Origin of the sequence: Mesorhizobium wenxiniae (assembly GCF_002284535.1) — a bacterium.
In the GTDB taxonomy this organism is placed as follows: domain Bacteria; phylum Pseudomonadota; class Alphaproteobacteria; order Rhizobiales; family Rhizobiaceae; genus Mesorhizobium; species Mesorhizobium wenxiniae.
In genome coordinates, this window is the sequence record NZ_NPKH01000041.1 from 112,837 (window position 1) to 155,064 (window position 42,228).

Below are 42,228 nucleotides of genomic sequence, written 5' to 3' on the forward strand. Positions count from 1 at the left end.
GGACCGGACGCCGACACGCTGCTTGCCCAGACCATCCAGGCGCTGGCGGCCGGCAATGCGGTGCTGGCCGTCGCGCCCGGTGCGCCGGCGGCACTGTCGCCGCTGACCGGCAAGGGCCTGCCGATGGCGGCCATCGACGGCCGGCCCGACCCGGTCGAGGCACGCGCGCTGCGTGTAGACCTCGTCGCCTTTTCCGGCACGCCCGAGGCCGCGCGTATCGTGCGCAAGGTGATCGCCGACCGCGCCGGCCCGATCGTGCCGCTGGTCAGCGAAGTGCTCAACCCGGCGGCCTATGCGCATGAGCGCGCCGTCTGCGTCGACACTACGGCTGCTGGTGGCAATGCCAGCCTGCTGGCCGCGGCTTAAGGCGGCTGCTTCTATCTGTTAGGCGAGGTCACCTCACGCGCCCTCGACGACCGAAAAGCCCTCGAACTGCGGATGACCGAGATAGTGCACCTTGCTGGAGCCGCCGTTGCGGTGCGCGGCGCGGAAATTCTCGGATTTGGTCCAGGCGACGAAATCCTCATGGCTCGCCCACACGGTGTGCGAGGCAAACAGCGTGTAGCCTTCGGCCTCGTTGACCGGACCGCGCAGCAGATGAAATTCCTTGAAACCTTTCATCTCCGAAAGGCTCGAATCACGGTTTTTCCAGACGTCCTCAAAAGCGTCCTCAGAGCCGTTTTGTATCTTGAAGCGGTTCATGGCGATGTACATTGGTGGTTCCTTTCGAGATTGGCGAACTGTGGCGGAAGCTGGAAACGACGAGGCAAAGATTCTCAAAACGGACCGATCTCGCCTGTAAACACCAGATTGTTGCCGACTTTTGTCGGGATGGGAGGGAAGGGGGCTGCCTTCCGCACGATGCCGAGCACGACCTGATCGAAGTCTGACGATCCGGAGCTTTGCAGAATGCGCAGTTCATTGATGCCGCCACGATTGCCAATGACGAATGTGACTACAGCATTGTTGCGCGCGGTTGCTTGCACCGACGGCGGGACGCCGCGATTGACGCGGCTGAGCTTTCTTAAGACGTCGCTGCGGTAGCTGGATTCCGCTGCGGTGCCTGCTTCATTTTGTTTCTTGCCCTTACTCGCCGCCTGAGCAGAGCGGTCCTGGCCATCTGCCGTCCCACGCTTCTCATCAGCTTCGCTTGCTCTTGAAGGGGGACTTGGTCTAGCGGTGGGGATCGGCGGCTGCCCGGCAAACGCAGCAGGCGCCTCGGTGCTTTCTGTCTGAACAGTCGGCTGTGCTGGCGTCTTCGGGACCACGCTCTGGTCATCGGCCGCCCCAGACACCAATATGTCTGGCATGGCTGCCGACTGTTTGACAGCTTCCGGCAGAGGCTCAAGGGGCTGCTTCGTTGCTTCCGTGGTGGGCTGGGGAGGCTTTGTTGGCGGCACTGGTTTTTCGGCTTTTGCCGCCGCTGGTTTGGTCGGCTGCGGGTTCGGCACCAATGTGACCTTCATTGCCGGCGCTTCCCGATCCAGCGCGCTGCCGACCACGTTGGCGCCCGACTGATCGCTGCCCTCCGACTGAGTGGCATGCTGGAAGTCAAATGTTCCGGCAGGCGTAATCAGAAAAACCGCCGCGACCGCCGCATGTGCCAGGCAGGAGACGATGATCGCCGCGGTGTATACTCGCCCTGTTGGGCGCGCCTGTGCGAGCGGCTCGACCGGCTTCACGCCAATTTCGGCGCCGGTGTCTTGGCTGGTGTTTGGGCCGGTGCTTGGGCCGGTGCCTGGGCCGGTAGCTGAGATGGAGCTGGTTTCCTGCATGTCGCGGAACGGAAACTGCAGCGACCCTCTTGTCAAATTAAGATCATTTGCCCCCAGCGGCAAGAGGCCGGCCAGCGATCTTGCAAGGGTGTTTCGGGCGAGTGCGGGCTCCAGTCCCACTGTCTTCTCAGACCCCGAAGGCGATGCCGGTCTTGGTCTCTGTCTTCAGTCCACGCATGCAAGCGCCCGGCTCGATGCCGGTGCCCGCACATTCGGTCGAGCTGTTGATCAGCACACGGCTGACCTTGGCGCAATCGGCGCCGGCAAGATCGAAACGCGTCACCTTGGTCTTGCCCGCCGGCAGGTCCTTGAAGTCGAGCACGGTCAGCCGGTCGACGACGCCGGCCTCGTTGAACAGCGCGATCTCGAACGCTGCTTTCGAGAGGTCGGCGCCGAGAGTGTTGTTGACCACGAACGTCAAACGGCAGCCCTTTTCGGAGGCCTGCGCACCATTGAGCTCAAGCGTGAGAGCAGGGACCGGCGCGGACTCTTGCGCCCACGCCGGACCCATCACAAGCGGCATCGCCAGCACCGAGGTCAGCAGGCGAAGCGATGCCGTCAAGCTTATCATTGTCGTCAGCCTCCAAATCGCATTGTCGCCGCCAGCTTGAGCGTGACGCCGGGCTCGTAAATTACACTCGTGGCCGATGCATTCAACGGGTTGGTGTATTTGACGTCGAACAAATTGTCGGCGCGGAAGTCGACCTTGAAATTGTCGGTCGCCTGGTAGCTGGCGAAGGCATTGACCAGCGTGTAGTCCTTGGCCACTGGGTTGCCCTTCGGCTTGCCATTGTACTGCACCTCGCCGCCGACGGTTAGCTTGTCCTCCAGAAAGCGGAAGCCGAGCTGCGCGGTGACTTGGGAAGACGGGACGGTGACGAGGTCTGCCCGCTCGCCGTCATAAGAGATGGTGTGGCCATCGATGATCGACGCCGAAATCCCGGCGAAACCCCAGCTGGCGTCGTAGACGCCTTCCATTTCAAAGCCGCGGATCTTGGCTTCTGCAAAGTTCTGGTACTGGAAGCAGATCGGGATGCCGGGGCCGAATGGGCAGCCGCTGGTCGGGTCGAATGCCGACAGGGTGACGCCGTCGATGTAGTCTTCGACATCGTTGTTGAAGTAGGCCGCCTTGAAACGAAACGCATCGCCGGCTTCGAGAATGTCGTCCAGCTTGTGGTTGACACCGAATTCGACGGTCTTGCCGATTTCAGGTTTCAGATCGGGATTGGGGAGAAACGGAAAGCTGACGCCTGCCGGATGATTGCCACTGATGAGGGTTTCCGACAGCGACGGAGAGCGATATCCCTCCGCGTAGGTGCCGTAGAATTGCAGCCCCGAAAGGCTGGCGGTTTCGAACGGCGAGACGCCGACGGTGATGCGCGGCGACAGCCGGTCGCCGGAAGTTTCGCCGACATCGCTTTCGAGCTTGTAGCTGTCGTAACGCAGCCCGGCGATGACTTCGAGCCAGTCCAAGGTGAGCTTGTCCTGGATGTAGGCGCCGGAAACGTTTCGCTTGCCCGAAGGGGTGTAGAAACTGGCGCCGCCTGCGGCGCCACCCGTCTCGACGTCGTCGCCAACCCAGTCGCCACCGTAGGTCAGCTCGTGCGCAATGCCGGCGGTCTCGAAACGCGAGGTGTTCCAGATGTCGATACCCGAAGTGCCGATATCGAAAGTCGACATCGAACCCACCGGCAGGACGATGGGAAGACCGGTGACCGGATCAAACCGGTTTTGCGGAACGAGGCTTGTCATCTCCAGCTTGGTCTTATTGGAGGAAGCGTTGACGTGAAGATCGAGCCAGCTCTTGTCCTCATCGGTGATGTTGTAGCGCGCCGTGAAAGTATTCGCCTCCAGGTCGACGTCATTCACCGGCGTGCCGCCGCTGACCTCGTTCCAGCCGTCGCTCGTGCCATTCCAGCCCAGTTTTAGTTCGCTGTTTTCACTAGGGCGGATGGTCGTCTTGAGAAGACCGCTTAAAACGTCGAAGCCGGTGCCGTTCACTGTATCGCCGCCGCCATCCTTGTAGTCGTCATAGTCGCGATAGACGATGTTGCCGAGGACATCCCAGTTTTCGTTGAAACGGTAGGCGCCGGCGGCGCTGGTCGTCCAGCCTTCGCCGTTGCTCTCGTAGCGCCCGGTCGCGGACGCGGCCCATGTCTCGCCGTCGCGAAGATAATCTTCCGCGTCCTTGGTCTCAAACAAGGCGACGCCGCCGATGGCGCCCGAGCCGTAGGTGTTGGCGACCGGGCCGCGGATCACGTCGACGGATTTGATGAGCTCGGGGTCGATGTAGAAGGTCGATTGCGTGCCGTGGTCGGAGCGCTGGAAATTCTGCCGCGCACCGTCGACGATCACCGCGACGCGGCCGAAATCCTGCAAGCCACGGATATTGATGCTGGAGCTGACGCGCCTTGCGTCTGCCTGGACCGCTACACCCGGCACACCCAACAGCATTTCGTTTGGCGTAGTCGCCATGCGGCGTTCCAATTGCTCCTGATCGACATGGCTGACCGAAGCCAGGGAATCGATCGCCGTCTCGCCGGTGCGGCTGATGACCAGGATCTGGTCGAGCAGCGTTGCGCCTCCCGGGGCAGCCTCTTCAGGCGTCTGCGCTTGTTCGGCCTGCTGCTGGTCTGCTGTCGGTTGGGCGGCCTGTTGAGCGTTTGCCGATGGCGTGAGCAGAGCGACCGCCGCAGCACCCGCCAGCAATGCCGCCATGCCCTTTGCCATTGATCGATGCGCCGGATTTCGATGCGCCCTACCTGGGCTGCCATTCGCCAGACCCAGCCGTCCCCAATTCGCCAACCCCATGCCCCAACTCCAAAATTCCAGATCCGATGCTGGCTGGCGTGGCGCTTGCTGGCATTTTTCATCGTGTCCGGCGTCTTAAATCTTGACTAACTTAGTCCGGTATTGCACTGACTAATAAACATGATTATCCAAGTCAAGAAATGAATCGGCATATCACGCAAGCGTCGAGCCAGCCGACCAAGCCCGGCCCAGGAAAGGGATCGAACCAGATGAACACGCACAATCCCAATGACTTTCGCTATCGCGTCCGCCGTTCCGACGACAATTCGGCTCGTTTCGATCGGGTCCCGCTGACCGTGAGGACCCTGTCCAGCAACACACTGTTCCAGGGCGAGCACGAGATCGGCATCGAGCACCATGGTGCGCTCTATCGGTTGAAGATTACCCGCCAGGGCAAGCTGATCCTCAACAAGTAGCTGCAAGGCGAGTGGCTGTAAGGCGAGTGAGTGTTAAGACAAGCAGGTATTTAAGACATGGACCAGCGCGTAAAACCCGCTCCGCACGAGATCCGGCGGGCGCGGGCAGACAATCCGAAGACGCGCGAGCGCGATCTCGCCGCCCAGCTTGGCATTTCGGAAGCCGAACTGGTCGCTGCGCATTGCGGCGACGGAGTCGTCCGCGTCGAGCCGCGCGTCAACGACCTTCTGACCGGCCTCGAAGCCGTCGGCGAGGTTATGGCGCTGACCCGTAACGAAAGCGCGGTGCACGAGAAGATCGGCGTCTACGACAAGGTCGTTACCGGCAACCACAATGCCATGGTGCTTGGCGAAAATATCGATCTGCGCATCTTCCCGAAAGTCTGGGCGCACGGCTTTGCCGTCGAAAAACGCGACGGCGGCGATATCAGGCGCAGCCTGCAGTTCTTCGATGCGGCAGGCGAGGCGGTGCACAAGGTGCATCTGCGGCCCGCGTCCAACCTCTATGCGTATCAGAAGCTGGTGGCCGAATTCGAATCGCCGAACCAGGAGTCAATGGTTGCGATTTCAGAGGGGGTCGCGATTTCAGAAGGGGCGATTTCAGAAGGCGGGCTCGAGAGCGAGGCCGGGCCTTCCGACGCTCCCGCTGATGTCGACGATCTGCGCGACCGCTGGAGCCGCCTGACGGACGTGCATCAGTTCTTCGGCATGCTGAAGACGCTGAAGCTCGACCGCCGCCAGGCGATGCGCATGGTCGGCCAGGATTACGCCTGGCTGCTCGACAACGATGCCGTTAGCGCGATGTTCCATCATGCCGCCGAGGGCGAGATGCCGATCATGTGCTTTGTCGGCAATCGCGGCTGCATCCAGATCCATTCGGGCCCGATCAAGTCGATCAAGCCGATGGGGCCTTGGATCAACGTGCTGGACGAAACCTTCCACCTGCATCTGCGAACCGACCACATCCATGAGGTCTGGGCCGTGCGCAAACCGACCAAGGACGGCCATGTCACGTCTCTCGAAGCCTATGGCGCCGACGGCAAGATGATCATCCAGTTCTTCGGCAAGCGCCATGAAGGTGAAAGCGAGCGCGAGGACTGGCGGTTTCTGGCAGAGAACCTGCCGCGCATTCCAAGCCCGACCGCAGCCTGAGGACGACGACAATGGCTCCTTTGCTTAAACGGGCGCGCGTTTTCAGAATGGCGCTTGGGGCCGCGATCGGCCTTGCCCTGGCCTTTGCCGCATTGCTGCCGGTCCGTGCCGCAGAAGGCCCGGAGGTCTTTGCGGACCCGTCGAAGATAGCGGCCATCGGCGGTTCGATCACCGAGATCGTCTTTGCGCTCGGCGAGCAGGATCGGCTGGTCGCTCGCGATTCGACCAGCCGTTATCCCGAGGCGGCGCTCAAGCTGCCTGACGTCGGTTACATGCGCCAACTGTCGCCGGAAGGTGTCCTGTCGGTCAATCCGTCGGGCATCCTGGCGCTGCACGGCAGTGGGCCTAAGCAAGCTATCGACGTGCTGAAGAAAACGAGCATTCCGTTCATCGAGGTGCCCGAGCGCTACGACCATGAAGGCATTCTCGAAAAGATCCGCATCGTCGGTAAGGCGCTTGGCGTAGACGCCAAGGCCGATGCGCTGGCAGCCGAGATCGATGCCAAGTTGAAGGCCGCCGAAAAGCAGACCGCTTCGATCAAGGACCGCACGCGCGTCCTGTTCGTGCTGTCGATGCAGGGCGGCAAGATTCTCGCTTCCGGCAGCGACACTGCCGCCGACGGCATCATCAAGCTTTCCGGCGGTGTCAACGCGGTTGACGGCTTCTCCGGCTACAAGCAATTGTCCGACGAGGCTGTTATCACCGCCAGGCCCGACGTGATCCTGATGATGAACAATGCCGGTGCTGCCGCATCGGATGACGAATTGTTCGCGAACCCGTCCATCCTGTCGACACCGGCGGGTGCCGCGCGCAAGGTGGTCCGCATGGATGGCGGCTATCTGCTCGGCTTCGGGCCGCGCACGGCCGACGTCATCCACGACCTTGCCGCCTCGCTTTATGGCGGGCAGGCCGAGGACTGAGCGGGCACCCGATGGTGGATCAATCGATCGCTGGTGCGGGCACTATGGCGACAGCATCCGACGGCGACCGTTCGGGGCGCGCGCGCATCGTCATCCTGCTTTTGTGCCTGGGGCTTGCCATTGCCGTGATGCTGTCGCTGACCTCAGGCGCATCCGATGCCTCGGCCGTCAGCGTCGTCGGCGACTGGCTGGTGGGTGCAGCGCCCGGCAATGCGGCGCTGAGCGCCCGCGACCGCCTGATCGTCTACGACATCCGCCTGCCGCGCGTCATCCTCGGTGTGCTGATCGGCGCCGCACTTGCCGTCTCCGGCGCGGTCATGCAAGGGCTGTTCCGCAATCCGCTGGCAGACCCCGGTCTCATCGGCGTTTCGGCTGGATCGAGCCTCGGCGCGGTGGCCGTTATCGTGCTTGGCGCCACGGCGCTGGCACCGATGACCTCGGTGCTGGGCACACTCGCCCTGCCGCTGGCGGCGTTCTGCGGCGGGCTCGCGACGACATTGGTGCTTTATCAGGTCGCCACCCGGCACGGCCAAACCTCGGTCGCCACCATGCTGCTCGCCGGCATTGCGCTGGCGGCCCTTGCCATGGCGCTGACCGGTATCCTGATCTTCATGGCCGACGACCGGCAGTTGCGCGACTTGACCTTCTGGCAGCTTGGCTCGCTCGCCGGCGCGACCTGGCAGAAGATCGGCTCCGTCGGACCGATCATAGTGCTGGCGCTGGCGGCGATGCCGTTTCTGGCGCGCGGCCTCAACGCGCTGGCGCTGGGCGAAGCCACCGCCGGCCATCTCGGCATCCCGGTGCAGCGGCTGAAATACACCGCCATCATCGGCGTTTCGGCCGCAGTTGGGGCATCTGTCGCCGTCAGCGGCGGCATCGGATTTGTCGGCATCGTCGTGCCGCATTTGCTGCGCCTGGCTATCGGCCCGGACAATCGTTATTTGCTGCCGGCGTCGGCCCTGCTCGGCGCTTGCCTGCTGCTTCTGGCCGACGCCGTCGCCCGCACCATCGTGGCGCCGGCCGAGCTGCCGATCGGCATCGTCACCGCGATCGCCGGCGCTCCGTTCTTCCTCTGGATCCTGCTGCGCAAGCGTGGGGTCGTCGACCTGTGAGAGACCGTTTGGAAACTCTACTCTGTCGGCCATCTGATGGCGTTTTCTGCGCTTCCGGTGCTCACGGACCAGCGCATGACCCCGGAAACCGATTTCGGTTTCCGGAAAGGATCATGCGCAAATGCAAAGTGTTAGAGCGTCCTTTGCGCGTCCAATTGGACGCGCAGCGCTCTAATGTCCGCTGCGCTCCGGTTCTCGGAACCACCACCATATGACTCCCCAGAGCGAATTTCGAAACGGTCTGTGAGAGGGGTTTGCATGATCGAAGCACGGGATGTCTCGGTGGCGATCGGCGGCAAGCGGATCGTCGCCAATGTCGATTTCGACATGCGGCCCGGCGAAATCGCGGCCATCGTCGGCCCCAACGGTTCCGGCAAGACGACCTTACTGAGGGCATTGTCCGGCGATCTTGCCTATTCGGGAGAGGTCACCATCAACGGCCGCGACCTGTCGGTGATGAAGCCGGTCGAGGCAGCGACGATGCGCGCCGTGCTGCCTCAGGCGACGACGCTGTCCTTTCCGTTCACTGTGCGCGAGATCGTCAGGCTCGGCCTGCTCGGCGGGTGCTCGGGCGCGCTGCCGGGCGAGGCCCAGCGCCTGCCCGAACGGGCGCTGGCGCGCGTCGATCTCGACGGCTTTGCCGGCCGGTTCTACCAGGAGCTTTCGGGCGGCGAGCAGCAGCGCGTGCAGTTGGCCCGTGTGCTCTGCCAGGTCTGGGCGCCGGTCCTCGACGGCAAACCGCGCTATCTCTTCCTCGACGAGCCGGTTTCCAGCCTCGACATCAAGCACCAATTGATCATCATGAACATCGCCCGCGAATTCGCCACAAGGGGCGGCGGCGTGGTCGCCATCCTGCACGACCTCAATTTGACGGCCATGTATGCCGACCGGATTCTCGTCATGCATCGCGGCAGGCTTGCCGCCACCGGCTCACCGCAGGACGTGCTGAGCGACGATCTGATCGAAAGAGTGTTCGATTGCCGGCTGAGGGTCGGCATGCTGCCGGCCGGAGACATGCCGTTCGTCCTGCCGCAGTCCGCGGCGTAAGGCTGGTCGCCGGCCTGCAAATGCGGTTTTCCGCGCGTTCGGTGCCTTGCATTTGCCAACGTCCGCGCTGCCCCTCCTCGCCTTGCCGGGCACTTCTCCCCGTATAGTGACGGTGGCCGCAAAGCCGGCTCTCTTTTGCAACGCTGGCGATTGGCGAAATCATGACGGGAGCGTCCCTCTCCCCGTCACTATACGGGGAGAGGATGCCGACAGGCAGGTGAGGGACAGCGCAAGCGCTCGGAAAGAGGGGGCGAATTCAACCTGAAGTGATCCCTTGGTTGCGGCGATCGAAAATCAGGCGGCCGGCGCCCTTTGCACCAGCATGTCGATGCCGAGCAGGTGCCGCACATTCGGGCGCGCCGCCACCATGTCGGCGATCGTATAGCGCTCGAGGACGGAGAAGAACGCATTGAGCGCCTCGCGCAGCGCTGAATTCAGTGCGCAACTGTCGACCAGCGGACATTCGGCGGCGTCGTTCTCGAAGCATTCAGCCATGGCGAAGCTTTCTTCGGTCACGCGCACGACGTCGAACAGTGTGATCGATTCGGCCGGGCGGCCGAGCCTGACACCGCCGTTCCTGCCGCGGACCGTCTCGACCAGACCATGCTCGACCAGAGGCTGCAGGATCTTGAAAAGAAAGAGTTCGGACACCGAGTAGGCGGCAGCGATCTCTGGGATGCGGCTCAGCCGGTCGGTATTTGCAGCGCAATACATCAGAATGCGCATGGCGTAGTTGGTCTGGCGTGTCAGCCGCATTTTGTCCTCACGAAGCAGTAGCTCAGGCCCAATATGGCCTATACCTTGGAATAATTCCAGACAAGCACCGCATGATAGATGAACATTCGTGTCAAGTTTGTGTGGGCGGTCGTGCAAACCATAATCCTGATATGGCGCGCATTCGGGTGGGCGGATTACTAAGTTAAGTCCGCGAGATCGACCAGGAGCAGTTCATCCATGTCACAATCAGCACCGGCTTTGGCATCCGCTCGGTTCGATGCCGACGCGGAGGCCAAGCTTTCGGCGCTTCGGCGCACCAAGTTCGTCGCCACCGCAGCGCTCGCGCTCTGCGTCCTCATCTTTGCGGTGGCCAAGTCGTTCGAGGGCCGTTTTGCCTGGCTGGGCTTCGTCGCCGCTTTCGCCGAGGCGGCGACGATCGGCGGGCTGGCCGACTGGTATGCGGTGGTGGCGCTGTTCAGACGGCCGCTCGGCCTGCCGATCCCGCACACCGCGATCATTCCGGAGAACCAGAACCGCATCGCCGACAATCTCGGCCGCTTCATCGAGGTCAATTTCCTGGCGCCCGAGCCGGTGCGCGAAAAGCTTGCCGAGGTCGACTTTTCCGCGCTCGTCGCCGACTGGCTGGCCGACCAGAACCGCGCCGCCGATCTGTCGCATTTCGTCGGCCGGCTGGTGCCGCAGACACTGGCGGCGGTCGAGCAATCCGGCCTGCGCGGCTTCGTCACCAGCCGCATGCTGGAGCAGATCGAAAAGGTGCCGCTGGCGCCGCTCGCCGCCGAGTTGCTGTCGGCTCTGACCGATGATCGCCGCCACCAAAGACTGTTCGACGAATTCACCAAGGTCGTTGGCCGCTTCCTGAGCGACGACCAGGCGCTGGCAACGATGCGCGAGAAGATCCGCGAGGAACTGCCGTCGCTGTTCAATCTGTTTCGCGCCGACGCCTATCTGCTGAAGAAGATCGTCGCCTCCGCCGGTTCGCTGCTCGACGAGGTGAGGGCCGATCCCGATCACCCGATGCGCGCCGAGTTCGACCGTTTTGTCCTGACCTTCGTCGAGCGGCTGAGGACGTCCAAGCAATACGCCAAACGCGCCGAGAAACTGAAGCGCGATTTTCTCGCCCGGCCGGAGCTGAAGGCGCTGGCCGGCTATATGTGGGAAAGCCTCAGTGTGTTTATCGAGCAGGACGCCAAGGCGCCGAATTCGATGATCCGCGCCCATCTCGCCAACATGTTCGTCGAGGTCGGCCGCCATCTTGCCGGCGACGCACAGATCAGGGCCGACATGAACCAGGGGTTCGTCGTAGCGCTGTCGTCTTTCGTCGAAAGCCAGAAGAGCGGCGTCTCGAAATTCATCGCCGATCAGGTTAAGCGTTGGGACCTTGCCCAGCTTACCAGGCTGATCGAGATGAACATCGGCAGGGACCTGCAATATATCCGCTTCAACGGCATGGTCATCGGCGGCATTGCCGGCGTCGTGCTCCATACCGCGGAACGGCTGTTCCTCGTCGACTGAGCTGCGATGTGTTGCGCCTCCGAATGGACCGCGAAGCTCCAGTGCCCTATTGTTCTCTTCAGGTGCCGCATTCGCAGCAACAGGGGAGAAACCAGCATGGCAAAGCGACCGGAATCCGACACCTTCATGGACATATTCGGCAGGTTCGGCCGCGACCTGAAGCTGCCGAACGTCGATGTCGAGGCGATCCTCAACCATCATCGCAAGAACCTTGAGGCACTGGAAAAATCAGCCAGGGCGAGTGCCGCCGGAGCGTCGTCGCTGCTCTCCAGACAGCGCGAGATGCTGCAGGACACACTGCACGAGATCGCCGACATGGCGCAGAGCTACAGGGCGCCGGGCGATCCTCGGGAGTTGATGGCCAAGCAAGCCGCGTTTGCCAGGAAATCCTTCGAGACCGCATTGAAGAATGCCGGCGAGGTGGCCGAACTGACCAGGAAATCCGGCACCGAATCGGTCGAGATCCTGCGCGATCGCATCAAGGAGGCGATGGCGGAAATCCGCAGCAGCTACGATAAGAAGTAAGCTGTTCCCACACCAAAGCAGGCGGATTTTTCTCCCGTCATGTCCGGCTCCTGAAAGCCGTATTGTTGGTCCTTGGCCCCGGCGGGGCGCACAAGTGTCCTCTTGCCCGGATGAACCTGTTTCCGGCGCTCGACACCGGCACCGACGCGATCCGGTCTGGGATACCGCAGCGGAAGGCGCGGAGCGAATTGACAGAGGCGGCCGGTTCGTGGTCCGGAGGCAGGGCAAGCGATCGGGAAAGCAGGAATGACGCAAACACGGCTGAGGACGCCGCCGACCTACGAACAGCTCAGGACGATGACAGGGCAGGAACTTGGCGTGTCGGACTGGACGACGGTCGACCAGAGCCGCATCGACCAGTTCGCCGAATGTACGGGCGACCGCCAATGGATCCATGTCGATCCAGAGCGGGCGAAGCGGCAGAGCCCGTTTCGCGCCACCATCGCGCATGGCTATCTAACGCTGTCGATCATCGGCGCGCTGGCGCTCGATATGGGCATCGTGCCCGAAAACACGCAAGCCGTCTTCAACTATGGTTTTGACAAGGTGCGGTTCCTGGCGCCGGTCAGGGCCGGCGCACGCATCAGGCTGCGCATCACGCTTTTGTCCATGGAGGACAAAGGCCCCGGCCAATATCTGATGAAGGCCGCCAACATCGTTGAGATCGAAGGTGAGCAGAAGCCGGCGCTGACCGCCGAAACGCTGGTTATGCTCTATGAGCGGCGGCGCAGGCGGGCAGGGGCGTGAGGGGCGAAGCGCTGCATTTTCGTGACAGCAAAAATCAACGCGACATCGCCTCTTCGAGCGTCCTGAAAATTCTCTCGTCTGCTGACTGCGCGACGTTGAAGCGCAGGAAACGGCTGGCAGTTTGGGACAGGCTGAACGCATTGCCGGGCGCCAGAACGACATTGGCCGACAAGGCGCGGCGGGCCATTTCAGCTGCATCCACGTCTTCCGGCAGGCTGCACCACAAAAACATGCCGGCCGGCTGGTCGATCCACGGCGTGATGCCGATTGCCTTCAGGCGGATGCTTGTCTCAGCCATGGCGCGTGAAAGCCGCGTGCGCAGCAAATCCACGTGCTTGCGATAGCTGCCGTCCTTCAGCAGCGTCAGCACCAGTTCGGAGGCAAGCCGTCCGCCGCCGAAGGACGTGGCGATCTTGAGGTCGGTCAGCCCTTCCATCCAGTCGCGCGGAGCCGCGATGAAGCCGCAGCGCACCGACGCCGAAAGCGTCTTGGAGAAGCTGCCGATATGGACGACGCGACCAAGGCCGTCGAACGCCGCCAGCCTGGGTGCGGGCGTGTGTTCGAAGTCGGCAAAGATATCGTCTTCGATGATCGTCAGATCCGATTGGTCGGCGAGCTTGAGCAATCGATGGGCGACGACCGGCGACAGAATTGCACCCGTTGGATTGTGAAGCGCAGAATTGGTGATGTAGAGGCGCGGCCGGTGCTCGAGCAGCGCCTGCCCAAACAGCTCAATATCCGGCCCCGACGGCGTATAGGGAACGCCGATCACGTTGGCCCGGTGAGCGCGCAACAGGGCATGGAAGTTGAAATAGCAGGGGTCGTCCACCAGCACCGTGTCGCCCGGCTCGAGCAGGAACCGGCAGAGGAGGTCGATGGCCTGGGTGCCCGATTCCGTCAGCATGATCTGGTCGGGAGAGGCTTCGATGCCGTGCTCTGCCATGCGCCGTGCGAGCAGATGACGCAGCGGCGGCAGCCCGAGCGGGGTGCCGTAATCCGTCAGCGTGACATCATCGCCGCGTGCCATTGTCCGCAGTGCCCGGCGCAATCCAGCTTCCGGCATCCACGAGGCAGGCAGCCAGCCGCAGCCGGGTTTGAGCACGCCGTCGCCGGCTTCCAGCGACTGGCGCGAAACCCAGAGCGGATCGACAGCACGGTCAAGCCTGGGGCCGATCTCGGCCAGTGACAAGGGAGCCAGCGGTCCGGCGGCATAAAAACCCGAACCTGGACGCGAGCGGATGATTCCCTCCGCCGCAAGGCGCTCATAGGCTTCGACCACGGTGGATTTGGAAACCTGCATGGTTCTCGCGAAAGCCCGGATCGAAGGCAGTCGTGTTCCCGGTGTCAGGCTGCGCGCGGCGATCCTGTGCCTGATCGTCGACATGACACTTTCGACAAGCGTCACGCTGCCCTTACTTGCCGTCGCCTGCTCGTGCATCCGTACTGCTCAACCTACCATGACAGTTTTATCAAACTGTACCTCATTGTCTCTGGTAGCGCCATACGTCCGGCCCGATAGAGGGCGAGAACATCAGGAGCATGCGATGGACAAGACGGCGGGTGGCTGGATCAACGGATTTGTGGGCGTTCTGATTTTCAGCGGATCGCTTCCGGCAACGCGCGTGGCGGTGATGGATTTCGATCCGGCCTTCTTAACCGTCGCCCGTGCTGCCACGGCAGGCATACTCGGCCTCGCGCTTCTGCTCATTTTTCGCCAGAAGCGTCCGGAGCGACGAGATCTGGTGTCACTGGCCATCGTGGCGCTCGGCGTCGTGGTCGGCTTTCCGCTGCTGACCGCGTTGGCGCTCAAGCACATCACCTCGGCCCATTCCATCATTTTCGTCGGCCTGTTGCCGCTGGCGACGGCGATCTTCGGCGTCATTCGCGGCGGCGATCGCCCCAAACCGGCCTTCTGGCTGTTTTCGTGCCTTGGCAGCGCGCTTGTTGCCGGTTTTGCGGTGACGCAAGGCGTTTCGGCCTCGCCGGTTGGCTACATACTGATGCTGGCCGCAATCATCCTGTGCGGACTGGGCTATGCGGAAGGAGCCACGCTGTCCCGCAAGCTTGGCGGCTGGCAAGTAATCTCGTGGGCGCTGGTGTTGTCGCTGCCGGTCATGCTGGCTCTGACGCTAATCACCATGCCGCCGTCGCTCGAAAGCGTCGGCAAGGCCGCCTGGATCGGCCTGGCCTATGTCTCGCTGTTCAGCATGCTGATCGGTTTTGTGTTCTGGTATCGCGGACTGGCGCAAGGCGGCATCGCTGCGGTCGGACAGTTGCAGCTTCTCCAGCCTTTCTTCGGCCTTGGGCTGGCGGCAATGCTGCTGCACGAGCAGGTCAGTCCTGCCATGATAGCGGTCACTGCTGCCGTCGTGCTATGCGTGGTCGGTGCGAAGAAATATGCGCGGTAGGCGCCGGCCCTTCTTCCTTCTCCCCTTCTTGTGGGAGAAGGTGGATTGGCGCGCAGCGCCAAGACGGTTGAGGGGTGCTGGCCGGAACGCCCACGTGCCAAGAACACCCCTCATCCGACCGCTTCGTGGCCACCTTCTCCCCTTGTAAGGGGAGAAGGGAGAGCAGACTTGGCTAGAACTTCGTCACCACGCCAATGCCGATGCCTTCGAAACCGCCCATCGCCATCAAGGCCGCGGGCGCCTCGTCGAGGCTGATCTTCTTGCCGACCAGAAGCTCGGGTTTCAGCTTGCCGGTGCGGATCATCTCCATCATCGCCTGGTAGCGGTGGGCCTGCATGCCATGACTGCCACGGATTTCGAGTTCGAAGGCGATCACCTTGTCCATCGGGATCTGCGGCCTGGCGTGATCGCCGAGCATCAGGCCGACCTGAACATGGCGACCGCGCCGGCGCAGATTCGCGATCGAGTTGAACGAGGTCGTCGGGTGGCCGAGCGCGTCCATCGACATATGCGCGCCGCCATTGGTGATCTGCTTGACCGCCTTGACCACATTCGGCGTCTTCGACGCGTTGATCGTCGCCACCGCGCCGATCTTGCTGGCGAAGTCCAGCTTCTCGTCGGTCAGGTCGATGGCAATCACGTTGGCGCCCATGGCACTGGCGATCATGATCGCCGACAGGCCGACGCCGCCGCAGCCATGCACGGCCACCCATTCGCCGGGCGTCACCCGCCCCTGGTCGACAATGGCGCGGAACGAGGTGACGAAGCGGCAGCCGAGACTGGCGGCGGTGGCGAATTCCATCTCGTCCGGCAAGCGGACCAGATTGGTGTCGGCATGGTCGATGGCGACATATTCGGCGAACGATCCCCAGCCGGTGAAGCCGGGCTGGGACTGGTGTTCGCAGACCTGATGGTTGCCGGAGCTGCATTCGAAGCAGCGGCCGCAGCCGACGGCGAACGGCACGGTGACGCGCTCGCCGGTCTTCCAGCGGGTCACCTGACTGCCGGCGGCCACCACGACGCCGGCAAGCTCGTGGCCCGGCACATGCGGCAGGCGGATGCCGTCGTCATGGCCCATCCAGCCATGCCAGTCGCTGCGGCAGAGACCGGTCGCCTCGACCTTGATGACAACGCCGCCTAGTGCCGGCTCCGGATCGGGAACGGTCTGGATCGTCGGCGTTTCGCCGAATTTTTCGAAGACAACGGCTTTCATCGGCAATTCCTCACGCTTTAATCCAACTCGCTCTATTCGGCATCGATCTGGTTCTCGGGTGCTGCCTTTCGAAAGGCCGGCACCGCCATGCAGGCGGCGTGGACCCGTGTGATCATCGGGTAGGGCATCAGGTCGACGCCGAAACGCGCATTGCTGGCGACCTGAGCCACCAGGCAGATGTCAGCCAGCCCCGGCGTGTCGCCGTGGCAGAATGTCCCGGTTTCGGACGAGGAAGCCAGAATCTTTTCAAGCGGCTGGAAACCTTCGTTCACCCAGTGCCGGAACCAGTTGGCGACGTCCTCGTCGCCGGCGCCGAACAGGGTGCGCAGCGAGGTCAGCACGCGCAGATTGTTCACCGGATGGATGTCGCAGGCGATCATCTGGGCCAGCATCCTGACGCGGGCCCGGCCAAGTGCGTCCTGCGGCAAAAGCGGCGGTTCGGGCCTGGTCTCGTCGAGAAATTCGATGATCGCCAGCGATTGCGTCAACAGCGTGCCGTCGCCGAGGATCAGCGCCGGCACCAGCCCTTGCGGATTGACCGCGAGGTAGGCGGGCTCCAGATGCTCGCCGTGGCGCAGATGATGCGGCACGTATTGGTAGGTCAGTCCCTTCATCTCCAGCGCGATCCGCACCCGGTAGGAGGTGGAGGAGCGGTAGTAGTTGTGAAGGACGAGGTCGCTCATTTCTGCACATTCGGCCGATTTGGCCGACCGGGCAAGGCATGGTGGTCCGGAAATTGCCGTCTCCGCCCTTTAGGCCAGGATGGCGATGTACTATTTGCCAATAATCTGGCCATGGTCGCTGGGCTATTCTATCCTGCCTGAACTGAACGAATGCCATGACCGCAGTCAACGATCGCGCCCGGTTTCTGATCATCGACGACCACCCGCTGTTTCGCGAGGCGCTGCACAGCGCTGTGCAAATGGCATACCCGGACGTCGACACTGTCGAGGCGCGTTCGATCACCGAGGCATTTGAGCTACTGGCGGATGCGAAGCCATTCGATCTCGCGCTGCTCGACCTCAGCATGCCTGATGTGCATGGCTTCGACGGGCTGCTGCAGCTTCGGACCCGCTACCCGCGCCTGCCGGTGGTCATCGTTTCGGGGCATGAGGAGCCCAAGATCATTTCCGAAGCGCTGTCCTATGGCGCGGCCGGCTTCATCCCGAAATCGGCACGCAAGAGCGATCTGGCTGCCGCCATTCGCTCGGTGATGGACGGCGCGATCTACGTACCCGAAACCTATGAAGGCCAGCCGCCGGACGCCGACAGCACCGACCGCGCCGAGATGGTGCAGCGACTTGCCAAACTGACGCCGCAGCAATTGAGGGTGCTGCAGATGCTGCGCCAGGGCCTGCTCAACAAGCAGATCGCCTACGAGCTGCAGGTCGGCGAAACCACCGTCAAGGCGCATGTTTCCGAGATCCTGCGCAAGCTCAACGTCTACAGCCGGACGCAAGCCGTTATCGAGGTTTCGAAACTCGACAGTGCCGAGCTGTTTCGCGGCCAGGCGGGGTTTTGAAAGGGCCTCGCTCCGTCTTCATATAGCGCTTAGGCTACGACAAACTCCGGATAGTTCTCGAAACTCCTTCAGACAGGGAATTGCATCGCCATAGCCGACAATTATGTCATTCTGGTCGCGAATTGTCATGAATCTGAGATTCGGCGTAAAGCATACGTGATCTACCCCACCGTAGTGCGCGTGAGACATCGCCAATCCGATGGAGCTGGGAAGTTTAAATAAAGTGTCCGGCTTCGATATTTGTCCGTGCAATTCGGTCAGTACATAAACCGAGCTCCCGATTACTTCCTTATACATCGTATAGAAGGCAATAAAATAAGAAAATCCTCGAGTTATATATGCCTCCGATTGAACCCCATCGATCTCTCGCGCTACGACCGGCCTAAGATCAAAGACTTTTTCATAATTGGCTATAAGCTCGCCATATATGGCGTTAAACCGATCTCCATTTATTAATTCAAATGGCAAACTAAATCTGCCGAGGCAATGGACAAAATTTTCATCTGTCTGATTCCTAAATTTCATACCCAGTACCAAAAAGCAATTACGGTGACAGTGCACCATTTTTCTTTCGTCGCCTGCCCCGTTTTCTTGGTTTCACGGCTTTGCCGCCGCGCAATCAATGTTGTGACTTGAGTTTTCGCCATTCCAAACGTTCCCTATGGGTTCTCGAAAAAAGAATGTTATACAGAACAAAGCTGTTTTCTTCCGGAAAGTCCTTCCTGATCTGCTGAACTTCCTCCCCCGCACGGAGGCGACGAATTATGTCCAGTGCGCGCATCGCGCGCTTTAGGACCAAAACTCATTGCTGAGGGGGTTAGGGAATTTTGGCTCTAAGCCGCCAGCTCCAGACTCGACCAGTCGGGAAAACTCTTCAAAGTTCTCGTCGGATGCCTGGATCGCCCATTATATTGTCGCCACTCTCACGTAGAGGTCCACATCCAGCAAGCATTTCGCCAGGGCGCCGGCGTTGTCATTGCTTGTTCCATTTTTTGAGATTGGCGCGCACGGTCGTCTGCTGGTCTCTCGTGGAGAGAGATCAAGCCAAGAGATGCGCCAGCAGCGCGCGCAGTTGCGCCGGTTTCAGCGGCTTGCGCATCAGCTCGATGCCGGCGGCGCGGGCGGCTTTCGCAACGGTCTCCGAACCGTCGGCGGTGACGATCAGCGCCGGCACGGCGCGGCCGAGATAATCGCGGACCTCGGCGATGGTCGTGGTGCCGAGATCGCCGCCGTCGAGATGCTGGTCGGCTATGACGATGTCCGGCACCCAGTCCGTATCGCCAAGCATCTCGAGCGCAGCATCGGTCGAGGTGGCGGGGCGCACCAGGCATTGCCAGCGCTCGAGCAGGGACGTCATCGCCTGCAGCACCTCGACGTCGTTCTCGACCAGCAGCACCTTTGTGCCGAACAGCCCGTAGCCGCGCGGCCGCTCCATGTCGCCGGTGCCGGCAATGGCATCGACGCTGGCGCCGACCCCGACCGGAACGTCGATATGGAAAATCGTGCCGTGCCCGACCTTCGACGAAAACGTCACGGGATGGCCGAGTGCGGCTGCGATGCGGCGCACGATGGCCAGTCCCAATCCCAGCCCGCCGCCGGCAAGCCCGGCATCGGTCGGGATCGTGCCGCGGTGGAATTCCTCGAACACCGCCTCGCGCTGGTCGTCGGGGATACCGCAGCCGGTATCGGCGACATCGATACGGATCGTGTCGCCGCGATGCCTGGTGCCGACCAGCACGCCGCCGGAGCGGGTGTAGCGCAGCGCGTTGGAAAGGATGTTCTGCAGGATGCGGCGCAGCAAGGTGCGGTCCGAACGCACGACGGCGTTGACCGGCCGGAATTTTAGCGTCAGGCCCTTCATTTCGGCGACCGGCAGGAAATCCGAACGCAACGACGAAAACAGCATCTCCAGGCTGACGTCGCCGATATCGGGCTGCACGACGCCGGCGTCGAGCTTGGAGATGTCGAGCAGAGTGCGGAGCAGATCCTCCATCGTCTCCAGCGACCGCTCGACCTGCCGGACCAGTTTTTCGCCCTCGTCGCTGGTCTGCACTTCGGCCAGCGCCGAGACGGAGAGATGCGCGGCGTTCAGCGGTTGCAGCACGTCGTGGCTGGCGGCCGCGAGGAACCTGGTCTTGGACAGGTTCGCCAGTTCGGCGTTTTCCTTGGCCGCGCTGAGATCGATGTTGGATTGTTCCAATCTACGCAGTGTCGAGTGCAGTTCCTCGGTGCGCGTACGCACGCGATTCTCGAGCGAAATCGCGGTCTGGAACAGCGAGAACGCGTTGGCCTGCTGGTCCATCGAGCGCTCGACGCGGCTGACAAGGGCTGCGTTGATCTTCTTAAGCTTGTCCAAGTCGTTGATGTTCCTGAGCGGCATTAAAAACCTCCTACTCCGCCGCCTGCCGCTCTCCGAAGGCGATGCCGGTGAACGTCTGGTTCAGATGCATCGACCGGTACTGTTCGCCATAGGTGCCGAAGCCAATGACGTTGTTGACCTTGTAGAGTTCCGAAATGTCCCGAAAGACTTGGCGGTTGAGCGCATCGAGCCTGCGCAGCACGCAGTCGAAAGCGAGGATCATGTCGATGCCGCCAAGCCTTTCCTCGACATCCCTAAAGGCGGCACGCGTCGATTCAACCATGTTCTTGGGTCGGGCGATGGAAAGGACGACGCCATCGTCGATGGCGCAGAAGAACGACAGCGAGCCGTCCGCGTGCATCTTCTGGATCGAGCGGCAGTAAAATTCGCCGCCCACTTTCACCACCACCGGGTGCGAAGCGAAACTCAGTGGCGTCAGCATCTGCGGGATGACGCCGACCGAGGCGGCATATTCCTCGGCGGCATTGGTGGCATTGAATTCGCGCACGGTGCGGTGTTCGGGATCGGACGCGGTCACCACCAGCTTCTCGTCGGTGGGAACGAAATTGTCGGTCTTGAACACGTGGAAAGGAATTTCCGTGGTGATCAGCACGATGATGGCGCAGTCGGAGGCAACCTTGCCGTTCGAGATCAGCCGCGTCGTCTCGAATTTCAGATCATCCCCGGCCGAACCGCCGATCAATGGAATGTCGTCGAGCCCCCAATGGATGGCGGAGGTCACCGCTTCCTCGGCATAGGACAGCCCGTCGATGAAGCAGAGCGCGAAGGTGGTGTTGGTCCGTTCGTACCCGACGCGGCCCTGCAGCGAGCGCCGCAGCGCCCCGACTTCACCGGTGATCCTGTCCATGCCCGACGAAGAGAGACTGTCGACCATGGTGCTTGCGACCGAAAACGATGCTGACGGAAGCAGCAGGGCGAGGATCTGGCCTTCCTCCAGACCGCGCGGCGTGATTTCGCCGGCGGTGGAGCAGCCGGCATAGGCAAGTGCCGGCGCGTTGATCTTCAGCGCGTCCGACAGGGCCGTCGCATCGACAAGGCTCTGAGAGAAAAACAGCAGGGCGAAGCCGGCATCGATCGCTGCGGCTTCGACCGCGACCGCCTTGGTGAACACATTGGCGTCGGGCTCATCCGTGGTGAGCACCGATAGGCCGCATGCATAGCGCGTCCGTGAACTGGCCAGCGGCTTCCTCCTCGATTCCTCCGACGCTCTTTTTGTGCGCGGCTCTTTTTTGTGCTCCTGGCGCGCGCCCGGCGTCGACATCATTGTTGTCTTCAAGTGCTGCTTTGGCAATGAGCCAACACGATGGATTTGAAGTTTCTGCTATTTTGACGGCATCAGCGCTGAGAAACTTCGAATCCAAAACCACACCGGAAGGGAGCGTGATCCATGGAAGCGCAGGTCAGGAAGCTGTTCGAACGGTACGAGCAGCTTTTCCGGAAATCTCTCGCAGGCGATGCCGACATGGACGAAGTCACATCGGTCTATGCCTCCGCCTTCATTGGACGTCGATCTATGCGCGCAAAGGCCAACCGGACGTTACGATAGATTTCGACGTCCACTACCTCGTGCAGAAGCTGGACGGAGAGCCGAAAATATTTGGGTGGGTGTCAGGCGACGAGCAGGAGGTTCTCAAAAAACACGGCGTCGGCTGAATCGGCTTGCCGCGCTAGCCGTCCGTGGCCGCAAGGCGGCATCGCCACAGCGTCGTGGTTTCGCTCCGCCGTTCCGGCCTTTGCGTGACCGAAAGTACAATAGGCGGATTTTCGGGCGAACTGCATTCTCACGACTTCGGGATTGCAAGCTGCTTTTTCCGCACGTTATACGGGAGGGGAAGAGCGGCAGCCGGGAGCACTCACGCGGCATCGGCGACAAGACGACCAAGGTAAATTACCCAGGGAGGTTTCATGTCGGACATATCGTTGACGGTGAACGGAAAGCGGGTCGGTGGCGTCACCGAAGACCGCACGTTGCTGGTTCATTTCTTGCGGGAGAATCTTGGACTCACCGGCACGCATGTCGGTTGCGACACTTCCCAATGCGGCGCCTGTGTGGTCCATGTCGACGGCAAGGCGGTAAAGTCCTGCACAATGCTTGCGGTGCAAGCCTCCGGGTCGACCATCGCAACGATCGAAGGCTTGGCCGACGGAGCCGAGCTGCATCCGGTGCAGGCGGCGTTCAAGGAGCATCACGGGCTGCAGTGCGGTTTCTGCACGCCGGGCATGATCATGACGGCGACCGATATGATCAACCGTCACCCCGAAGGCCTCGAAGAGGCCACGGTGCGGGCCGAGCTCGAAGGCAATATCTGCCGCTGCACCGGCTACCACAACATCGTGAAGGCGATCCTCGCCGCATCGGAGACGATGGCCAAGGGAGCGGCCAAGGGCAAGGCCAGGCAAGCTGCGTGAGGGATGAAGTGAGTAGGGGAATAGGGAGTAGGGAGTAAGCGATTTGGCTCTTAATTCCCTACTGCCCGACTCCCTTACTCCCCTATTCCCCTACTTTTTCGGGAGGAATTTCTGCGATGGGCATTGAAGGTGTTGGCGCTCGGGTAGCGCGCAAGGAAGACAAGCGGTTCATCACCGGCGCCGGCCGCTATGTCGAAGACATGGTGGTTCCCGGCATGAAGCATGCGGCCTTCGTGCGCAGCCCGCACGCGCATGCTGAGATCAAGAAGATCGATGTCAAAAAGGCCCAGGCCATGCCAGGCGTCATCGGTGTGCTGACCGGCAAGGAACTCAAGGCCGACGGCATCGGCAATCTCATCTGCGGCTGGATGATCCATTCCAAGGACGGCTCGCCGATGAAGATGGGGGCGTGGTCGCCGCTGGCCTTCGACAGGGTGCGCTATGTCGGCGACGCGGTGGTCGTCGTGGTTGCCGAAACCAAGGGGCAGGCGCGCGACGCGGCCGAAGCGGTCGACATCACCTACGAAGAACTGAAGGCGGTCGTCGATGCTCCGAAGGCGCTCGAAAGGAGCGCACCACAGATCCACCCGGAAGCCGACGGCAATCTGATTTTCGACTGGGAGCTCGGCGACAGCACAGCGACCAATGCGGCGATCAAGGCCGCTGCCCACGTCACCCGCATGAAGATCGTCAACAACCGGCTGGTGCCCAACGCCATGGAGCCGCGTGCGGCACTAGGCTATTACGACAAGGCCGAGGACCACTACACGTGCTGGACGACCTCGCAGAACCCGCATCTCGCGCGTCTGGTGATGAGCGCCTTCTACAATGTCGCGCCCGAAAACAAGCTGCGCGTCATCGCGCCGGATGTCGGCGGCGGCTTCGGCTCGAAGATCTATATCTATCCGGAAGAAATCATCTGCCTGTGGGCCTCGAAGAAGACCGCCGTGCCGGTCAAATGGGTCGCTGACCGCACCGAGAGCTTTCTTGCCGACGCCCATGGCCGTGACCATGTCTCGACGGTCGAAATGGCTTTCGACAAGGACAACAGGATCACCGCGTTGAAGGTCGACACCATCGCCAACCTCGGCGCCTACATGTCGCTGTTCTCGTCCTGCGTGCCGACCTATCTCTACGCGACGCTGTTGTCGGGCCAGTACGATATTCCGGCGATCCACGCCAATGTGCGCGCCGTCTATACCAACACCGCACCGGTCGACGCATATCGCGGGGCAGGGCGGCCGGAGGCCACCTATCTGCTCGAACGCACCATGGAGACCGCCGCTCGTGAGATGGGCGTGTCGCCGGCGGAGCTTCGCCGAAAGAACTTCATCACATCGTTCCCGCACCAGACGCCGGTCATCATGAACTATGATGCCGGCGATTATGCTGCTTCGCTGGACGCGGCGATGGAGGCTGCCGATTATGCCGGTTTTGCCCAGCGCAAGGCGGCCGCCAGGGCGAATGGCAAGCTGCGCGGCATCGGCATGAGCTGCTATATCGAGGCTTGCGGCCTTGCGCCGTCGGCGGCGGTCGGCAGTCTTGGAGCGGGTGTCGGCCTTTGGGAAAGTGCTGAGGTGCGCGTCAACGCCGCCGGGACGATCGAAGTATTGACCGGCTCGCACAGCCATGGCCAGGGCCATGAGACGACTTTCGCACAACTGGTCAACCAGCGCTTCGGCGTGCCGATCGACAGTGTCTCGATCGTCCATGGCGATACCGACAAGGTGCAGATGGGCATGGGCACCTATGGCTCGCGCTCGGGCGCCGTCGGCATGTCGGCCGTTGCCAAGGCGCTCGACAAGGTCGAGGCCAAGGCCAAGAAGATCGCCGCCCATCTGCTCGAGGCCGACGAGGGCGACATCGTCATAGAAGACGGTGCCTTGAAAGTCACCGGCACCGACAGACAAGTGCCGTGGTTCCAGATGGCGCTCGCTGCCTACACCGCCCATAATCTGCCCGGCGGAATGGAACCCGGGCTGAAGGAGACGTCGTTCTACGATCCGTCGAACTTCACCTTCCCGGCCGGCTGCTACGTCTGCGAGGTCGAGATCGATCCGGAAACCGGCGTCACCGAGATCGTCCAGTTTGTCGCCGCCGACGATTTCGGCAACATCATCAACCCGATGATCGTCGAAGGCCAGGTGCATGGCGGCATCGCGCAAGGCATCGGCCAGGCCTTGCTGGAAGGCACCCGCTACGACGCCAGCGGGCAGCTTTTGACGGCGAGCTATATGGACTACACCATGCCGCGCGCTGACGATCTTCCGTCGTTCGTGGTCTCGACCTCGAACACGCCGTGCCCGGGCAATCCGCTCGGAATCAAGGGTTGCGGTGAGGCCGGCGCCATCGGCTCACCGCCGGCAGTGATCAACGCCATCACCGACGCCATCGGCATCACCGATATCGCCATGCCGGCATCGCCGTCCACGGTCTGGGCAGCGATCCGGGCGACGACGAAACACTGAAAAAGCGGTGAATAGTGAATGATCAATAGGTGAATAGTTAGATTGGCGTCGAGTTCACGAAGCTCTTCCGATTCACCATTCACTTTAGCGGAGAATCCCATGTACTCAGTCAATTATCACCGCGCCGCCTCGGTCGCTGATGCCGTCATGCTGCTCGAGACCGGCGATGCGAAGCTGCTGTCGGGCGGCATGACGCTGATCCCGGCGATGAAGACGCGGCTTGCCGCACCGTCCGATCTCGTCGATCTTTCGCATATCGACGAATTGAAAGGCATTGAGGTCGCGGGCTCCACCATCACCATCCGCGCCGGCACCACGCATTATGACGTCGCCCGCGACGAGAGACTGAAGAACGTCTGTCCGGCTTTGCCCCACATGGCTTCTCTGATCGGCGATCCGGCGGTGCGCTACAAGGGCACGATCGGCGGCTCGATCGCCAATAATGACCCGGCGGCCGATTATCCGGCAGCACTTCTTGCGCTTGACGCCACTATCGTCACCAACAGGCGCGAGATCGCTGCCGACGCGTTCTTCACCGGCCTGTTCGAGACGGCGCTGGAGGAAGGCGAGATCGTCACCGCGGTGACCTTCACCGCGCCGGCCAAGGCGGCCTATGAAAAATTCCGCAATCCGGCATCGCGCTATGCGATCGTCGGTGTGTTCGTGGCCAATGGCGCGGACGGAGTCCGCGTCGCCGTCACCGGGGCCGGCGACAACGGCGTCTTTCGTTCCAAGGAAATCGAGGCGGCACTTGCCACGAATTTCGACGCCGCTGCCCTCAACGGAGTGAAAGTGCCGGCGAATGATTTGATGACTGACATCCATGCCTCGGCCGATTATCGCGCCAATCTGATCGTAGTGATGGCCAAGCGCGCGGTGGCTGCCGCCAACGTCTGAAGATACCGATCGCCGGCTCTTGGGTTTGTCATCTTTGGGGAAGGGGCCTTCGCGGCCCCTTTTTCGTCGCTCTCGGGCATTACGGCCGTACAGGCCAAAGTGTGGCCATCTCGCACTTGCACAGCGCTCTATTGCACTGCAATATGCATGGTGGAATGCGAGCCGGGGCTCGGAGCGCACGGTTACAGCCTGCAGCCCTTTCGCATCATTCAAATGCGAAAGGACCGGCATGACGGATATCTCCGCGGCGCAGCTTGTCGTGTCCCGGTCCGCCGCCGACACGTCGTCGAGAACAAGGCTGGCCTATCTCGACGGATGGCGCGGCCTGTCGATCGCACTGGTGCTGATCGGCCACTTCTTTCCCATTCCCGGAATCAACCTCGGTGTCATGGGCGTCGAGTTCTTCTTCGTGCTCAGCGGCCGGCTCATGGCCGAAATCCTCTTTGTCGAACGCTATCCGCTCAAGGCGTTCTTCAAGCGCCGGTTCTCCCGCATCTATCCGGCGCTGCTGGTTTTCGTCGTCGCTTCGATGGTTGCGTTGTCCGGCACGTTTGTCGCCTTCAAATGGAAGGCGGCGCTGACGGCGCTGACATTCACCTACAATTATGCCGGGATTCTCGTCAGCCGCGCCGGCGCGCTCGACCATATCTGGTCGCTATGCGTCGAAGAACATGCCTATGTCATCCTGGCGCTGATCAGTTTTTTCGTTTCAGGGCGTGCCCGCGTCGTCATGCTGCTCAGCACGCTGTCGGTGCTCGCCATGGCGAACGGCGCGATTTCGTACTGGGTCTTCGCAATGGACTATGAGACCACCTATTGGCGGACGGATGTGCACATCGCCTCGATCCTGCTGTCGGCGGTGATATGCCTGCTCAAGGCCGACGACAGGCTGCCAGCCTTGTTCAAGGGGCCGCATGTCGCCGTCGCGGCGTCCGTCGGGGCGGTTCTTCTGTTCATGGATGCGGTGCCGACGCCGATCCATTATCTGGTCGCGGTGCCGCTGTTGGCGCTCGCCGTCAACTCGCTCGATTTCAGCACACGGTACCTGACCGGATTGTTGTCCTGCTGGCCGATGGCGACGCTGGGACTGTGGTCGTATTCCCTCTACCTGTGGCAGCAGCCGTTCTACAAATTCGTCTATTCACAGGGCAGTGCGCCGCTGCTGATGCTGGCTGGGGCGTTCGCTTGCGCTTTGTGCAGCTATTACATCGTCGAAAAGCCTGCCCGTGGCTGGCTGAACCGCAATTGGTAGGGCTGTCGCCTCAGCCGGTGATCTGCCTGGTATAGTAGCGGACCGCCTTCTTGCCGCCGTGGATCACCGCGTCGCCGACCTCGACAAAGCCAAGCGCGGCGTGAAAGGCGTCTGAAGCCGGATTGGGCGGCTCGGCATTCACCTCGCAAGTGACGATGGTCTGGCCCGCATGCAATACATGGTCGAACAGATCCTCATAGAGCCTGCGGGCATGGCCGCGACCACGCGCTTCTCCTGCAACGACGACACGGTCGACATAGACGAAGCGCGGATAGCGCTCGCGGAACCACAGGAAGTTCGGGCTGTCGTAGCGGGCGTTCTGGTCGAAGGTCATGATGAAGGCTTCGAGCGCACCGATGCGGCGCGCATAAAACGCTTCGCCGAGCAGGAAGGACAGGCGCTCGGGTTCGAGCCACGACAACTCGGCCGCGTGTTCGTTGTTGAGGGCGAGGACGGCGGGCTCGTCCTGCGGCGAGACCTGGTCGATCGGCAGGCGTGCTTGCGTCACGTGTTTCCTTTCTTCGGGATCATGCTCGCCGCCGCAATCGTCGCCGCCACCAGCGCCGCGTCGGTCACGGTGTTGCGGTACTCGCGGTCGAGGTCGGTGCCGCCCATGCCAACCTGGGGATTGCGGTAGCGCATCGCGCTCGGCACGTCCTTGAGCGCGGCGAAATGCATTTCCGTCAGTCCGGTTCTTTCCCGCACCTCGGCGATGTTCCTGGGGTTGAGCCCGCCGCAGCCAAGAATGACGATGCGCTTACCGGCCTGCTGGACGAGGCCCGCCAGCAGGGCCACGCCCTCCAATGCGGTATCGCGCTGGCCGCTTGTCAGCACGCGGCCGACCTTGCTGCGGATCAGCGCTTCCAGCGCTTCGGCCGGATCGCGTGTCATGTCGAAGGCACGGTGGCAGGTGACGTTCAAAGGCCCTGCCGCCTGCACCAATTCGCTCATGCGCTTTTCGTCGATGGTACCGTCGGCATTCAGGCAGCCGACGACGACACCAGCCACGCCAAGTTCGCTCAGCGCACGCACATCGGCGAGCATCGAACGGTACTCGGCTTCACTGTAGAGAAAATCGCCGCCGCGGGGCCGCACGATGACGTGGAATGGGATCGTCGCCAGCTGAAGGGCGGCACGCACTGTGCCAAGACTCGGCGTGATGCCGCCCTCGAAGAGGCTGGCGCAGAGCTCGACCCGGTCGGCGCCGGCCGCTTGCGCGGCGAGCAGGCCATCTATGCCTTCGACGCAGATTTCGATCAGCGGCAGGCGAGGGCGGTCGGTGTCGGTCACAGGGCGATCCGTTGGCGAATTCGAGTTGGTCATGCCCTAGCATCGGGCTCCTTGTAGCGAAAGCCGGAACTATTGGCTCAACGCGACAGGTCGTTGCCGTTTGCATTGCCGCCAATTTCCTGCTTGACACATTCATAACTGCCGAGTTATGGGTGAATCCATAGCTATCTAGTTATTGATTTGGCAGACAGGGCGCCGATCCCGGATAACTGGCATCGGGATCGGCAAAAAAGGAGACCACGATGCAAGCAAGACTGAAAAACCCTGTGCTTCTCATTCCCGGTGCCCTGCAGGCGCTGCTCGCGCTGGACAAGTCGACGGAATCGGCTGACCTGCCCTACGTGACGCGCAAGCTCGTCCATTTGCGCGCAAGCCAGATCAACGGGTGCAGCGTCTGTATCGACATGCATGCGCGTGAATTGAAGAAGGCCGGCGAAAAGGATGAGCGCGTCTTCACCGAGTCCGCCTGGCGGGAGACGCCTTACTTCACCGACGCCGAACGCGCGGCTCTTGCGCTTGCCGAGGCAACAACCCGGCTCTGCGACCGGCCCGACCCGGTGCCCGACGCGATCTGGGACGAGGCCGCCCGGCATTATGACGAGAAGGCGCTTGCCGCCCTGGTGGTCCAGATTGCCCTGATCAACGCCTTCAATCGCCTCAACGCCGCCACTAGGCAGATGGTCGGCACCTGGGGTGAGGCGGACCGGCTCGCCGATATGCGCCGTGGCTCGTTTCGCGGCGGCGCATCAGATCCGCAAATTGTGAGCGTTCGCGCGCACGAAGTCGATGAAGGCCCGCAGCTTGGGCGGGACGAGGCGGCGGCTGGGATAATAGACGTGGAGCGGTTCGTAGGTGGGACAGAAAGGCTCCAGCACCTTGACCAGCGCGCCTGAGGCGAGAAGCGGCGCAGCGAGGCCTTCGACGGCAAAGGCTAGGCCAAGCCCTTGCGCGGCGGCGGTGATGCAGAGCGGAAGTGTGTTCACGACCAGACGTGCATCGGGCGTGAACTCGACTTGGCGTCTGTCCACGACGAACTCCCAGGGCGAGATGGCGCGGGTGCGGGTGAAGGCGAAGGCGATGCAGCGGTGGGCGGCGAGGTCGGCGGGCCGCTTCGGCGTACCGTTACGCGCCAGATAGTCCGGGCTCCCCAACACGACGGTCTGCAGCGGCTCGCCCAGACGCGCGCCGATCATATCCTTCTCGAGAAGCTCGCCGATCCGCAGACCGGCATCGAAGCCATGAGCGGCGATATCGACGAGATTGTCGTCGAAGATCAGGCTAAGCCGCACTTCCGGGTAAGCGTCCATGAACGGCCCCATCAGCGGCTCGATCAGCAGTGGTGCGGCGATCCATGGCAGGCTCAGGCGCAGTGTGCCGGCGGGGCGATCGCGGGTCTCGCGCAGCGCCGCGCCAGCCGCCCGGATCTCTTCGGCCGCTGGGCGCACGTGGTCGAGGTAGTGGGCGCCGGCTTCGGTCAGGCCAACGCTGCGGGTCGTGCGGTTGAGAAGCCGCACCCCAAGACGCTCCTCGAGCCCCTTGACCGCCTCACTCAAAGAGGCCGGAGCGACGCCGAGTTCGGAGGCGGCGCGGGTGAAGCTCCTGACCTCCGCAACCTTCACGAAGGCGACGATGCCGCTGAACTGGTCGAGGCGCATTATGAGGTTATTCCAAATAGCCTTGTCGAACTATACGGGTTTTTCCGGCGAAGAAAAAGCCTCATGCTGGGTTTAGCCTCGCCGTTGCGACGGCTCGAAAGGCAACTCGAAAGGCAAGGAGACAGGATCGATGACTAGGCTCGCTTCGCTTGCCGCCGGCGCTCTCCTGGCGGTGTCTGCCGCTTCCGCGAACGGCGGTCCGCAGGAAGACCGCAACATCCAGCTGATCAAGGACTATTACGCAGCTTATGCGACCGGGAACCCGGAGGCCGTCCGGCCCTTCCTCGCGCCAGACATCGTCTGGCGCATTCCGGGCCATCATCCGCTGGCCGGCGACAAGCGCGGGCCGCAGGAAGTGGTCGCCTTCTTCCGTGGCCTGGCCGATGGCAAATTCAGGGCCGAGCCGATCTTCTTCCAGGCGCAGGGCGACCTCGTCGTCGACATCCATCGCGGCTGGTCGAACGTCGGCTTAGGTCCCGAGATCGACCAGCTCTACGCCCTGATGTTTCGCATCAAGGACGGAAAGATCGCCGAGGCGCAGAATTTTTTGACCGACATGTACCAGTCGGACGCCTTCTACTGGACGCACTACCCGCTGAAGCCACTGCCCGGCCGACTGGCGGATGACCGCTAGACGGCGGCTTTCCTCAACCTGCCGCTCCCGCGCCAAGCAAAGGAGATTTGCGATGCTGAAAACCCTGATATTAGCCGCAGCAACCGCCGTCGCGCTCGGCTCCAGCGCCTTCGCCGCACCGCGGGTCGAGCGCGTCACTTTCACTTCGCACGGTGAGCAGATCGTCGGCGACCTTTATCTTCCCGAGGATCTGGACCCGGCGAGGCCTCGGCCCGCGCTGGTCGTGACCGGCGCCTGGATGACGGTAAAGGAACAGATGCCGGCCCGCTACGCCCGCGAGATGGCCGACCGCGGATTCGCAGCCTTGACCTTCGACTTTCGCGGTTGGGGCGAGAGCGGCGGCGCCCGGCGCCAACATGAGGATCCCGGCGCCAAGATCGCCGACATCGAAGCGGCGGTCGCCTATCTCGCGACCCGGCCCGAGATCGGCAAGGATCGCATCGGCGGGCTCGGCATTTGCGCCAGCTCCGGCTACATGGTCACTGCCGCCGCTGAAGGTGCCGCGATCAAGTCGATCGCCTTGGTCGCCCCCTGGCTGCACGATGCCGAGGTGGTCGAGCAGACCTATGGCGGCAAGGAAGGCGTCGCCAGGCTTGAAGCCGCGGGCGATGCGGCCGAGGCTGCGTATCGCCGCACTGGCAAGCAGGCCTTGCTGCCCGCCGCCAGCCCGACCGACGAGCGTGCGATCATGTTCAAGGTGCCTTACTACACCGAGGCCGACCGCGGGATGATCCCGGCCTGGCGCAACGAGGCCGATCCGGCCTTCTGGCGCGGCTGGCTGACATTCGATGCGATCCAGGCTGCTCGGCACCTGCATCAGCCCTTTCTGATGGTGCACAGCGAGGCGGCTGCCATCCCACAGGGTGCGCACAAATTTTACGCGCGGCTGACCGGGCAGAAGCAGGAACTGTGGCTCGACAACGTCGCCCAGTTCGATTTCTACGACCGCACTGCGCCGGTGAAGGCCGCGAGCGACGCCGTTGCCGCGCACTTCAGCGCCACACTAGGCGATGCAGGGGAGGCGGGACAATGAGCCCCGTTACTCGCCGGCAGGTCGTGGCCTCGGCAGTCTTCGCCCCGACGCTTGCAGCTACCTCCTTGCCGGCCTTGAGCAAGCAGTCCACAGCTGCGCTGACAATCGAAGACAAGACCGCCATCGCCGAGGCAGTGGCGGGGATCGGCCTCTATGCCGATTTGCGCGAATGGAACCGGGTCAGATCCTATTTCGCGGCCCGCGTCACGACCGATTATACCAGCCTTTTCGGTGGCGAGGTTGCGACCAGCGACCGCGACGCGCTGATTGCTCAGTGGCAAGGCCTTCTGCCGGGCTTCGACGCCACCCAGCACCTCATCACCAACATCGTTGTCGAAGGCGCGGGCAACGATGCGGTTGCGCGCAGCCACGTCCGCGCCACCCACTGGTTCGACACCCGGCTCTGGACAGTCGGCGCCAGCTATCTACACCGGCTGGTGCGGACGCCCGAAGGCTGGCGCGTCAGCGCCATCGCTATCCGCCGCCTGTACGAGGAGGGCGACCGCGCCGTGCTGTCTGCCGCCGCTGATCGGGTGAACGCGGCGGCGAAGTGAGCAGCCGGCTGGGAGCCACTGTTGCCAGCTACTGGCGCAACACCGTGTTCTTGGTGCCTTCTTCGACCTGGTCGATGACCAGCAGCTTGACTGGATCGGCGCCGACATTGGTGGCCTGATGCCACTGCCCGATCATTTCGATGATGAAATCGCCTGACTTGTACGTGGTGCTCTTGCCGGTCTCGACATTGGTGACCTGGAGCGTTCCACCCTCAACATAGGCATAGCGGGGAAACGGGTGCTTGTGGACCGGCAACGTCGCGCCCGGCGCGATCTCATAGGACGAAACCAGGACCTGCACGTTTTTCTGAGGCAGCGTGATCGGCTGGCCGGACGCCGTCTCGGTGCGCGAGGCAAGCGGGGTCACGACAACCGGGGTCTCGCTGGCGTCCAGCGCGTGCGCGGCGGTTGCGGACAGGGCTGCCGCGAGCAGCAGCGTCGTCGATATCAGAATTTTTCGCATGATTCCCCCCAAGCCCAACTTCACCATCGCGCAGCAAATTTCCGCGCGCAAGCGCCTCCTTTCAGGAGCACCCAGCCGCCTCTCCTGAACATGCCAGGCGTCATGCCGCGCGTCGCCCGGAACGTGCGTGAAAAATGGCTCTGGTCGGCGAAACCTGCCGCGATGGCGGCATCAGCGAGGCCGAGCCCCTGTTCTATCAAGGTGCTGGCACGACGCAACCTCCGGTCGCGGATATACGCCGCGGGCGTCACGCCAATCGCCTTCTTGAAATCCCGGATGACCTGGAACCGAGTGACACACGCGGCGTCGGCAAGCCGCTGTAGGTCGAGGTGCGAGCCAAGTTCGCGTTCAGTAACCTCCTCGTAGATCGAGAACCTTTGTCGCGATCCCGAACTTTCGACCTCTTCGGTTCGCCCGCCCCAATCGCCATGCCGAACGATGAGATGCCTCAAGGCGACGAGCAGCGACGCCTCAGCCTGCGTTGAGTCCTGGGACGTCGAGCCCTTATGCGCCGCCGCCAACGCTGCGGCGAGGTTGCCGTCTTCGATGATCGCGCGTGAAAAAACCGGAGCGTCAGCCCCGCCCAACTCGCGGGCGACGGCCGTCAGCAGCGGCACCGAGGGATAAAACGTCCGGTAGGCCCAGCCTTCATCGGCACCTTGTTCGCCATCATGCCACTCCTCGGGATTGACGACGGCAATTGCGCCTGCCGGAGCGAGAACGCTGTGGCGCCCGATGCGAATACGTTCGCAGCCAGAAGTAATCAGTGCGATCACATAGGTTGGGTGCGTGTGCAGCTCATAACGGTGCTGCGTGAAGCGCGCTTTGAACAGGCCAAGGTCCGGGAAGCAGGGATGGCGCCAGTAGTTCCCGATCTCTGTCGCGTCCACGTATTTCGTCTCCGCTGCGGTCAATCTGGTTCAAGACGCCTCTTGCGCGACCTTCTAATCGTGATCCCGGATCTAACCATGACCGCCTTTGCCGGCGTGGAAGGAGCACATGCTACATAATGACCCCATCGCCGCTCTGACACCAGAGGTCATAGCCTGGCGCCACCATATCCATTCCAATCCCGAACTCGGATTCGATGAGAACGAAACGGCACGTTTCATTGCCGAGAAACTGCGCGCCTTCGGCTTCGATGAGGTGCATGAGGGGATCGGCGGAACCGGGGTTGTCGGCGTCCTGCGCAACGGCGCGGGCACGCGCGCCATCGGTCTCCGCGCCGAGCTGGACGCGCTTCCGGTCGTCGAGAGGACCGGCTTGCCCTATGCCTCCAGGAATGAGGGCGCGATGCACGCCTGCGGCCATGACGGCCACACAGCCATGTTGCTCGGCGCCGCCAGGCTGCTCAGCCAATCCCGCGCCTTCGACGGCATAGTCTACTTCATCTTCCAGCCAGCCGAAGAAAATGAAGGCGGCAGCTTGCGCATGATCGAAGACGGCCTGTTTAGGCGTTTTCCAGTCGAGGCGATGTATGCCGTCCACAACTGGCCGGGCGTCAGACTGGGGACCATCGCCGCTCGCGTTGGAGCGCAGATGGCCGCCGTCGACAATTTCGAGGTGACCTTCGAGGGTCTTGGCGCACATGCCGCCATGCCGCAGCTCGGCGACGACCCGATCCTGGCCGCGGGCGCCTTCGTCCAGGCCGTCCAGCGCATTGTCAGCCGCTCGGTTGATCCGCAAAGCGCGCTGGTCGTCAGCCTCACCCAAATCCAAGGCGGCAATGTCGGCAACATCGTGCCTGGGAAGGTCTGGCTGCAAGGCACCTGCCGGTTTTTCGAGCCCGGTCATTCCGATCATTGCGAGAAGCTGATCGGCGAGATCGCTGGGGGCATTGCCGCAGCCCATGCGCTCAAAGCCACGCTCGACTACCACAAGGGCTATCCGCCGCTCATCAACACGGCCGACGCGACGGCGCGCGCCATCGCGGCAGCCGCCGCCACCGTCGGCAGCGAGAACGTTTCGACCGAGTTCAGCCCGAGCCTCGGCTGCGAAGATTTCGCCTTCATGATCCGTGAGGCAGGCGGCTGCTACGCGTGGGTCGGCGTCGGCGATGTCGGGCCCGGCGAGGGCCTGCACGGCGACCGCTACGTCTTCAACGACGAGATCGTGCCGACCGTGCTGCGCTACTACGTCAATCTGGTCGAGCAGACGTTTCCCGCCTCCCTGAACCGTCAGAGGGAAAACTGACGGCTCAGCGAGAAATTCCGATCTGAATGCGCTTCGTGGGCGATGGAAATAATCATGTGCGACACCAAGCCGACGCGTCTCACCCGACTGTGGCCACGAGTTGCGTTACCCGAACGGGATTTTCTAGCGCTGCCTGCGCGGTATCGGCCTGTTTTTCATCGACCTGCGCCATCACAAAGATGACGCCTTGTTCAACGTTCGGCTCAGCCGGCTTTTTGGCAACATCGGCAGATGCCTGGAGAAGCCCACCAGCAAAGCCGCCGCAGGCCCCACCGACGAGGACCATGCCAGCCACGGCTCCGACAGGATCAATGCCGATGGCTCCAAAAGCACCCAGGCCGATTAACAGACCAGCGGCCGCGCCAAATGCGACACCGCCCGGACCGCGCAGGACAGCGCTGATTTCGTCGTCGTATGGTCCGATGACGCTGATCTGTTCGTGAGAAACTCCTGCCGCCTGAAGCGCGGCAACTGCACGCGCTGCCTGGTCGCGGGAATCGAAAAGTCTGCTGATTGTTCGCATTTGACACAGCCCATAGCATAGTCGCCCGCCGCTCATTCGAAGCGGCGGGCGTCTCCTACCCTCGCGTTCAGGTCACTGAATGATCTTGACGATCTTACGTGTGCCGGGATCAACGACAACGGTCCGGTTGTCGACGACGACATAGCGGTATTCGGTGTCGGGAACTTCGTGAAGCTCGACCGTCTTGGGCAGCGTTGAACCAATATTGAGTTCCACCCCAGGGAGTTCCACGGATGCGAGCGGCTGCTTTTTCACATATTCCCTGATGACTGTCTCCTGCTCAGGCGCGATGATCACGTCCTGAGCGGCAGCGGCGCCGATACCTGCCAATAGCAGAAATCCTGCGGCTGCAATGGGAAGACGCATCTGCATAGTTGCCTCCTTCTGTGAGCTCTCTTGGCGTCCATCTTCGCGCTAGGCTCACTCAAACATGAGACCGCTGCAAACGTTCCTTGGCTAGCCTTCGGTCCGATCCGAGAAGCCTTGCCGTTGGACTTAAGTCTGACCTGCCGCGCGCAATGGGTCCGGCTATCGAGCCGCCCGGAACCGCGACCGCTCGCACTCGTTCGCCGCAAGTTCACAGGAGGAGCTCATGGAGAGGAGTGTCCACCACCCTCCAGCCTGTTTCCAACCGACATTCAGCCCCGTGTTAGGCTTCGCCAGGAGAAAGGAAATGGCCGACAACAAGTGCAATCGAGACTTCCTCGACCACGACCGCCTGTCAGTCGACGAGTACTACGAGGTGGAACATTTCGCGCGAGAAAATGGCGTGTCGCCCAGCCAGGTCAGTAAGCTGATCAAAAAGAACGGTAACGATCGAATGACCCTTACTCAAGCGGTGAGAGAATTGCGCGACCGGAAGTGAAAAATACGCCGCATCTTGTGCCTGGGGGAGATCGAAAGCGTTGGCGTTGCCGCGTCACGACTTGCCGCCTCGCTCGACGAGACCGTGGCGCTTACGCAAAAAAACCGCTGGCTGCGGTTTCCGTCCCGTCTAAAAGCCCTAAGTTCCCTTGCGATTGATCGGTTGCAGATCAAAGATGGCGTCGCTAAGCGTCGTTCGACAACAGATTGGCCGGTTCTCTCGAATCGTGCCGCTGGGGCGACGCGCCGCCTACCAGGCCGTTGGGGACATGGCGCGATACAGAGCGACAAGACTGATCGATCGATGGAATGCACTGTCGCTGGCCACCCAGTTTCTGCTCGCCGGCGGGCTGGTCTCGCTGTCGGCGATGATCGTGGTGGGAATTTCAGTGACAAGCCAGATAGAAGCAGCGGTCACCCGGAACTCGGCTTCTGCGACCGCTCTTTACGTCGACAGCGTTATCGCGCCGCTGCTCCCCGACATGCGCAGGAGCGAGGTGCTGGAGGAGAGCGTTGCCCACGCGCTGGATGAGACGCTGGGGCAAGGCGCACTCGGCACAAGGCTCGAATCCTTCAAGCTCTGGCGCCGCGACGGCACCATCCTCTATTCAACCAATAAAAATTTGGTCGGGAAGCGCCTTCCACTCAGCGACAATCTCCGGGCCGCATTCGCAGGCGACATAGTTGCTGAATTGGACAGGCACTATGATAACCAGGCTGAGAGGGACAGCGGCTTGCATCTTCTTGAAATCTATAATCCGATGCTTCAGCCGTGGTCGGGCGAAGTCGTAGCTGTTTTGGAATTCGACGAGATCGCCACCGATTTTGAAAAGGACCTCCGGCAGGCACTCGTTCGGACCTGGTTCGATGTCGCTGCCGTTACCGCACTTTTTTTCCTTGGGCTTTCGGCGATCGTTTTTCGTGGCAGCCGCACGATTCGTTCCCAGAGCCACTCCTTGAAGCGGCGCATTGCCGAACTTTCCGATCTGGTTGCTCAAAACAGAATGTTGAGATTGCGGGTGCAGCGTGCTTCGCAGCGCGCCACGGCACTCAACGAACGTTACCTCAGGCGGATCGGCGCGGACCTGCACGACGGGCCGGCGCAACTGGTTGCCCTCGCTGCGCTAGGGATTGACAGCCCCGTGCTAGCCGATCCTGCCACGCCGGCTGCGGCGCGCGCACGCGAATTGCAGGTGGTCAAAGCGAATTTGGACGATGCGATGCGAGAAATCAGGAATGTCAGCAAGGGCCTCATGCTGCCGCATGTCGAGAATGCCGAGTTGACGGAAATCCTCGAGCTTGCCGTGCGAGCGCACGAAGAGCGAACCGGCGTCAAAGTGATGCTGTCCATGACCGGGGGGCACGCACCCTTGTCACCAGCGGCCAAAATCTGCATCTTTCGCTTCATTCAGGAGGCGCTGAACAACGGCTTCCGCCACGCCGGGGGTGCCGGTCAATCGGTCGCGAAACATTTCGACGGGGAGCGCGTTTCTATCGAGGTTTCCGACACCGGCCCAGGTTTCGACCCGAAGATCATCCACCCTGAAAGGCTGGGGCTCATCGGGCTGCGTGAGCGGGTAGAAAGCCTCGGCGGCCAATTTGGTGTAACATCTTCACAGAATGGCACGGTGGTGAAAATGGTTCTCAACATAGCTGAAATAGGACAGGCGTGATGGCAGCCGCCATAAAGCTCGCCATCATCGACGACCATCCGCTGTTCAGGGAGGGCGTCGTGCGCACTCTCGAGCAGATCGGCGGGTTCGAGATCGTTGCCCAAGGCAGCAGTAGAGACGATGCCTTGCGGATATCGGAAGACCAGCAGCTCGATATTCTCCTGATGGACATCTCGGTACCTGGAGGGGGCCTCAGTGCGATCGAACCGGCTCTGGAGCGGCATCCGGATCTGAAAATCGTGATGCTGACCGTTTCGGAGGAAAACCAGCATGTCATGACCGCCTTGCAGAGCGGGGCAAGAGGCTATGTCCTGAAGGGGGTCGGGTCGAGAACCCTGGCCGCCGTACTGCGCACGGTGGCTATGGGCGAACGGTACGTTTGCCCGCAATTGTCGGCGCGCGTGCTGGTCGACTTGTCTACCCAGTCAACCGCGACCGCGAAACCCGACGTGCTGGCCGAACTCACCAGCCGCGAAAGAGAGATCCTGACGCTCGTTGCCGCGGGATTGAGCAACAAGCGGATCGGTCTTCAGCTGAACCTGCACGAGAAAACCATAAAGCATCACATGACGCGAATTCTCGCCAAGCTCAATGTGAGCAACCGGACCGAAGCCGCGATGACACTGCGCGACGCGACCGAGCATCAGCATCCGCCTGCCCGCCATCCTGCGTGAAGCACGGTAGCCTTGCGGCCTGTGAACTCGCCATCACTCGATCATGCCGAGCAGTCTTGCCCGATCGGAGTTCGTTGCCTGCCGCCGAATGATGGTGCGGCCCATCGCATCCCGCATTTCATAATGGCCACCGTCGATGCGCTCGCTGAGCCCATTGGAATGCACTACACCCACACTTGGCCCGCGCACTTCGATCCGGTCTCCAGTGGTCGCGTTGACATATACTTTTGGCTTGTTGGCGGGGTTTACCGCGGCAACTGGATTTGCAGGGGGATTGCCTTTTGACGATTTTGATTTGCCCTTGCCCGCGTTGGCATTGGAGTTCGAGCTCCCGGGAGTTCCAGCGTTCCCGGATTTTCCAGCGTTCCCAGAGTTCCCGGAGTTCCCAGAGTTTCCAGAGTTCCCAGAGTTCCCAGCGTTGCCAGAGTTCCCTTGTGCCTGGGCGGCCTGCGGGCTAAGCGTCAGGGACAGGCCGTCCTGTGCCACACGGTAGGGGATCACGACGAGAATCAAGGTCGATGCGGTGAGGCAGATGGCGACGCGAAGCCTTCGAAGAGATTTGAGCCTGCGCTGCGATTGAGAGCACGCAGGCCGCACATTCATCATGGCGAGAACTCTTGCCTCACGAAGCCTCAGGCGTTGCGGCCGTATCGCGTCTGTGGTCAATGAATTTGCCAATAGCACGCTAGAATATCCTCTGACCGTCACGGTCTGCGTGGCATTTCCACCTGTTTCGAATTCGCCCGAGCCAATCCTCTGTACTCTGCACCATCTATCACGCTTTCGCCATCATCAGGCGGTGTCAAGACCCACCAGTCTCACGGGGAGAAACCGGTGGGTCTCGCTAGCGCAGGAAGGGACTCATTACTGCGCAAGTGTGTTGCCTTCATTGATCGGGCCCATCAGCCGATAATAAGCCCGACGGCCGCGACCCCGAACACCAAGCCAAATACCGGAAAAAGCAGCCAGCGTGCTTGGTGAATGCTGGGCTCCATTGCAGCCTCCTGTCACGGGTTAGCATCGCAACGACGCCTGCAGGAGCTCGGTTCCTGAAAACTCTCCCATCTCAGGCTTTTGCGATAGCGGTCCCGGACCAAAGCACTGCCTGTGCCAGCCCATAGTCTACCAGCGGACAGACTGAAGCCCTATCTCAGGCCTTTTCGACAAGGCCCTATCTCAGACCTTTTCGACAAGAAGGGCGCCGTCGAGGGTGATCCATGAGGTTACGGCTGGGCCGGTCCTCCACCGCAAAAGCCAGCCAGCTGGAACGGCGGGTGTACTGGGACGTAAATAGCCGCCGTTCGAGAAATGGAGACTCCTCTCCAACTTCAACCGATGCATGTTGAAGGGGACCGCCGTGGGGCCGCGGACCCCTCCTTTACGCCGAACAGGGGTTAGGTCAGAATAAGGACGATCTTAAGCGTACCCGGGTCGACGATCACGATTCGGCCATCGGCCAATACGAAATACTCATAGGATTCGTAAGCCGGGACGATCTCGACGATTCGCGGCGGCAGACGACGCAGCTTAACCGTCTGCCGCGGAACCTCGACACCCACTGAGATATCAAAATCAACGCTGGCGACCGGTTCGACCCTCTCCTGCTTGAGGATTTGGGTGATTTCCGTTTTCTGTTCAACGGTCACATTGCTGATCGCGCCGGTCGAAGTCTCATCCTGAGTAGAGGTCGTGCCCTGAGTCTGCTGCTCGGTGGTGGCACCGGCCTCGCCCTGGGTCTGCTGCTCGGTCTGGACCTTGGCCTTGTCCTGCGCCTGTTGGTCGGTTGTGGCACCGGCCTCGCCCTGGGTCTGCTGCTCGGTCTGGCCCTTGGCCTTGTCCTGCGCCTGTTGGTCGGTTGTGGCGCCAGCCTCGCCTTGGGTCTGCTGCTCGGTGGTTGCGCCGGCTTTGCCCTGGGCTTGCTCATCGGTCTGCATCTTCGCCTTGCCTTGAGCTTGCTCCTCGGTGGTGGCGCCGGCCTTACCTTGGGACTGTTCGCCCATCGCACCTTCCGGGCAACCGGCCGAGCCGGCCGGGCAATTGGTGTCGGCGCCCGACTGGGTTTGCGCCGGCTGCTGTTCCTGAGCGAGCGCTGCTCCACAGCCAACGCCGATGGCCAGCATACTGGTGATCAGAACTTTTTTCACGAGACGTCTCCTTCGAAAAGTCTGTCCCTTCACGGGGAAAACCACCTCTCGAAAGTTTTGTTCCAGGCGAATTGACCGGGCGGAAGCGATCGGAGCCTGTTGGAACAAACAGTCCGCCTTCATGCGCGCTGAGCCATGGTGGGCGCGCCGAATAGGGTCCGTGTCTTTGTTCCAGCAGCAGAGGTGCGGATTCCCTTATTCGGCCGACGCCAGGTCCTGGTAGGGGGGCGGAGATTGAAAAAATCCGCGCTCGCTGCCGGACGAATCTCTTCCAACCGCCGGTTGGTAGACGCCGGGCAGCCGGCACGCGTATGATTTTTTTCGGTCCGCGCGCACCGGGCACATCCCAGCCCCCCGAGCCGTGCTTGGTGACCGCTTGATCGCCCCGTCGCACCTGCAGGTACGGCGGGCTTTTTTGTCGGTGCTGGAACTTTGTTGCATTCAGCACAGCATGTTCTTACGCAGACAATGCAAATGGCCAGCGCTCCATTCCACGACGCAGCCCTGGGAGTCAGACACCGTGGAAGAACCTATTTGGGAAACCAACAAAATCCATGCGGCGCGCGTTCGGCAGACCGCCGAACGCGGAAGGGCGCTCGTTGAGGACCTTCGCTACACACTGGCCCTGTCACAACGCTTGGTGCGGGCGTCGCGTGCGCTGCTGAAGCGGTCCAAGGACCAGGGCGTTGCTACCGAGCCTTGAAACCGAAAGCAGCCGAAATGGTCGGACCGGACCATCTTGCCGTAAAAACTGCCGAAAGCTAAATCTATACATTAGCAAGTTGGGACAGAGTTGAAGCAGAAGACTTGTTCGCGAAATGGACAAGAACACTGGCCGCAGTCTCCCTGAATGGCTTCAGAGGCATCTGCCCCGATGATCCGCTGATCGCATGGGATATCGCTACCAAGATTTCGAAAGAGACTCTGGGGAAAATGGGCTTGGCCGCAGCGTTATCAGGAAGGGCGATCGAAACGAGAATTTGAACGAGAAACAAGACGAAGCTGACGACGTCGTCGGCGAGCCATACCCGGTCGCCTTGCTCCTGGTTCTTTTTATACTCTCGATGGTGGGCGGGGCAGTGTACGCGGTCCTTCGTCGGGAGGAGTTTCTATAGCGGCGAACACAAACCTGCGGTTTTTCCTTAGAGCGGGATGAGATTTGTAAGAGTCGTGGGATTCCCAAATCATCGCAGTTCTGATTCAACATTCATGCTGGGAGGAGGC

General features: G+C 61.8%; 42 protein-coding genes and 2 pseudogenes (1 of these 44 only partly in view). 24 read left to right on the forward strand and 20 right to left on the reverse strand.

Annotated elements, in window-relative coordinates:
* A protein-coding gene (gene putA, locus CIT31_RS32975; RefSeq protein ID WP_095521976.1) for a bifunctional proline dehydrogenase/L-glutamate gamma-semialdehyde dehydrogenase PutA crosses the window boundary here: on the forward strand, window positions 1-366 show its final stretch. Its footprint begins 3,246 nt before the window's first position; only the last 366 of its 3,612 coding nucleotides appear in the window; the start codon falls outside the window, past its left edge; its stop codon occupies window positions 364-366.
* Window positions 367-399: 33 nt separating this feature from the next.
* Here the strand turns inward: putA and hmuQ are convergent, their stop codons facing one another.
* The 4 genes from hmuQ to CIT31_RS32995 form a co-directional block, all read right to left on the reverse strand.
* Entirely contained in the window at window positions 400-714 is a 315-nt protein-coding gene (gene hmuQ / locus CIT31_RS32980) for a heme-degrading protein HmuQ (RefSeq protein ID WP_095521977.1), read from the reverse strand.
* Between the two features lie 62 nt (window positions 715-776).
* Entirely contained in the window at window positions 777-1,838 is a 1,062-nt protein-coding gene (locus CIT31_RS32985) for a TonB family protein (RefSeq protein ID WP_245316548.1), read from the reverse strand.
* A 64-nt stretch (window positions 1,839-1,902) separates the two neighbouring features.
* A complete protein-coding gene (locus CIT31_RS32990; protein WP_029353355.1) occupies window positions 1,903-2,346 on the reverse strand; it encodes a hypothetical protein in 444 nt (147 codons plus the stop codon).
* 5 nt (window positions 2,347-2,351) lie between these two features.
* Window positions 2,352-4,586 (reverse strand): TonB-dependent hemoglobin/transferrin/lactoferrin family receptor, encoded by a 2,235-nt coding sequence (locus CIT31_RS32995; RefSeq protein WP_095521979.1) that lies wholly within the window; start codon window positions 4,584-4,586, stop codon window positions 2,352-2,354.
* Window positions 4,587-4,795: 209 nt separating this feature from the next.
* Between CIT31_RS32995 and hemP the strand changes: the two genes are divergently transcribed.
* The 5 genes from hemP (at window position 4,796) to CIT31_RS33020 (ending at window position 9,233) form a co-directional block, all read left to right on the forward strand.
* Window positions 4,796-5,002 (forward strand): hemin uptake protein HemP, encoded by a 207-nt coding sequence (hemP, locus tag CIT31_RS33000; RefSeq protein WP_095494491.1) that lies wholly within the window; start codon window positions 4,796-4,798, stop codon window positions 5,000-5,002.
* Between the two features lie 57 nt (window positions 5,003-5,059).
* Window positions 5,060-6,154 carry a hemin-degrading factor gene (locus CIT31_RS33005; protein WP_095521980.1) on the forward strand — a complete coding sequence of 365 codons (1,095 nt, stop codon included), beginning with the start codon at window positions 5,060-5,062 and terminating at the stop codon, window positions 6,152-6,154.
* 11 nt (window positions 6,155-6,165) lie between these two features.
* Window positions 6,166-7,074 carry a heme/hemin ABC transporter substrate-binding protein gene (locus CIT31_RS33010; protein WP_095521981.1) on the forward strand — a complete coding sequence of 303 codons (909 nt, stop codon included), beginning with the start codon at window positions 6,166-6,168 and terminating at the stop codon, window positions 7,072-7,074.
* An 11-nt stretch (window positions 7,075-7,085) separates the two neighbouring features.
* Window positions 7,086-8,186, forward strand: a complete 1,101-nt coding sequence (locus CIT31_RS33015) for a FecCD family ABC transporter permease (RefSeq protein WP_095521982.1) — start codon at window positions 7,086-7,088, stop codon at window positions 8,184-8,186.
* A gap of 258 nt (window positions 8,187-8,444) precedes the next feature.
* Entirely contained in the window at window positions 8,445-9,233 is a 789-nt protein-coding gene (locus CIT31_RS33020) for a heme ABC transporter ATP-binding protein (RefSeq protein WP_095521983.1), read from the forward strand.
* A gap of 294 nt (window positions 9,234-9,527) precedes the next feature.
* On the opposite strand, the gene rirA is transcribed toward CIT31_RS33020, so the two are convergent.
* A complete protein-coding gene (rirA, locus tag CIT31_RS33025; RefSeq protein ID WP_095521984.1) occupies window positions 9,528-9,989 on the reverse strand; it encodes an iron-responsive transcriptional regulator RirA in 462 nt (153 codons plus the stop codon).
* 198 nt (window positions 9,990-10,187) lie between these two features.
* Between rirA and CIT31_RS33030 the strand changes: the two genes are divergently transcribed.
* The 3 genes from CIT31_RS33030 (at window position 10,188) to CIT31_RS33040 (ending at window position 12,755) form a co-directional block, all read left to right on the forward strand.
* The gene (locus CIT31_RS33030) at window positions 10,188-11,483 is read left to right on the forward strand and encodes a DUF445 domain-containing protein (RefSeq protein ID WP_095521985.1); all 1,296 of its coding nucleotides are present in this window, start codon (window positions 10,188-10,190) and stop codon (window positions 11,481-11,483) included.
* 96 nt (window positions 11,484-11,579) lie between these two features.
* The gene (locus CIT31_RS33035) at window positions 11,580-12,008 is read left to right on the forward strand and encodes a phasin family protein (protein ID WP_095521986.1); all 429 of its coding nucleotides are present in this window, start codon (window positions 11,580-11,582) and stop codon (window positions 12,006-12,008) included.
* A 246-nt stretch (window positions 12,009-12,254) separates the two neighbouring features.
* Window positions 12,255-12,755 (forward strand): MaoC family dehydratase, encoded by a 501-nt coding sequence (locus CIT31_RS33040; protein ID WP_095521987.1) that lies wholly within the window; start codon window positions 12,255-12,257, stop codon window positions 12,753-12,755.
* A gap of 34 nt (window positions 12,756-12,789) precedes the next feature.
* On the opposite strand, the gene CIT31_RS33045 is transcribed toward CIT31_RS33040, so the two are convergent.
* Window positions 12,790-14,193 (reverse strand): aminotransferase-like domain-containing protein, encoded by a 1,404-nt coding sequence (locus CIT31_RS33045; RefSeq protein ID WP_095521988.1) that lies wholly within the window; start codon window positions 14,191-14,193, stop codon window positions 12,790-12,792.
* Between the two features lie 106 nt (window positions 14,194-14,299).
* Between CIT31_RS33045 and CIT31_RS33050 the strand changes: the two genes are divergently transcribed.
* Entirely contained in the window at window positions 14,300-15,163 is an 864-nt protein-coding gene (locus tag CIT31_RS33050) for a DMT family transporter (RefSeq protein WP_095521989.1), read from the forward strand.
* Between the two features lie 172 nt (window positions 15,164-15,335).
* Here CIT31_RS33050 and CIT31_RS33055 read toward each other — a convergent pair whose 3' ends face one another.
* Window positions 15,336-16,376 (reverse strand): zinc-dependent alcohol dehydrogenase family protein, encoded by a 1,041-nt coding sequence (locus CIT31_RS33055; RefSeq protein ID WP_095521990.1) that lies wholly within the window; start codon window positions 16,374-16,376, stop codon window positions 15,336-15,338.
* Between the two features lie 32 nt (window positions 16,377-16,408).
* A complete protein-coding gene (gene maiA / locus CIT31_RS33060) occupies window positions 16,409-17,059 on the reverse strand; it encodes a maleylacetoacetate isomerase (RefSeq protein ID WP_095521991.1) in 651 nt (216 codons plus the stop codon).
* A 155-nt stretch (window positions 17,060-17,214) separates the two neighbouring features.
* Here maiA and CIT31_RS33065 point away from each other — a divergent pair, with 155 nt between their 5' ends.
* Window positions 17,215-17,898, forward strand: coding sequence for a response regulator (locus CIT31_RS33065; RefSeq protein ID WP_095521992.1), 684 nt, complete (start codon window positions 17,215-17,217; stop codon window positions 17,896-17,898).
* A 521-nt stretch (window positions 17,899-18,419) separates the two neighbouring features.
* On the opposite strand, the gene CIT31_RS35820 is transcribed toward CIT31_RS33065, so the two are convergent.
* From CIT31_RS35820 to CIT31_RS33080, 3 genes are all read right to left on the reverse strand, one after another.
* Window positions 18,420-18,545, reverse strand: coding sequence for a hypothetical protein (locus CIT31_RS35820; RefSeq protein WP_280950424.1), 126 nt, complete (start codon window positions 18,543-18,545; stop codon window positions 18,420-18,422).
* A 392-nt stretch (window positions 18,546-18,937) separates the two neighbouring features.
* Window positions 18,938-20,278 carry an ATP-binding response regulator gene (locus CIT31_RS33075; RefSeq protein ID WP_095521994.1) on the reverse strand — a complete coding sequence of 447 codons (1,341 nt, stop codon included), beginning with the start codon at window positions 20,276-20,278 and terminating at the stop codon, window positions 18,938-18,940.
* A gap of 10 nt (window positions 20,279-20,288) precedes the next feature.
* Window positions 20,289-21,542 carry an FIST signal transduction protein gene (locus tag CIT31_RS33080; protein WP_101918724.1) on the reverse strand — a complete coding sequence of 418 codons (1,254 nt, stop codon included), beginning with the start codon at window positions 21,540-21,542 and terminating at the stop codon, window positions 20,289-20,291.
* Between the two features lie 123 nt (window positions 21,543-21,665).
* Between CIT31_RS33080 and CIT31_RS35610 the strand changes: the two are divergent.
* From CIT31_RS35610 to CIT31_RS33105, 5 genes and pseudogenes are all read left to right on the forward strand, one after another.
* Window positions 21,666-21,931: pseudogene (locus CIT31_RS35610) on the forward strand (hypothetical protein).
* A 252-nt stretch (window positions 21,932-22,183) separates the two neighbouring features.
* Window positions 22,184-22,687: a (2Fe-2S)-binding protein gene (locus CIT31_RS33090; protein ID WP_095521995.1), complete on the forward strand. Its 504-nt coding sequence runs from the start codon at window positions 22,184-22,186 to the stop codon at window positions 22,685-22,687.
* 116 nt (window positions 22,688-22,803) lie between these two features.
* Window positions 22,804-25,155, forward strand: coding sequence for a xanthine dehydrogenase family protein molybdopterin-binding subunit (locus tag CIT31_RS33095; RefSeq protein WP_095521996.1), 2,352 nt, complete (start codon window positions 22,804-22,806; stop codon window positions 25,153-25,155).
* 99 nt (window positions 25,156-25,254) lie between these two features.
* Window positions 25,255-26,052: an FAD binding domain-containing protein gene (locus tag CIT31_RS33100; RefSeq protein WP_095521997.1), complete on the forward strand. Its 798-nt coding sequence runs from the start codon at window positions 25,255-25,257 to the stop codon at window positions 26,050-26,052.
* Between the two features lie 229 nt (window positions 26,053-26,281).
* Window positions 26,282-27,304, forward strand: coding sequence for an acyltransferase family protein (locus CIT31_RS33105; protein WP_095521998.1), 1,023 nt, complete (start codon window positions 26,282-26,284; stop codon window positions 27,302-27,304).
* A 10-nt stretch (window positions 27,305-27,314) separates the two neighbouring features.
* Here the strand turns inward: CIT31_RS33105 and CIT31_RS33110 are convergent, their stop codons facing one another.
* Together CIT31_RS33110 and CIT31_RS33115 are read right to left on the reverse strand one after the other, a co-directional pair.
* On the reverse strand, window positions 27,315-27,812 hold the full coding sequence (locus CIT31_RS33110) for a GNAT family N-acetyltransferase (RefSeq protein WP_095521999.1): 498 nt from the start codon (window positions 27,810-27,812) through the stop codon (window positions 27,315-27,317).
* Window positions 27,809-28,627, reverse strand: a complete 819-nt coding sequence (locus CIT31_RS33115) for a copper homeostasis protein CutC (protein ID WP_095522000.1) — start codon at window positions 28,625-28,627, stop codon at window positions 27,809-27,811. The genes CIT31_RS33110 and CIT31_RS33115 overlap by 4 nt, the downstream gene beginning before the upstream one ends.
* Before the next feature lie 209 nt (window positions 28,628-28,836).
* On the opposite strand from CIT31_RS33115, the pseudogene CIT31_RS33120 reads away from it, so the two are divergent.
* Window positions 28,837-29,286: pseudogene (locus CIT31_RS33120) on the forward strand (carboxymuconolactone decarboxylase family protein); the annotation flags it as partial.
* Window positions 29,287-29,340: 54 nt separating this feature from the next.
* Here CIT31_RS33120 and CIT31_RS33125 read toward each other — a convergent pair.
* Window positions 29,341-30,249: a LysR family transcriptional regulator gene (locus CIT31_RS33125; RefSeq protein ID WP_095522001.1), complete on the reverse strand. Its 909-nt coding sequence runs from the start codon at window positions 30,247-30,249 to the stop codon at window positions 29,341-29,343.
* 130 nt (window positions 30,250-30,379) lie between these two features.
* Between CIT31_RS33125 and CIT31_RS33130 the strand changes: the two genes are divergently transcribed.
* Genes CIT31_RS33130 through CIT31_RS33140 form a run of 3 tightly spaced genes read left to right on the forward strand, consistent with a single transcriptional unit; the run spans window position 30,380 to window position 32,470 of the window.
* Entirely contained in the window at window positions 30,380-30,883 is a 504-nt protein-coding gene (locus tag CIT31_RS33130) for a nuclear transport factor 2 family protein (RefSeq protein ID WP_095522002.1), read from the forward strand.
* Window positions 30,884-30,935: 52 nt separating this feature from the next.
* Window positions 30,936-31,916 (forward strand): alpha/beta hydrolase, encoded by a 981-nt coding sequence (locus tag CIT31_RS33135; RefSeq protein ID WP_095522003.1) that lies wholly within the window; start codon window positions 30,936-30,938, stop codon window positions 31,914-31,916.
* Window positions 31,913-32,470, forward strand: a complete 558-nt coding sequence (locus tag CIT31_RS33140; protein WP_095522004.1) for a nuclear transport factor 2 family protein — start codon at window positions 31,913-31,915, stop codon at window positions 32,468-32,470. The genes CIT31_RS33135 and CIT31_RS33140 overlap by 4 nt, the downstream gene beginning before the upstream one ends.
* A gap of 28 nt (window positions 32,471-32,498) precedes the next feature.
* Here the strand turns inward: CIT31_RS33140 and CIT31_RS33145 are convergent, their stop codons facing one another.
* Both CIT31_RS33145 and CIT31_RS33150 read right to left on the reverse strand, forming a co-directional pair.
* Window positions 32,499-32,933, reverse strand: coding sequence for a cupin domain-containing protein (locus CIT31_RS33145; RefSeq protein WP_095522005.1), 435 nt, complete (start codon window positions 32,931-32,933; stop codon window positions 32,499-32,501).
* A gap of 20 nt (window positions 32,934-32,953) precedes the next feature.
* Window positions 32,954-33,847, reverse strand: a complete 894-nt coding sequence (locus tag CIT31_RS33150; RefSeq protein ID WP_245316550.1) for an AraC family transcriptional regulator — start codon at window positions 33,845-33,847, stop codon at window positions 32,954-32,956.
* Between the two features lie 85 nt (window positions 33,848-33,932).
* Here CIT31_RS33150 and CIT31_RS33155 point away from each other — a divergent pair, with 85 nt between their 5' ends.
* Window positions 33,933-35,126: an amidohydrolase gene (locus CIT31_RS33155; protein WP_095522007.1), complete on the forward strand. Its 1,194-nt coding sequence runs from the start codon at window positions 33,933-33,935 to the stop codon at window positions 35,124-35,126.
* A 79-nt stretch (window positions 35,127-35,205) separates the two neighbouring features.
* Here CIT31_RS33155 and CIT31_RS33160 read toward each other — a convergent pair whose 3' ends face one another.
* The gene (locus CIT31_RS33160; RefSeq protein WP_095522008.1) at window positions 35,206-35,649 is read right to left on the reverse strand and encodes a hypothetical protein; all 444 of its coding nucleotides are present in this window, start codon (window positions 35,647-35,649) and stop codon (window positions 35,206-35,208) included.
* A gap of 72 nt (window positions 35,650-35,721) precedes the next feature.
* Window positions 35,722-36,021: a DUF1236 domain-containing protein gene (locus CIT31_RS33165; protein ID WP_095522009.1), complete on the reverse strand. Its 300-nt coding sequence runs from the start codon at window positions 36,019-36,021 to the stop codon at window positions 35,722-35,724.
* Between the two features lie 301 nt (window positions 36,022-36,322).
* Between CIT31_RS33165 and CIT31_RS33170 the strand changes: the two genes are divergently transcribed.
* From CIT31_RS33170 to CIT31_RS33180, 3 genes are all read left to right on the forward strand, one after another.
* A complete protein-coding gene (locus CIT31_RS33170) occupies window positions 36,323-36,514 on the forward strand; it encodes a DUF3606 domain-containing protein (RefSeq protein WP_029353282.1) in 192 nt (63 codons plus the stop codon).
* A 268-nt stretch (window positions 36,515-36,782) separates the two neighbouring features.
* Window positions 36,783-38,186 (forward strand): sensor histidine kinase, encoded by a 1,404-nt coding sequence (locus tag CIT31_RS33175; RefSeq protein ID WP_095522025.1) that lies wholly within the window; start codon window positions 36,783-36,785, stop codon window positions 38,184-38,186.
* Window positions 38,186-38,860 (forward strand): LuxR C-terminal-related transcriptional regulator, encoded by a 675-nt coding sequence (locus CIT31_RS33180; RefSeq protein WP_029353278.1) that lies wholly within the window; start codon window positions 38,186-38,188, stop codon window positions 38,858-38,860. The genes CIT31_RS33175 and CIT31_RS33180 overlap by 1 nt, the downstream gene beginning before the upstream one ends.
* Window positions 38,861-38,893: 33 nt before the next feature.
* Here CIT31_RS33180 and CIT31_RS34560 read toward each other — a convergent pair whose 3' ends face one another.
* Together CIT31_RS34560 and CIT31_RS33190 are read right to left on the reverse strand one after the other, a co-directional pair.
* Window positions 38,894-39,466, reverse strand: coding sequence for a hypothetical protein (locus tag CIT31_RS34560; protein ID WP_165778623.1), 573 nt, complete (start codon window positions 39,464-39,466; stop codon window positions 38,894-38,896).
* Between the two features lie 788 nt (window positions 39,467-40,254).
* The gene (locus tag CIT31_RS33190) at window positions 40,255-41,004 is read right to left on the reverse strand and encodes a DUF1236 domain-containing protein (protein ID WP_095522011.1); all 750 of its coding nucleotides are present in this window, start codon (window positions 41,002-41,004) and stop codon (window positions 40,255-40,257) included.
* Window positions 41,005-42,228 lie beyond the last annotated feature (1,224 nt).

Excerpts from the sequence above, each read along its gene's own strand:
- hmuQ (WP_095521977.1), bottom strand. The coding sequence starts at position 714 with ATGTACATCGCCATGAACCGCTTCAAGATACAAAACGGCTCTGAGGAC.
- CIT31_RS32990 (WP_029353355.1), bottom strand. The coding sequence starts at position 2,346 with ATGATAAGCTTGACGGCATCGCTTCGCCTGCTGACCTCGGTGCTGGCG.
- CIT31_RS32995 (WP_095521979.1), bottom strand. The coding sequence starts at position 4,586 with ATGGGGTTGGCGAATTGGGGACGGCTGGGTCTGGCGAATGGCAGCCCA.
- hemP (WP_095494491.1), top strand. The coding sequence starts at position 4,796 with ATGAACACGCACAATCCCAATGACTTTCGCTATCGCGTCCGCCGTTCC.
- CIT31_RS33005 (WP_095521980.1), top strand. The coding sequence starts at position 5,060 with ATGGACCAGCGCGTAAAACCCGCTCCGCACGAGATCCGGCGGGCGCGG.
- CIT31_RS33010 (WP_095521981.1), top strand. The coding sequence starts at position 6,166 with ATGGCTCCTTTGCTTAAACGGGCGCGCGTTTTCAGAATGGCGCTTGGG.
- CIT31_RS33015 (WP_095521982.1), top strand. The coding sequence starts at position 7,086 with ATGGTGGATCAATCGATCGCTGGTGCGGGCACTATGGCGACAGCATCC.
- CIT31_RS33020 (WP_095521983.1), top strand. The coding sequence starts at position 8,445 with ATGATCGAAGCACGGGATGTCTCGGTGGCGATCGGCGGCAAGCGGATC.
- rirA (WP_095521984.1), bottom strand. The coding sequence starts at position 9,989 with ATGCGGCTGACACGCCAGACCAACTACGCCATGCGCATTCTGATGTAT.
- CIT31_RS33030 (WP_095521985.1), top strand. The coding sequence starts at position 10,188 with ATGTCACAATCAGCACCGGCTTTGGCATCCGCTCGGTTCGATGCCGAC.
- CIT31_RS33035 (WP_095521986.1), top strand. The coding sequence starts at position 11,580 with ATGGCAAAGCGACCGGAATCCGACACCTTCATGGACATATTCGGCAGG.
- CIT31_RS33040 (WP_095521987.1), top strand. The coding sequence starts at position 12,255 with ATGACGCAAACACGGCTGAGGACGCCGCCGACCTACGAACAGCTCAGG.
- CIT31_RS33045 (WP_095521988.1), bottom strand. The coding sequence starts at position 14,193 with ATGCACGAGCAGGCGACGGCAAGTAAGGGCAGCGTGACGCTTGTCGAA.
- CIT31_RS33050 (WP_095521989.1), top strand. The coding sequence starts at position 14,300 with ATGGACAAGACGGCGGGTGGCTGGATCAACGGATTTGTGGGCGTTCTG.
- CIT31_RS33055 (WP_095521990.1), bottom strand. The coding sequence starts at position 16,376 with ATGAAAGCCGTTGTCTTCGAAAAATTCGGCGAAACGCCGACGATCCAG.
- maiA (WP_095521991.1), bottom strand. The coding sequence starts at position 17,059 with ATGAGCGACCTCGTCCTTCACAACTACTACCGCTCCTCCACCTCCTAC.
- CIT31_RS33065 (WP_095521992.1), top strand. The coding sequence starts at position 17,215 with ATGACCGCAGTCAACGATCGCGCCCGGTTTCTGATCATCGACGACCAC.
- CIT31_RS35820 (WP_280950424.1), bottom strand. The coding sequence starts at position 18,545 with ATGGCGAAAACTCAAGTCACAACATTGATTGCGCGGCGGCAAAGCCGT.
- CIT31_RS33075 (WP_095521994.1), bottom strand. The coding sequence starts at position 20,278 with ATGCCGCTCAGGAACATCAACGACTTGGACAAGCTTAAGAAGATCAAC.
- CIT31_RS33080 (WP_101918724.1), bottom strand. The coding sequence starts at position 21,542 with ATGATGTCGACGCCGGGCGCGCGCCAGGAGCACAAAAAAGAGCCGCGC.
- CIT31_RS33090 (WP_095521995.1), top strand. The coding sequence starts at position 22,184 with ATGTCGGACATATCGTTGACGGTGAACGGAAAGCGGGTCGGTGGCGTC.
- CIT31_RS33095 (WP_095521996.1), top strand. The coding sequence starts at position 22,804 with ATGGGCATTGAAGGTGTTGGCGCTCGGGTAGCGCGCAAGGAAGACAAG.
- CIT31_RS33100 (WP_095521997.1), top strand. The coding sequence starts at position 25,255 with ATGTACTCAGTCAATTATCACCGCGCCGCCTCGGTCGCTGATGCCGTC.
- CIT31_RS33105 (WP_095521998.1), top strand. The coding sequence starts at position 26,282 with ATGACGGATATCTCCGCGGCGCAGCTTGTCGTGTCCCGGTCCGCCGCC.
- CIT31_RS33115 (WP_095522000.1), bottom strand. The coding sequence starts at position 28,627 with ATGACCAACTCGAATTCGCCAACGGATCGCCCTGTGACCGACACCGAC.
- CIT31_RS33125 (WP_095522001.1), bottom strand. The coding sequence starts at position 30,249 with ATGCGCCTCGACCAGTTCAGCGGCATCGTCGCCTTCGTGAAGGTTGCG.
- CIT31_RS33130 (WP_095522002.1), top strand. The coding sequence starts at position 30,380 with ATGACTAGGCTCGCTTCGCTTGCCGCCGGCGCTCTCCTGGCGGTGTCT.
- CIT31_RS33135 (WP_095522003.1), top strand. The coding sequence starts at position 30,936 with ATGCTGAAAACCCTGATATTAGCCGCAGCAACCGCCGTCGCGCTCGGC.
- CIT31_RS33140 (WP_095522004.1), top strand. The coding sequence starts at position 31,913 with ATGAGCCCCGTTACTCGCCGGCAGGTCGTGGCCTCGGCAGTCTTCGCC.
- CIT31_RS33145 (WP_095522005.1), bottom strand. The coding sequence starts at position 32,933 with ATGCGAAAAATTCTGATATCGACGACGCTGCTGCTCGCGGCAGCCCTG.
- CIT31_RS33155 (WP_095522007.1), top strand. The coding sequence starts at position 33,933 with ATGCTACATAATGACCCCATCGCCGCTCTGACACCAGAGGTCATAGCC.
- CIT31_RS33160 (WP_095522008.1), bottom strand. The coding sequence starts at position 35,649 with ATGCGAACAATCAGCAGACTTTTCGATTCCCGCGACCAGGCAGCGCGT.
- CIT31_RS33165 (WP_095522009.1), bottom strand. The coding sequence starts at position 36,021 with ATGCAGATGCGTCTTCCCATTGCAGCCGCAGGATTTCTGCTATTGGCA.
- CIT31_RS33170 (WP_029353282.1), top strand. The coding sequence starts at position 36,323 with ATGGCCGACAACAAGTGCAATCGAGACTTCCTCGACCACGACCGCCTG.
- CIT31_RS33175 (WP_095522025.1), top strand. The coding sequence starts at position 36,783 with ATGGCGCGATACAGAGCGACAAGACTGATCGATCGATGGAATGCACTG.
- CIT31_RS33180 (WP_029353278.1), top strand. The coding sequence starts at position 38,186 with ATGGCAGCCGCCATAAAGCTCGCCATCATCGACGACCATCCGCTGTTC.
- CIT31_RS34560 (WP_165778623.1), bottom strand. The coding sequence starts at position 39,466 with ATGATGAATGTGCGGCCTGCGTGCTCTCAATCGCAGCGCAGGCTCAAA.